Here is a 57,264-nt window from a genome sequence, read left to right on the forward strand (position 1 = left end):
CGCCTTGCTGCCGCCCTCGCGGCGGCCCCGGCGGTCACCCGCGGGCGTCTCCTCGTTCGCGGGCTGCCCGGGAATGTCGATCTGGCCGGAGTCCTGCTGGCCCTCCGCGCCGCTCTCTCCCGTGCGCGCACGGGAGGTGGTACGGCGCTTGGGCCTGGCGGCGGACTGGTCCTCGCCCTCCCCGGCGTCCTCGTCCCTGCCGCGGGCGGCCGGCGCGTCGGCGCCGGAACCTCCGCCCGCCTGCCGCTCCTTGATGGTTTCGATCAGCTGGCTCTTGCGCATGCGCCCGGTGCCCTTGATGCCGAGACCGGAGGCGACTTGCTGAAGCTCCGCGAGCACCATGCCCTCGAGTCCGGTGCCGGAGCGGCGACGCTTCGGCGCGGCACCAGTAGCAGGCGCGGCAGAAGCGTCCGTGGCAGGCGCGTCGCCCTTCTCCGCAGGGGCCCTCCCGGAGGAGGTGCCACCCGAGCCTTCGGACTCAGGGGGAGCGGCGTTCACGCCCATCAGATCGGTGGTGTCGCTCACAAAGGGTCCTTCCCTGGAGCGGACGTCGGCCTGTCAGGCTCGGCGACCGGTCGTGCTGTCCGGCGAGGTTCCTGTGCGCGCGGACCTGGCCGAAACGGTGGTTCCCGCCTGAATGTGTGGCGGGGAGATCAATTCATGGTTCGACGTACAAGGTGAATGTGCGTCCTGCACGTCGACTCCGGAGCGTGCTCGGGACTGCACCGCAAAGCGAAGCAGCGTGGGAGGCTCCTGGAGGAAGAGGCGATCCTGGGCCTGTGCCCTGGGGGATCGCTCAAGCACTGCATTCTACGGACCAGCACAGAGTTTCACGTGTGGATCACGAGACTGCGAGCACTGACTTGAGGTTAACACTACCGGGCCCAACAAACATTCCCCCTCTCCTGGATCGTCGGCCGCTCCAAGGCCTTCCTCCTGCTCCGCCGGGCGTACACCGTCACTGAGATGCGCCGCGGTCGCCGCCGTCCGCCTTCAGCGGCAGGACGCTTGCTCCCGCGGAGTCGAGGCTCAGCCTGTTCGCCGTCCACTGCTCGCCCGCGAGCTGTGCCACCTTGTCGGCGGCTCCGTGGCCCTCGGGCAGTGCGAGCACCGTGGGGCCCGCACCCGAGACAACAGCTGGGACGCCGTCCGCCCGCAGCCGGTTCATCAGTTCCACGCTCTCCGTCATCGCCGGTGCGCGGTACTCCTGGTGCAGCCGGTCCTCCGTCGCCGGCAGCAGCAGATCGGGACGCCTGGTCAGCGCCTCCACGAGCAGGGCGGCACGCCCGGTGTTGAACGCCGCGTCCACGTGCGGGACATGACGGGGCAACAGCCCTCGCGCCGTCTCCGTCAGCACCGGATTCGCCGGTACGAAGACCACCGGCACGACGGACTCCGCGGGCTCCATCCGGATCGCGCGCGCGGCGCCGGCGTCCATCCAGGCAAGCGTGAAGCCGCCCAGCAGACAGGCCGCGACGTTGTCCGGGTGGCCCTCGATCTCGGTGGCCAGCTCCAGCATCGCCGCGTCGTGAAGCTTGGCCTCACCGCCCGTGGTGACCGCGCGTGCGGCGACGATGCCGGCGCAGATGGCCGCGGAGGACGAGCCGAGGCCCCGCCCGTGCGGGATGCGGTTGGCGCAGACGACCTCCAGGCCTCGCGGCTGGCCGCCGAGCAGGTCGAACGCGGTGCGCAGGGAGCGTACGAGCAGATGGTCCTCGTCGCGCGGCAGCGTCTCCGCGCCCTCCCCCGCGATGTCGACGTGCAGCCCGGAGTCGGCGACACGGACGACGACGTCGTCGTAGAGGCCCAGCGCGAGGCCCAGGGCGTCGTAGCCGGGGCCGAGGTTGGCGCTGGTGGCGGGAACGCGCACGCGGACAGCTGCGGCGCGGAACGCGGGACCGGCCATCTCCCGATGACTCTCCTTGGATTGTTGACGCGATTTCCCATGGACCGCGGCGGTGACGCCGGAATGGTCACGGACCCTGTGCCTCCAGGGCCCGGCGGACCGTGCGGGGCCTCCCTGACGGGACGCGGGAAGGCCCCCGGAGTACGTAGGGGGGAGGGATGAACGCAAGCTTATCGAAGGAAGGTTCAGTGGCGACACAGGGCGCACAGGAGGCGCACGATGCGTGTCGCAAGCTGTTGCGCGCTCCCTCGCCGCTGGTCTCCGCACCGGAAACCGCTTCCGCTCCCGCTCTCCGTCCCGTCCTGCTTCCGTTCCGCCCCCGCCCCGCTTCGGCGAGCTCACGCACCGGCGACGCCGGTGTCACCGGATGACTTCCCGTCACCGGCACGGGTGAACCGTCAGGCCAGGCCCAGGCGTTCCGCCGCCGCGTCCGCGTCGATCGGCACCGTCACCGGCCGGGGTGCGCCCGCAACCGCCCAGTCGGGGTCCTTGAGGCCGTTGCCGGTGACCGTGCACACCACGCGCTGCCCCGGTTCCAGCTTGCCCTGCTCGGCGGCCTGGAGCAGCCCGGCGACGGACGCGGAGGAGGCCGGCTCGACGAAGACGCCCTCGCGCGAGGACAACAGCTTGTAGGCGCGCAGGATCTGACGGTCGGTCACGGAATCGATGAAGCCGCCCGACTCGTCCCGTGCCCGCTCCGCGAACTCCCAGGACGCCGGGTTGCCGATCCGGATCGCGGTGGCGATCGTGCTCGGGTCCTTCACCGGCTCGCCGCGCACGATGGGAGCGGCGCCGGATGCCTGGAAGCCCCACATGCGCGGTGCGCGCGTCGCGGGACCGTCCGCGAGGTATTCGCTGTAACCCCGCCAGTACGCAGTGATGTTGCCCGCGTTGCCCACGGGCAGGACGTGGACGTCGGGGGCGTCGCCGAGCATGTCGACGATCTCGAACGCGGCGGTCTTCTGACCCTCGATGCGGTCGGGATTGACCGAATTGACGAGCGCCACGGGGTACTTCTCCGACAAGCCGCGGGCGAGAGTGAGACAGTCGTCGAAATTCCCGTCCACCTGAAGGATCTTGGCGCCGTGCACCAGCGCCTGGCCCATCTTGCCCAGAGCGATCTTCCCCTGCGGGACGAGGACGGCGCAGACCATCCCCGCACGCACGGCATACGCGGCCGCCGAGGCCGAAGTGTTCCCCGTGGAGGCGCAGATGACGGCCTGCGCGCCCTCCTCCTTGGCCCGCGTGATCGCCATCGTCATGCCGCGGTCCTTGAAGGAACCGGTCGGGTTGGCGCCCTCGACCTTCAAGTGGACGTCGCAGCCCGTGAGTTCGGAGAGGAGTTGCGCCGGCACGAGCGGCGTGCCGCCCTCGCGGAGGGTGACGGGAGCTGTCTCCGGACCGACGGGCAGCCGGTCGCGGTACTCCTCGATGATGCCGCGCCACTGTCGGGAGGTGGCGGGTGCTGCGGTTTCCATGGTGGTCACTGTCCTCGATTCCCCTGTGCACGGGTCCCGTTCATTCGCCCTCGACCCGCATGATGCTGGCGACGCCGCGCACGGTGTCGAGGCCGCGCAGGGCCTCGACGGTCGAGCTCAGCGCCGCGTCGGGCGCGCTGTGGGTGACGACGACGAGCCAGGCGTCGCCGTCCTTGCCCTGCTGGCGCACGGTGTCGATCGAGACGCCGTGCTCCGCGAACGTGGTGGCGACCTGGGCGAGGACGCCGGGCTTGTCGGCCACGTCGAGGCTGATGTGATAGCGCGTGACGACCTCGCCCATCGGTGAGACCGGCAGCTGCGCGTAGGCCGATTCGCCGGGCCCCTTCGCCCCGTTGAGCTTGTTGCGACAGGCGGCCACCAGGTCGCCCAGCACGGCGGAGGCCGTGGGCGCGCCGCCCGCGCCGGGCCCGTAGAACATCAGCTGACCCGCCGCCTCCGACTCGACGAAGACGGCGTTGTACGCCTCACGCACGTTGGCCAGCGGATGGCTCAGCGGGATCATCGCCGGATGCACGCGCGCCGTGACGGACCGGCCGTCGGCGGCCCGTTCGCAGATGGCCAGCAGCTTGACCGTGCAGCCCATGCGTTTCGCGGAGGCGATGTCGGCGGCGGAGATCTCGGTGAGGCCCTCGCGGTGTACGTCGTCCAGGCGGACCCGGGTGTGGAAGGCGATGCCGGCGAGGATGGCGGCCTTGGCGGCCGCGTCGAAGCCCTCGACGTCGGCGGTCGGGTCGGCCTCGGCGTAGCCCAGCGCGGTCGCCTCGTCCAGGGCCTCCCCGTATCCGGCGCCGGAGGAGTCCATCCGGTCGAGGATGAAGTTCGTCGTGCCGTTGACGATGCCGAGCACGCGGTTGACCTTGTCGCCGGCCAGTGACTCCCGAAGGGGCCTGACCAGCGGGATCGCGGCCGCCACCGCCGCCTCGTAGTAGAGGTCGTTGCCGTGTTTCTCCGCCGCCTCGTGGAGCGTGGGGCCGTCCTCGGCGAGCAGCGCCTTGTTGGCGGTCACGACGCTCGCACCGTGCTCGAACGCGGACGTGATGAGCTTGCGCGCGGGCTCGATCCCGCCGATGACCTCGATGACGACGTCGATGTCCTCGCGGCGGGCCAGCGCCGCCGCGTCGGTGGTCACCAGCGCGGGGTCGACACCCTCACGTACGCGGTCGGGGCGGCGGACCGCGACACCGGCGAGCTCCACCGGGGCGCCGATACGGGCGGCGAGGTCGTCCGCGTGCGCCGTCATGATGCGTGCCACCTCTGAGCCGACGACTCCACAGCCCAGCAGCGCCACCTTCAGCGGACGCGTACGCATCATCCGACCTCGCCTCTCGTCATTTCCGGTGCTGCCAGTCTCACGCACAGGTACGGAGATTCCACGCTCGTTCCAACATGTGGGACGAATGTCTCGCTAGCCGACATCGAGACGCAGGAGATCCTCCTCCGTCTCCCGCCGGACGATCACCCGTGCCGCCCCGTCCCGCACGGCGACGACCGGGGGACGCAACGCGTGGTTGTAGTTGCTCGCCATGGACCTGCAGTACGCGCCCGTCGCAGGGACGGCCAGCAGATCGCCCGGCGCGAGATCGGCCGGCAAGAACGCGTCCCGTACGACGATGTCGCCGCTCTCGCAGTGCTTGCCGACGACCCTGGAGAGCATCGGCGAGGCCTCCGAGGAGCGCGAGACGAGCGAGACGGTGTACTCCGCGTCGTACAGCGCCGTGCGGACGTTGTCCGACATGCCGCCGTCCACGCTCACGTACGTACGAAGACCCGGGAGTTCCTTGACCGTTCCCGTCTCGTAGACGGTGCAGGCAGAGGGCCCGATGACAGCCCGTCCCGGCTCGACGGACAGGCGCGGCACCGAAAGCCCCGCGCCGCGGCACTCGCGCTCGACGATCTTGCGGAGCGAGACGGCGATCTCGTGCGGCTCGCTGGGGTCGTCCTCGGGCGTGTACGCGATGCCGAGGCCACCGCCGAGATCGATCTCGGGCAGCTCCACGCCGTGCTCGTCGCGGATGTCGGTGAGCAGGCCGACGACGCGGTGCGCGGCCACCTCGAATCCCGACGTGTCGAAGATCTGCGAGCCGATGTGGGAGTGGATGCCGACGAGCTCCAGGCTGTCCAGCTTCAGCACGCGTCGCACGGCCTCGGCGGCCGGACCTCCCGGGGCCTCCGGGTGGCCGCGGTCCCCGGACGAGCGAGACGCCGTGTCCCCGGCGAGGGCGAGCCCGAACTTCTGGTCCTCGTGCGCCGTCGCGATGAACTCGTGGGTGTGCGCCTCGACACCGACCGTGACGCGGATCTGGACGGGCTGACGCCGTCCCAGCCTGTCGGCGATGTGCGCGACGCGGGCGATCTCCTGGAAGGAGTCCAGCACGATCCGCCCGACACCGGCCTCGACTGCCTGCTCGATCTCGGCGCTCGACTTGTTGTTGCCGTGCAGGGCGATGCGCTCGGGCGGCATCCCGGCAGTCAGGGCGATGGAGAGTTCGCCGCCGGAGCACACGTCGAGGTTGAGGCCCTCCTCCGTCAGCCAGCGCACGACGGCGCGGGAGAGGAAGGCCTTGCCCGCGTAGAAGACGTCGGCGTCCTCGCCGAAGGCGTCCCGCCAGGCGCGGCAGCGGGCCCGGAAGTCGGCCTCGTCGAGCACGTAGAGCGGAGTGCCGAACTCCTCGGCCAGGTCCTTCACATCGAGACCGCCGACGGACACGGAACCGGTGGAGGTACGGGTCGCGGTCTGCGGCCAGACACGGGGATCGAGCACGTTGAGGTCGGCCGGGGGCGCGACGTAGTGCCCTCCCTCCGGCAGCACATCAGCGTGCCGGGGGCCTGCGGGGTGCGCGGAGCGGCTCATTCGGGTGCCTCGCTCTCACCGGTGCGGCAGATGTCCGTGCTCGCGGTGACGGCCGCGCCGGCGCTCGCGCGCACGGCCGTGCTCACGTTCTGGTTCGTGTTCACGCTGATCGGAAGTCCTTTGCGGTGTTCGAAGTCTGGGGTGTCCGGAGGGCGTGGTACGTGGTTCGCAGGACTCGCTCCGGGATCACAGATGCGCGGGTGCGCTCACGCCGAGCTGGGTCAGGCCGCCTGCGAGCACCGTCCCGGTGGCTTCGACGAGAGCCAGCCGGGCGCGGTGGACGGCCCCGGGTTTCTCGTCGCCGCGGGGCAGCGGCGGGTACTGGTCGTGGAAGTCGAAGAAAGCCTCGCCCACGGCGACCAGATGGCGGGCGTGCCGCGCGGGGACGGACTGCTCACTGACGCGCCGGTGGTCCGCGAGCAGCGCCAGCAGCGCGTCGCCGCCGGGTCCGTACGCGGGGCCGGCCTCCGTCGCTGCCTCCGGATCGGCACGGAAGCCCAGTTCACAGGCGTTGCGCGAGAGCGCACGGGCCCGCGCGTGTGCGTACTGCACGCGGAAGAGATCGCTCACCTGCGCCGTACGCACGGCCAGCACGGCGGGCGCGTCGCCGGTGACGGCGCTCCAGCGCGCGATATCGGCCGCGGGGCAGTCCTGGACGGAGGTGACGGGACCGGTGCCGTTGCGAGGCCGGCTGCGGGATTCGCTGCCGAGCTCCGGGCCGGCCACGGCGACGAACGGACGCGACAGCTCCGCCACGAGCCCTGCCCGTGCGGCTGCGCCGAGCGTGACGTTGAGGAACCCGCCTCCGGCGATCTCCACCGCGTGGATCCCGTCCTCCCGGAGCAACCGGGCCCGCAGCACGCGTGCCACGTCGTAGGGCGTCATGGCTGCCGGACCCGCGAGCCCGAAGGCGACGTTCACCGCGTAGTCCCCAGGCCCCCGGCGGGGCGGCGACTCCACCGTCACCCGCTGTGGCAGCCCGGTACTTCCCCGTACCGCGCCCAGTTCACCGTCGGCCGCGGCACGACGTACCGCGTGCAGCACGGTGCGGGAGAGCTGGGCGGGTGTCACAGGCCAAGCGTATGGGAGAGGGGGTGGGTCGGCGCGAACGGGATTCCCCTGACGGCAGGCGCGGTGCGGCGCCGGGGGGCGCGGGCGGTGCGGACCGTCACCGCTGGTGACAGCGCAGCACGCATGTACGCCTGCGCGTGGGACCGGGGGCAGGGGCCAGGGAGGTCATGCGCGGCGCGACATGCCTGACCCACCGCGCCGACTCGAGTCACGTCGCGTGCTTGCGTGCTTGGGGCGCGCTATGTCCCTGGGAGCCCTCACGTGTTCGGGTCGGCACATGCTCGGAGCCCTCACGTGCGGGGCGGGCTGCCGTTGTGCGGGACTGCTCAGCGGCGAGCCGGCCACCCGGCCGGCTCCTGCTCGTCCGGGTCGCCCCGCCGGGCTTCGCCGCCCTCCGGGCGTCGCGTCAACTGCCGTACCATCCGCACGAGTTCGGACGGCTCGAAGGGCTTCGCCAACAGGGCGTCCACCGGGGGCTCGCGGCCGTCCTCACCGTCGACCGGCGCGCAGCCGCTGACGATCGCGACCGGGATGTGGCGCGTACGGGGATCGGAACGCAGCCGCTCGGCGGTGCGCAGACCGTCGAGGCGGGGCATCGCCACGTCGAGCGTGACGAGATCCGGCCTCACACCGTGCACAACGTCCAGACACTCGACGCCGTCGGCAGCCGTCACCACCTCGAAGCCTTCCAGCTCGAGATTGACCCTGATCAACTGCCGGATGACCTTGTCATCGTCCACGACAAGGACCCGGCCGGACATACCTGGCACACGACAAAGCCTAGGCACACCGCTGCTCCGGCGTCCGGGTTTTGCCCTTTCCCACCCCTGCGGGGCCCGGCCCCGGCGCCCCACCCACGGCGGCTCCCGCCGGTCCCCGCGACCCCGAAACCGATTCCGGGGCACCATCACCAAGCTGGTACTGTTCTTCCTGTCGCCGCTCACAGCGCGACGAGCCCCCGTAGCTCAGGGGGACGAGCCCCCGTAGCTCAGGGGATAGAGCAACGGCCTCCGGAGCCGTGTGCGCAGGTTCGAATCCTGCCGGGGGTACCAACAGCATCTACACGAATGGGCGTGACCTGCTGAGCAGGCCGCTCTCGTGTAGATGGCATGGTCTTGTTGATCCTTTCCGCTGTCTGGGCGATGTCGGGCAGGTAGTCGGCGGGCAGCTTGATGGTGATGTTGGCTTCGCCGCTGCCTGCGTGGTGGCGGACGGTGAGTTGGGTGATCTCGAAGAGTCGCCGCAGCAGTGTCTCCGGTGCCGTGGCCAGGTGAAGGGTGAGCTGGGGCAGGGCGTCGAGGAGGTCGGCGGCCTCCCGGGTGGGCCGAGCGGGTTCGGCGGCCTCGGCAGCGTTCAGTTCAGCTACCAGGGCCAAGTTGGCTTTCCGCTGCCCTTCCAGATCGTCATAGGTGCGCTGGAGGCCCTGGGCGTAGGGGGTGCCCGGTTCGCAGTCCTGGGCCTGGCGGAGGATGTTGTCCTGTCTGCGGGCGAGATCAGCGAGAGCGCGGCGGTGGCGCTCTCGTTCGGCGTCTCGCTTCCGAGACTCCCGGTCATCCGTGCTGGCAAGATCGGCGGCAAGCTGCTCTCGCCGCCCAGGGCCGAAGACCCGATCGGTGAAGAAGGCCGAGACGGCTTCGAGGGTGGCGTCTTCGCGTAGGTACACGCTCTTGGGGTGCCCGGCGTACCGGTCGGTGCGGCCTCGGTTGTTACCGCGTGGCCAGCACGTGTAGTAAGTGAGGCCGTTGCGGTGGTTGCCAAACATCTTCCGCCCGCAGGAGCACAGAACCATCCCGCGCAGGACGTAGGTACGGCGGGTGGCAGGGTGCGCGTTGCGCGAACTGCCGTCGCGGGAGCCGCGTTTGGCCTGACGCCGGCTAGCCAGCTCATCGAACATCCACTTCGGGATCAGCGGCTCATGCGTGGGCTGCGGCGACCACACCCACAACTGCGGGGCGTTATAGGCACCGCCCTTGGACCGCATCGCGCGGCGGTTGAAGACCTGGTAGCCGGTGTACTTCGGGTTGCGAAGGATCTCGCACACCGACGACTTGCTCCACGCCCCACGCGCACGCGCCCGGCCACCAGGCGGCATCGGGGGTGGATACCGGTCTGGGGCGGTGTTGAGCCTGTCCACGATCGTGGCGTACCCGAGGTTCTCGTGGTAGCGCCACAGGGCGATCTGTGTGACCGTCTCGGCCCGTGCTCCGTCCGGTTCCAGCCGTGTCTTGGTGGCTCCCTTGTCGGCCTTGGCGGAGTTGGGATGTCGGTAACGCTTGGCCGCATATCCGTACGGGGGCTTCCCGATGTTCCAGCCCTCGCGCACATGGGTGCACAGCCCGCCCCAGGAGGTCTCCAGCGAGTTGAAGACCTCGTATTCGGCCACCGACTGGTTGATGCGGCGCTGGAGGATCTGCTGGGCGCGTCCGCCGCCGAGTGTGATCGGCTCGTTCCAGGCGAACAGCGGCACCCCTGCCCGCTCCAACTCCCGTTCCACGGAGAGGTTTTCAAACATCCGCCGGGCCACCCGCGAGGTGCTTTCGCAGATCACCACATCGAAGCGGCGGTTGGGGTGACTGGCTTCCGCGAGCAGGTCGGTGATGCCGCCGTCGCGGGCGATGGGGATGTCGAACCGTTCGTAGTTCGTGCCCCGGCCTCGATCACCGAGTTCCATGCGGCCGGATTCCACGTCGTAGAAGTGGCTCACGATCGCCCAAGGTTCAGGCAGCGCGGACTTGCTGCGCTCCAACTGCCGCATCAGCGACTGGCGGGGGTCTTGCTGGTCCTCGGTCGAGGTGCGCCCCACCCACGCCACCCGCACCTCCCCGTTCAGCAGGGCGGCAGGTGTGCCGAAGGGCGAGACCGCCAGATCAGACCACTCCGAGGAGACGGGCCCTGAACCGATCGGTGTTGTGGCCGACGCCGAAGGCCTAGGAGGAGCAACGCGGGCTGGTGCAGGGGGATTTCGCGTCGGTCCGGGTATGGGGCCAGCGTCGTTGTGGTTGGGAGTTGTCAAGCTGCCTCCCCATGCTCGTAGTGATCAGGAGGATTTACTGCCGTGTGCTGCGCGGTGGCTGCCCAGTCGAGTAGGTCGCGGCTGACAGCGGCCAGGGCATCGCGCAAGCGCTCGCCTTCGGCTCCGCCGATGTAGGTCACGTGCCCGGAATAGTGGGTGACACGGCCACCCTTACCCTCCGTATTGTACTCCCAATTCCCTTGGTCCGAACTGGTCTTGGATGCCTTTTCGTGTTCGCCTTCCGAGGCACTTGCTGGCAGCGAGGCTGACTCTTCGTGGTGCTCTAGCTGCGGCCTGTTGAGGGTGCGATCAGCAGGGTGCATGGGGTTCTCCCGTCCCACGAGCGCACGCGGTGATGCCCCCGGGATGCGCATCGATTCGGTGGACTCATGTCACTAAAGGAAGACCGCCTTTCGAGCTCATTTTGGACACGCACCCTGGAACTTTTTGAGCTTTAGGAACCTCGTAGTAGTTCGTTGAGGTAGTTACACTCGGCGTCGACCGCTGCAGCCCGGACCGAGCCCGCGCGGGTCACCATCGCCGGCACATCCAACACGCCAACACCTCAGGTATGCGCAAGTCCCCAGGACGGACGAGCGACGGTCCCGATGCCTCAGTGATCAGCTCAGATCGCGGGCGGGTCAGCCCGCCTGTCCCGCGCCAGCTCGGGCTCGGCGTGTCGCGCGGAGCTCGGTCTGCACCCTTGGAGGACTTGGGGTAGTGCTTCCTAGGAAGTCGGGGGACGGGAACGGTTCCTCCATAACGCACTGCGCAGGGGGTTCTGGGCGGCCTCGGGCGGCAACTCGGTAGGCATCTCATAAGGTGCCGAGGAGTTGCCGATGTGAGGTGCCGACGAGTTGCCGCCTGTTCGATGTTCCACTGCTGCCGCACAGCAATCCCGCGGCTGTGCTGGCGGCCGGCTGCGAGATGGGGATCCGGTGCCGCCGTCAAACGGCCCTCTCAACCGCGAATGGGGCCAGCGATACGCAAGCCGTCACAGCACTCGACACCGGAGGCGTCACGTCGACAGATACCCGTCCTGCCATTGACGCCACAACCTGAGCCCCGCCCTGGCCGCACATTACTACTGAAATAATCCTGTTCGAGATATAAGAGTCGCGGAATGCATGGGTAGGGGCAGGAGCCGCTCTCACCTGCGACAAACCCACCTGGAGGGGCTTCCACTCTAGTAGGAAGGCCCATTAGAACCCCCATTGGGAGGGGGGATCGGGCCCCCCACAGTGCGAGGGTCAGCCCCTGACCACTCGCCGAGCTCGACAGCGTCGTGGCGCCCCTCTATTGGACCCACCGCACCGCAGGCTGAGGGGGCAAGTGACGGTGTTGATTTCGAAGGATGCGTCCTGCAAGCTACCGGCGAGAATTACAGACGCCCTGAGTGAGCACAAGCTGACAAAGTGCCCGTGGACTGGGTGCAGCACGCGATCGAAGCTCGTCATCACCCTCGCACAGACACACCTGTACCAGCCCAGCTGGTACAACCCCGCCGGCGCCCTGAACGACCTCCTGCAGGTCTACCTCGTCAGCCGCAGCATCCACGCCCCGCCGACGACCCAACGACGGCACTGATCAGCCCAACCGTAGAGGCGCCGTTCGTTCGCAGCCAAGGCCTGTTGCACCAGCTGGAACAAGCCCTCGCCCGCGGCTGGAGGACCGTCCCACGCTTGCCGCGCTCTTTCAGCCTGACGCCACCGGTCTGCGCAACCATCTCGACCATCACCAGCTCGATCGGCTCGAGCAGTTCGCGCACCAACTCGCCAGGGAGTCCCCCCATCGGCAACGCCCGCGTAAACACCCACCTGGAGACCCTGCTCGACATCCTGAAGACCAGCCCGGCCTGGAAGCCAAGCGACAGCCACTACTTCACCCCCTGTTAGAGCACTTCCTGCGATTCCTCTACGAACGATTCGACGCCCAACCCAACCTGTACGGGGAGCGCACCGCCTACCCCGGGCCGCCGCCTCAGAACCCCGACGGCACCGTCACGGCCTGGAACGAGAAGGACCTTCAGGACGACTTCCATGAGCACATCTGCCCTCTCATTGCGGCCAGGCAGTGAAACGGGAGAAGTGGGATGTCGCGGGCGGACGGGCAGATGTCGTCTACACGCCCGAGCCCGGCAGTCGCTTCGTCGCTGAGATCAAATGGCGCACTTGGCGGTGGAAGACCCACTAACCTCGGGCTTTCACGAGGCGTGGTGTCCGATGGGTGATCACGTAAGTAGAAAGTGCCTCTGAGCTGGCGCCGTGGCGGCGTCCTCGCGCGATCCACGATCCGGGGAAGATCCTGATGGACGTGGGCCTTGCGGTCGCGCTGGGCGGTGACTGTCTCGCCGATGTCGGGATGCTGCGGGCCGAGCCGGACGTGTTCGGTCCGGTGGCCTCCGACCCGACCGTCTCCCGCCTGATCGATACCCTCGCCGCGGCCGGGCCGAAGGCTCTGACAGCGATCCGCACCGCGCGGGCGGAAGCCCGCGAGCGGGTCTGGAAGCTGGCCGGCCCTGCGGCACCGGACGCGACCGGGCAGGTGATCGTGGATCTGGACGGGGTGCTGGTCCTGGCGCACTCCGCGAAGCAGGATGCGACACCGACCTGGAAGAGGACCTTCGGTCACCACCCGCTCATCGCCTTCCTCGACCACGGGCCGGGTGGCAGCGGAGAGCCGGTCGCCGCCCTGCTGCGGCCCGGGAACGCAGGCAGCGTGCGACACGAGGTCGCACAGTTTGAGTGATCACATCGATCGGAGGGTTGGCTGATGTCGAGGGTGTAGATCCGGGCCAGTGTCCAAGGCCCGTCCCCGCTTCGACGTGCGTCACTGGCAACGGTGGGGTGCGGAGCTCGAAGAAGACGCCCAAGGGTCCCCGATCCGTCCGGGGGCCACAGGCAAGGGGAAGACCGGACGGGTGAACGCTGGTGAACCCCTGACGATGCCTCGTCACGTTTGGGCTCCGCCAGACGGAAGTCTCCAGCGGAGTGCAGGGACTGGCCGCTGAGAAGCGGCGGGTGCCGGTCGGACAGGTTGCCGCCGACCGGGAGGACACCGCCGTCCCCGGGGTATAGGGGGCACCCACCCCGGTCGCGTCTCAACTGTGTGGAACGTGGAAACCCCGACGGGGTCCGCCCGGGAGACCGGGCGGTGAGCCGACCGCGAGGAAGGCCCAGTCCCCGGGCGGGAACAGGATGGCCCAAGAAGCAAACGCCGGCGGCCGAAAGGCAGCGGGAAGACGGGGCAACATGTTCGGCCCTCCGCCGATCGCCCCGCATAACCGGCCGGATACGGGCACATGCCCGAACCCGAAAGGGTGCCGACGTGGGCCAGGTGAGTCTGTGGAGACCAGATGCTCGAAGCACCGGAACCAAGGGACAAGTTAGACGCCGTGGCCACCGCCGCGGTGAACGGACCCGAGGACGAGATCACCGACTGGCTGGCCGTCGACTGGCAGCAGGTTGAGGACGACGTACGGCGACTTCGGCAGCGCATCTTCACGGCATCGCAGGCAGGGGACCTGAAAAGGGTCCGCAATCTGCAGAAGCTGATGCTCCGCTCCCGTGCCAACACGCTGCTCAGCGTGCGCCGGGTCGCGGAGATCAACGCTGGCCGCACGACCGCCGGGATCGACGGGAAGGTGGTGCTACTGCCCCAGGGCAAGGCCGAACTGGCTGACTGGATGCAGCGATCCTTCGGTTCCTGGAAGTCCCGGCCGGTCAGGCGGGTGTATATCCCCAAGGCAGGAGGGAAGAAACAGCGCCCGCTCGGCATTCCGGTGATCGTTGATCGCGCTCTCCAGGCGCGGGCCCTCAACGCGCTGGAACCCGAGTGGGAGGCACGGTTCGAGCCGAAGTCGTACGGCTTTCGGCCCGGCCGTGGCTGCCACGACGCCATCGAGGCGATCTTCAATGCGGTCGGGGGCAAGAACCCGCACCGCCGGTGGATTCTCGACGCGGACCTGGCAGCGGCGTTCGACCGCATCGACCATGGGCATCTTCTCCACCAGCTCGGCACATTCCCCGCGCGGGATCAGATCAGGCAGTGGCTGAAGGCGGGCGTGGTCGAGCGGGAACAGCTCACCCCGACCGAGGAGGGGACTCCACAAGGCGGGGTGGTCAGCCCGACGCTGTTGAACGTCGCCTTGCACGGGCTTGAGGAAGCCGCCGGGGTCCGGTACTTCCCTGACGGGATGAGACACGCGGGTAAGTCGGAGCCGTGCACCCCCGTGGTGATCCGCTATGCCGACGATCTGGTGGCCTTGTGCGTCAGCGAGGAGCAGGCCCGGCAGGTCAAGCAGCAGCTCGCGGTGTGGCTGGCGCCGAGGGGACTGGCCTTCAACGAGGACAAGACGCGCGTCGTCCGTCTTGAAGAGGGCTTCAATTTCCTCGGGTTCAACGTCCGCCGCTATCGCAACGGCAAGCTGCTGACCAAGCCCAGCAAGGCAGCGGTGCGGCGCATTCGCAGCAGGCTCGCCGCCGAGGTCGGGGCCCTGCACGGGGCCAACGCCGAAGCGGTGATCAACAAGCTCAACCCCGTGATCCGGGGCTGGGCCGCCTACTACCGCACCGGGGTGTCCAAGGAGATCTTCTCCTCTCTGGATCACTACGTGTGGCGGCTCACCTACCGGTGGGGACTGCGGGCGCACCCGAACAAATCGAAACGCTGGGTCGTGGCCCGGTACTTCGGCGCGTTCCACCCGACCAGGCGGGATCGCTGGGTGTTCGGTGACCGGGACACCGGCCGCTTCCTGGTGAAGTTCTCCTGGACGAAGATTGTCCGGCATCGGCTGGTGAAGGGCAGAGCGTCTCCGGACGATCCCGCTCTGACCGGCTACTGGGCCAATCGCCGACGGCGGCGAAAGCCCCCGCTGGGGCGGTTCGTGCTGCGGCTGCTACACGCGCAGCACGGCCGCTGTCCCGGCTGCGGCACTCTGCTGCTGCACGCCGATCAAGAGCCGCAAAGTCCCACCGAGTGGGAACAGTGGCTCACCGCCGTCCGCAAGGCGATCCGCCGCACGGCGCTCGCCACCGAGGACGGCAGCCCACCGGACGACACCGCACGCTGCCTCATGCACGCCCACTGCGCGCGACGGCGCATCGCCGCCCGCGCACCGGGACCAGCAACTCTGCCTGCCCGCGAGCCCGCGGGACTTGCTTGAGCCGTGTGCCTGGAAAGCAGGCACGCACGGTTCTGAGGGGGCCCCGGCGCAGCAATGCGCCGGGGCTACCCGACAACACCGCGACCGACCACATCGAAACGACTCGACTGGCACTGGCCCAGCTGCCGAAGAAGCACCGGCTCGGTCGGCGGACGCTGATCCGCACCGACTCCGGCGGCGGCACCCACGAGTTCGTAGCCTGGCTCGCCCAGCGCGGCCGGTGGCTGTCCTACTCCGTCGGCATGACCATCACCGATGCCATCCACCAAGCCGTACTGAAGGTCCCGGCCACCGCGTGGACGCCGGCCGTCGAACCCGGCGGCGAGATCCGCGACGGCGCCTGGGTCGCCGAACTGTCCGGCGACTGCCTGGGCGGCTGGCCGAAAGGAATACGGCTGATCGTCCGCAAGGAACGACCCCACCCCGGAGCCCAGTTGCGTCTGACCGACGCCGACGGACTGCGGCTCACCTGCTTCGCCACCAACACCACCAGCACTCCGATCGCCGATCTGGAGCTGCGGCACCGCCGACGGGCCCGCGCCGAGGACCGCATCCGCGCCGCCCGCGCCACCGGCCTGCGCAACCTCCCCCTCCACGACACCGCTCAGAACCAGATCTGGCTCGAGATCGCCCAGCTCGCACTCGAGCTGCTGGCCTGGATGCCGATGCTCGCCCTGACCGGCAAAGCCCGGCTCTGGGAACCCCGCCGGCTCCGGCTGCGGCTGTTCTCCGCCGCCGCCCACCTCGTCACCACCGCCCGCAGGCGGCACTTGAGATTCGCCTGCCACTGGCCCTGGACCGACGTCATCACAGACGCGATCGGACGCCTCCAACTGCTGCCCAACCCCGGCTGACCAGCAGCGTTCCAGTCCCTACGAGAGCATCAGCCCAGGCCGGAGCAGTGGAACCCGACGCCCACCCGAGACGACACTCGGGCTCTCGGCCTACCCACCACCAGCCCGGACAGCCGAAACGGTCCACCGAAGAACTCGGCGGACCCTCACGAAAGATCGAGGCTAACGTATCGAGCGGGGCTACCTCATCCTGGACGGCGGCCATCGGGTCGTCGATGTAGCCGAGTTCGGGGAGGGTCTTGCGGGCGTTTGCGAGGGCACTGCGGGTCGGAGTCATGGATGTCGTCGGTGTCCGGCTTGAACGCGGGCACCCGCCTTTTTTTGCACCCCAGACGGTGATGCGCTTGCAGGCGAGGTTGCCGTCGAGTTGCTGGCCTTCCAGGAGGCGATGACGGGCTCGATCAGGGGGCCCGCCCGTCGGACAGTCGCTCTTGTAGGGCTGGCGATTCGCTCACGAGGAACACTTCAGCACGGCAGGACTCCCGGATCAGCCCCGATACGCCTGTGCCACACGTTCCAGCGGCAACAAACGTAACATCACGCCACATACCAATACGGGATCACCGACGCCGAGGTCGTCGACGTCGATGAGCAGTCAGGGGCCGTCGGGGGCGGGGTGTCTGATCAGCTGCCCCAGCCACTCACTCCGAGGGGCCGACGCCGCTATCGCTGCCGCTAGCCACAAAGTCGCTCACGACGAGCGCCAGCTTCGCCGCAGTCCGTTGCTCCATGATGTCGCGAGGGGAAAGGTCGAGCCCGTGACCACGCCCCATGGACACCACCTTGATCGACATAATGCTATCTCCACCGAAGGCGAAAAAGTCGTCGTGGACCCCCACCAACGGTCGGTCGAGGACTTCCGCGAACACCGTGCACAGGATCTGCTCAATGGGGGTACGCGGGGCGTGGTAGGCGTTATCGAGGGATCCAGGTTCGGGGAGGGCCGATCGGTCGAGTTTCCCGTTCGGGGTCATCGGCAATCGATCGAGCATCACATACAGCGGCGGCACCATGAATTCCGGAAGGCGCTGGCCCAGGAACTGACGCAGCTCACTGCCCCACGCGTCGCGCCGTTCGCCACCGGTCGCCGTCTCGTCCGCATGCGGCTCGACCGTGGGGCCGGCACCGACCACATACGCGACCAACTGCTTGCTACTCACCGACCCAGCGACATCGCGCACCACGACCACGGCGTGGAGTACCGCGGGATGCTGCATGAGAGCCGATTCTATCTCGCCCAACTCGATCCGATATCCGCGGACCTTCTCCTGTGTATCCACGCGACCGATGAACTCGAGATCTCCTGCGGCGTTCCAGCGGACCAGGTCTCCCGTGCGATACATCCGCTCGCCCGGCGCTCCGAACGGACACGCAACGAAACGGCTCGCCGTCATGGCAGGACGCCCCAGATAGCCCCGGGCCAGACCTGCTCCCGCCACGTACAACTCGCCGACGACGCCGACGGGAACCGGCTGGATTCGCTCGTCCAGAACGTACACGCAGGTGTTCTGAATCGGGCGACCAATAGACGGCGGGCTGCCGTCCGTGGCCAGATGTGCGCACATGGACGGCATTACCGTGGTCTCTGTCGGACCGTACGCGTTGGCCATCTGCCGATTCGGAGCCCAAGTAGTTACCAGCTCCGGCGAGATCGGCTCGCCGGCGACGATAAGACAGGAGACGCTCGGTAGCGACCCGAGCGGCAGCGCCGCGAGCACGGAAGGCGTGAGCAGGACGTGGGTGACCGCGGCCGCATTGATCGTCTCGACCAACGGCTGTCCGGGCTCGATCCGTTCCTGCGTGTCGACGACGAAGGTGGCCCCGGAGAACAGCGCCATACACAGTTCCCATATCGACGAATCGAAACTCGGCGAATTGAACTGCAGCACTCTGGACTCTGGCGTGACGCTCAATCGATCGATTTGCGCGGCTAGAAGGCTGGCCAGTCCCCGATGAGTGACCGCCACTCCCTTGGGCGTACCCGTCGATCCTGACGTGTAGATGAGGTAGGCGGTATGTGCCATCGCTAGTGGCGCCAGCCGGTCGGTGTCTGTCACGGCGGTCGTCTCACGGTGCGTGAGCGTGGCGATCAGCGCGGGGTCGTCCTGCCGCAAGACGGGCGTCGACCGACCAGCCACGTGTGCAACCGTCGCGGATTCAGCAATGATGACGTGCGCGCCGGAATCCTTCAGCATGAAGTCGATGCGCTCTGCCGGATACGCAGGATCCACGGGCATATAGACGCCTCCCGCCTTCGCGACTGCCAGCGCCGTTATCCAGAGGTCTGGAGAGCGCGTCACCATCACGGCGACGACCACTTCGGTTCGCACACCATGATCGATCAAGAGACGGGCCAGTCGGTTGGACCGGGCGTCGAGATCGCGATAGCTGATCGTCTCGTCACGGAACACGATGGCGGGAGCATCCGGACTCGTCTTGACACGTCGTCCGAAGAGTTCGGGAATCGTGCCGGGGTTCACCTCCGCGCGCGTGTGATTCACGAGATCGAGCAACTGATGTCGCTCGGCCGGGTCGATGATGTCGACGGAGTTCACGGCCACGGTCGGATCTCCGGACGCGATCGTGGCCGCGCGCACGAGACACCGCACCAGTCGGCGCGCGGTGTCCGCGTCGAACACGTCCGTGGCATAGACGATGTCAATGCGCAGGCTCGCCCCATCACGTGGCGAGACGACGATCCGCGCGTCGAACGGCGCGGTTCCCATCCGCTCCGGCGCGGGTCCTGCCGAACGGTCATCGCGACCGTGGCCGGCCCCGCCGTGCCAATCGAACCCCACCTGAGTCAGCGGGTGATGGGCCGTCGGTGGATCGATGACCAGAACCGAAACCACGTCGTCCAGCGCCATACCCTTGTGCTGTTGGGCCGCCCGGGCCCGGTCGTGCACCGCGCTAAGCAACTCCCCGAACGAGATGTCGCCGGGCATGTCGGCGCGCAGGATCCAGCGGTCATCGCCCGATCCGCCCTCCATGCCCGAAAACGCCTCGGCACCGCCCACGTTCAATGCGCCAATCGTCACCGTCGTCTGCCCGGTTAGACGCCGAAGCGTCATCGCCCATGCGGACAGCAGGACGACGGCCGAGGATGCGCCCTGCGCAGCCGCCAGGGCCTCGACTCGGCCCCGAACATCGGCTGCGAGTTCCACGCCGACGACCCCCACGTCGAGAGTCCGATGCGACGGTCGCGGTCGGTCCATCGGCAAGGGCAAGGGCTGAGGCACGTCCGCCAACTCTTGTGCCCAGTACGCGGAGTGTCCGGCGGACCCCGGCTCCGACAGCACGGGCCCACGTGACTCACTGGCGCTCACGATAGAACCAACCCTTCACGCCGCGACCACTCCTCGGGCGCGGCCAACTGAGAGGCCACAGGTGGTCAGGCTTCACGTCGCGGAGGGCGCGTAAAGGACGACCTTTGGGAAAAGAAGTTCAGCCGCTCCTGAACATCATGGAAGTTCCCCTGCGTCACTTCGCCGGTGATCGAGAGGAGTAGCTGGTCTGAGGACTTCGGTCCGTCCAGGTAGCCATCGAGAGCTCCTTCGACCGCAGCAGGATAATCGCGTGTCTTCGAGCGCGTCGGATCCGCGGATGCTGCACTATCCCGCATCTTCCGTACGGTCTTGACCGCGTCGGGTGCCCCCGTCAAGGACTTCGTCTGCGTCCCGCCGAGATTGTTCCGCGGAAGGTGCAGGTGCATGTCTCGCCACGAGAATATGAAGACGCGCAGATCGGCGACGTGACGCTTCAGCCGGGTAACGCCGCTCCCGTCGGGGGCGGCGTCCTCCAGGACCATGACCTCCTGCGCAAACTGTTCATACAGGTCTGTGAACAGGTGGAATCGCATGGCGACGGAGTGGCTGCCACTTGTTAGCCCCAGATTCTCGCGGATCTGGTGGTAATCGAACGTGCTCAGATTATCCACGATCGGCGGCAACGATGCCTCGATCGCTGGATAGAATGACGCGGCGCCGTCGAGCAGTCCGATCGCGCGCGCGTCATCGCCGTCGCGCAGCGCCTTGGTCGCCAACTCGAGCCGATCGTTGATCTCCCTGACCAAGAGCTCGGGAATCTGATGCAATGCGCGGAACTGCGTGAAGTAGGTGTCGCCCGCCAGATGATGTTCATGGACGGCATGACGCAGATGCGAGGAGGCGAGCGCTAACTCCAGCGCATCTGTGGGCTGGGGATGAACCGCGCGAGCCAGATTCGTGGCCCATACGCGCGCGTCGTGATTCACGATGCGCACGCAGTGGAGAATTGCATATGCGCTGTCGGTCAACGATGCCTCGGAGATGGCGGTCCTGACGTCCAGCTCTCCCCGGTCGACAAGTTCGGTCAAAGAGCCGTCGAACGACTCCAGTGCCGTCTTGAACTCGGCGAACGCAGGCGTGTCGTGGAGCGGCCACCGCGGTGCGGTCACCGGCCAGTCGCTGCTGATTCGCAAGGCATCGCTGCTCAACCGCACGAGCAGCCGATGGAAGCTCCGGGTCCACAGCAGCTTGCTCACACACGCATCGACATCACGCGATGCCAGATCGGCGCCGGCACGCGTAAGAAGATCGGCCAAGTTGTACATGGCGATCTCCGACGATTGATAGATCCCGATGAGCAACGCCTCGGGTGTGGCGCCCGGAACCGTCATGCTCGCACGAGCCGCCTCGATGGCGCCGAGGCTCTGCAACTCGTGATAGTTCTCCGCTATGACGCCGCGGTCATTCTTAATCTTGTCCGACTGCATCCGGTCATCCGGCATCTGAAATCCTCCTACACGACGAACTGCAACGCACGCGAAGACCGCGCTTTGCAGCGTTTAGAACTGTCTGACGGCACGTCACGCCCCGCGCACCGGAGTCTCATCCATGAAATCGCGCAGCGACCATGGCCTCATGTCAGTCCACTCACGTTCTATGAACGCTAGGCACGGTTCCCTCCCGTCCGACCCGAAGACACGCTTCCATCCCGCCGGCCTATCGGCGAAGGCCGGCCATAGCGAGTATTGCCCTTCGCTGTTGACTAGAACAAGGAATTTCGCCTCGTCGTCTTCGAACGGATTGTTGCTCATCGTCTACCCCTGCCATCGCTGATCCTCTCCGCCAAGAACGATAGAACGGCCGCTTTCGCACCGAGATCGAGCACCAAGCCTTCTCGGTCTGTCGAGATCTTGACGACTTCCTCCGAGCGATTTCCCACCCAATCCGCCTCCGAATGCGATTCCGAAACCAATTGGAGTACATCCCCGCCCCAATGCGGCCACTTTGCATTATGAGCGGCAATCAAATAGATCAGCCAGTCAGAGAACCAGTCAGCGAAGATCTCAACATCCTTGGCTATGCTGAGGCCCTCAATATCGGGCTGCTGTTGCGCACCGATCGACGTCATCGAGTCGTGGATCTCCCGGGCGATCTCGCCGGGCCGGGCGAGCAGTTCGTCATTGGAGAGTCCACGTGTCACACCGTCGACGACGTCGGCGCCCACCATCTGGGCGATACGTCGCAGGGCTATCCCCCATTGCTCTCGGATCGCCTCGCCCGTCGACGGCTCACCGTCCAGGACCACGAGGGGCACGTCGTAGTGGGGTGACGAAAGCCTTGCCGCCACCTCCTGCGCGATTGAGCCGGCCATGCAGTAGGTCACGACCGCTGCCACCTCAGAACCCACGTCTGTGTGCGGTTCGATTAGCGCGGAGGCGTAGCCTGCGGCGTCGAAGGCGCGGACATAAGGCGGTCGCAGGATCTCGACCATCCGGAACCCGTGGTCCTCCAAGCGAAGCGCCGTCAAAGGTGGCTCGGACCTCAAGCCCACGTAGTCGACGACCAGAATGGTCCGGCGACCTGTGACCGTGCGTTGCTGATCGTCGTACATCGACGTCACCGAGAGCCTTTGGCGTCACTGGCGAGCCGGGTCAACGCCGTGGTGTAAGCGCTCGTCATCGCCTCGAGGTCTTCGTTCGTCCACAGTTGAGCGCTGGCCGATCCTTCCACTCGCATCGCACCGCGGCTCGGCTCGTGAGCGACTTCGATCAGGAAGGGCAAACTCGTTGCGTCCACGATGTGTGATTCATCGATCCAGGCCTCCGGGCGCTTCTCAAACTCGACATAATTGAAGGCGCCGTCGAAAAGTGCATGCCCGGCCATTTCTCTAATCTTCAGGTACGGAAAGTTCCCGAAGGTGGCGATCTGGCGTTCGGCCTCGAAGACCCGCCGGACCAGTTCCGCGCCCGTGGCGTCTACACGACAGTTCAGCGGAAGCAGGTTCAGGAAGAGTCCCACCATCCGCTCCGCCCCGAGTACGGGGGGGCGTCCGTTGATGACCACCCCTGTCGACGGGGCTTCCACGGCACGGAACTCGCCCCACGCCACGAGGTGGGCAGCCAGTGTGAAGCTCTTGATGGGAAGTCCCGTATGCGCCGCGGCGCGCACGAGATCGGTCACAACCTTGGGGTCAACGTCAGCGCGAGTACGCACCGTTTCGCCGCCGATAGGCCGCGAGCGTGCTTGGGGCAGGGACTCGGCATAGGCCGACCAGAACTCTTGAGCATCGCGTGAGTTCAGGGCCTCCCGCTCGAGTCGGACCAGCTCATCCATGCCGGCCACGGCGGGCGGCAGAGCCGGGACCGCTCCTCGCAGTATCGACGCATAGCCGGACATGAGCTCCGAGGCGAACACCGTCTCGCTCCAGCCATCCATGATGGCGTGGTGGAATCCGTAGGTGAGCCAGAACGAGCTGTCATCCGGCACTGAGACGCAGACTCGGAGAAGCGGCGCCGTGGTTAACGCGAATTCCTGGCCGGCGCACGCGACGTCGTCGGTGAGATCGACTTCGTGCTGGCTGGTCCGTACATCGTGCACGTGGACGGGGATCGTCGTCGACGCCTCCGTTACGCGCACCACCTCGTCGTAGTCGGTCAGATTGAATCCGGTCCGCAAGGTTTCGTGCCGGGCCGTGATGATGTCGAGCGCGGAGCGCAGAGCTGTCTCATCGAACGGAAGCCGGACGTGATGGGATACCACGTCCAGGTACACCGCACCCGGTCGCAGTTCGGACTCGAAGAGGAGGCCCTGCTGCAAGAGGCTGGCCGGACCTATCTGCGGTTCCTCCGCCGCCGGCTCGGCCGCAATGGCCGGTGCGGAGGAGGCCGAACCTCCGTCGGGCGCATCTTCGACTGTTGACACGACCTGGCTGAGTTCTCTGATCGTCGGGCTTCTGAGCATGTCGACGAGGGTGGTCACGATCCCGCGCGACTCGGCGTCGACGATGGCTCGAACCGCGAGCATGGAGTTACCGCCCAGAGCGAAAAAGTTGTCGTCGAGCCCGATCGACTTTGTCTCGAGGACGTCGGCCCATACCTGAGACAGGACTCGCTGAATGTCCGTCAGGCTGAGGTCGAGGGTGCCATTGGATTCAGGGTTCATATCCATCCTTCGTCACTGCATCCGCAGGGGGAGCTTCGAATACCCACTCAGCAGGTTCGAGTAAATGGGGAGCGGTTCGCTGGCCAGTTCCAGCTCGCGCACTTCCTCTCGCATCGTCCGCAGCAGGGCCGCCACCTCGATCTTCGCCAGATAGGCACCGATACAGAAGTGCGGACCATGGGACAACGTCACGTGGCGGTTGGGCGCCCGCGTCACGTCGAAGCTCGCGGGATCGCTGAACTCGGCCTCATCGAAATTGGCCGATGACAGCCAGGCGATGATGAGGTCGCCCTCGGCTATCTCACGCGCGCCCAGCGTCGCCGACGCGCTGGCCGTGCGTCCCACGTGCATGACCGGTGTGCTCCACCGGAGCACTTCGTTGACCGCTGCGTCGATGGGCGTCCCTGACCTCAGCAGCGTCCATTGATCGGGACGACGGACGAGCTCCAGAACCCCGCTGATCATGGCGAGTCGCGTCGTCTCATCTCCGCCGAGGATCAGGCTGTAGCAGTTGTAGATGATCTCCTCATGCCGCAGATTCTGGCCGTCGATGGTCCCGTCGATAAGCACATCCATCAACGGAGACCTTGAGGACGACGGCTGACGAGAGCAGTCGGCGACGAAGCGGGTGAAGTAGAGCAGGATTTCGCTCTTGGAACGCATGGTTTCCTCGGCCGTGTGCTCCTCGGTATCCGAGCTGAGGGCCGAACTCGCGTGGCGCAGGATGAACGCCCGGTCCGATGCTGGAATGCCGAACAGATCACAGATGGCCATGAGCGGGATATGGGCCGCCACGTCATGCGCGAACTCGCACGACCCGTCGGCGACCGCGCGACGGATCAGGTCGCGGGTGTTGGCCCGGACGCGGTCGGCCGTCTGACTCAGGGCATCGGGTGTGAGGGCCCTCCATAGCAGCTTGCGAATCGCGGCATGGCGCGGACCGTCCGAGACCGCGAGCATCTGCTGGGCCGCCGTATCACCACCCGCGAGGAGGGTGTTCAGTACGTTTCCCCGGCCGGACGCGAACACATCGGCCGATCTGCACACCTGCACGACGTCGGTGTATCTGGTCACGTTCCAGAATCCCGCAACGCCATCGCGGGCAGGCTGCCACGCCACCGGGTCATGCCGCCGGAGCTGCCGAAGGTGGTCGCGCGCGGCTGTACCCGCGTGGAATCCCGGATCGGCGAGGTCCGCTGTCGGCTCTACGGGCGTGGTGAACGTCATGTCGCTCCCGCCATATCTGCGTGGCTATTCATATTTCAACCAATTCCCGCGCTGCCACGGCGGATTCGGTGCCGTCCATATCAAGTCGATAGACGACGTGGTCGAGGAGTCTGTCGACCTGATTCAGCATCTCTTCGTGGGTCTTCGAGTACCCAGAGATGACATCAAGCGGATTGGTCATGACGTCCAGGTCCAGTGGATCGCCCTTCTGGTAGTAGGGCGTGTATTGCGAGACGCCCTCGAGAGCGGTGACCGTGGCCGCATGTGGGTTCGCCATCAACCGGGCTGGCCGCCTCGGGGCCGGCGTGTTGTATTGCCAAAACACCCCGGGAGGGGGACTGAACATCGACGGCGCCGGATCCACTCCGAGCGCGATGGTCCCCGCGATCTCGATCGGCGATGGGACGCCGGTGCGTCGCGCGAGCTCGTGGATGTGGCCGCCGAGTCGACCGTTGATCTCGATGATGCGAGGTCCGTCAGGTGTCAATTTGATCTCGGTCTGCGTCACGCCCCGACGCACGTCCAACGCGGTAAGGCCAGCGGTCGCGAGGTTCAATGACGCGCGCCGGATGTCCTCGTCCAGCAAGGCGGGCCAGAACTGTCCGACCTCTCGGAACGGCGCCGCGAGGGCGAACTTGCCGGTCACCGCCAGATGGTTGATGCGCCCGTCCACGACGGCACTCTCGATCGAGATGTAGTCCCCGACCCCGGCTGGCATCCGACGACCGACCAGCAGCTCTTCGATGACCAGCCCTGCCGGGAGATACCTATCGAGGAGCGCGTCGACGAGCTGCGCCCCTCGGTCCGGGTGAGTGATCACATGCGTATCCCGACTGGCCCCACCTCGGGCGGGCTTCAGGATGACTGGCGCGTCGAATTCCGCCATCGCCGCGGCGACGTCAGCGCGGGTCTTAATGCGACGGGTCGCGGTCGCGTCCACACCGCGTTCGCGCAGGCACAGCCGCTGCAGATGCTTGTCCTTGAGGCACCCCAAGGTCGGTTCCTGATGGTAGGAGAGACCCAAATGCCTCGCGAGCTCGGCGGTGGGTTCCACCATGTCCTCGCTGAACGTCACGATGCCCGCGGGTGTGAACCTCCGCAAGCGATCAGCGGACCGGCTCCCCGAGGACCCGAGAACCACCGACTCGCCCAGCCTCTCCACCACGTTGAGGGCTCGCTCACCATGTTCCGACGGGGCCACAGCGAACACAGGCTGCGCGATGGCGGACAGCCCGGCGTAAGCCTCGAGCGGGTCTACCGCGCCCTTGTCGTAGACGACGATCAGCTTCTTCATGCGTCCGCGGTCTCCAGAGCGCTCACGAATCCACCGAAGGTGCTGTTCTTGAGCAGCAGCTTCACCGGCACCTTGCGGCCGAGGCGGCTGCTGAGGCGTGCGCAGAGGCGCAGCGCCTTCAGGCTGGTGCCGCCAGTCTGGAAGAAGTTGTCAGTCTCCGCCGGGACGGCTCCGTTCAGGATCTCCGCCCATGCGGTAGCTGCGTGTTCCCGGGTGTGGTTGACGATTTCGTCGGTCAACGTGTCTCCCTCGAGAGGGCAACCGGCAAGCGGTCGATACCCCACATGAAATTGGACCTCATACGCTCCACCGGGCCGGTGATCTCCATATGCCCCGCCCGTTCCGCCAACACCTGCAGCAGCACCTTCAGCTCGACCCGTGCCAGAGGCGCTCCCAGGCAGAAATGCGGCCCTATCCCGAACGTAAGGTGCCGGTTGGGTGTACGTCCGAGGTCGAATCGGTCCGGGTCTGGGAAGACGCTCTCGTCCCGGTTTGCCGAGGCGTTCCACAGCACCACGGCTTCGCCGGCACGAACGTGCTGCCCGCCGACCTCCACGTCCTGCATGGCGACGCGCATGACGTGCAGGGCGGGACTGGTGTAGCGGAGCACCTCGTCGACTGCGGACTCGATGTCGACCTCGCCCGCCTTCAGACGCTGCCACTCCTCTGGGTTCTCGATGAGCGCGATCAGCCCGGCGGACGAGCCATGACGGGTCGTCTCGTTCGCACCGGTGACGAGTCCGTCACAATTGAGCATGACTTCTTCGTTGGTGAGCTTGCGTCCGCCCAGGTCGCCCCGGATCAGTGCGCTGACCACATCGTCCCCGGGGTTGCGTCGGCGCTCTTCCACGAGATCCGTGTAATAGAGGAAGATCTCCGCGTGGGCTTCGGTTTTCCGCAGCTGGTCCATAGGGCACCCGCTGGAGGTTCCTACGGATGCACCGAAGGCCTGGCTGGTCAGCTCGATCATCGTCGAGCGTTCCGCCTGCGGCACGTTCATGATGTCGCAGATGATCGCCGCGGGCAGGACTGCGGCGATCTCCTCGACGAAGTCGACGCTGTCTTTCTCCAGCGCCTGCTCGACCAGCGGCTCGATCACCCGGCGCATGGATTCCTCGAGCGAAGCCACCACCCGGGGTACGAATGCCGAGTTCATCAGCTTGCGCAGGTGAGGGTGGACGGGCGGGTCGCTGACAATCAGCATCTTGCCAGCCGCCGCCTTAACCGCGGCTGGGTCGGAGTCGACCCGCATGCCCAGCTCGGAGGTGAAAGCACTGGAGTTGCGGTAGACCTGGAGGGCTGGCTGGTACGACATGACAGACCAGAATCCGGGGCCGGGTGCGTGCTCGGTCCAGACGACAGGTGTCGTGGCACGTAGTTGTGCCCAAACGGCGATCGGATCGCCGGACTCGTAAAGGCCGGGGTCCGCGACGTCGATGATGTCGGACACAGCTCACGCTCCCTTCCGAACAGCAAAGGCCTCGTAGATTTCGGTTCCGCGCAACAGCGCATCCTGCTCGAGAGCGACCGCGAACCCGTGCTTCTGCAACAGTGAGGTGAACCCTTCGAGCGCACCGTCGATGTCGTGGACTTCGGCGACAACTTGTCGAACCTTCGGCCAGTCCTCGTCCGCCAGGCCGCGTAGCACCTCCAGTTCGCTCTTCTCGACGTCGATCTTCAGGAGATCGACCGTAGTAATGCCGCGCTCGGCGATCACCTCCGACAGGGTCCGCACCGGACATTCGACGGCCTGCGTCGTGTGCCGGCCGCTGACCATGTCGTCGGCGTCCTCTTCGTCGAGCCCGCTGCGCATCAGGAACGTGCGCATCAGGGCCGACTCAGCCTCCGGATCGGCATGGAAGCCCGACATCGAAGTCGAATCCGGATAGTAGGTCAAGGTGGCGGCACCCGAATGATCGGAGAGCGCGCAGGGTGTCGTATGCCCCTGAATGCCGTGCAGGGAAAAGTTCCCCTGCAGCGCCGCATACGGAATGGGCGCCGGCTCGAAGGCATGAAACGTCAGCCCCTGGCATTCCCGATGCAGAAACAACGAGGCCATGCCGATATTTGCACCGACATCGAGTACCGTATCCCCGGGGCTGAGTGATATTGCGTGCTGCATATAGCAGCGTTCGACAAATATGTCTCGGTATAGCAGGGCGGTCTCCCCTGCATTGACATGGCTCACCGTCAGCCCATTGGGGAGTTTCATCGCTTGCATTACCACGCCCCTTCTAGGGAAATACCCTGGACTAGCGAACCCCTTAGGTCGCGGAAGAGCTGAGTGCTTCTCGAAGACTCAGTGGTCTCATGTCCGTCCAGACGGCCTCCACGTGACGCATGCATTCCTCTTCTGTTCCGGTGCACCCAGCGTCCTGCCATCCCATGGGAATCGGCAGGTCAGCGGGGTGCAGCCCGTACTGTTGCTCCGAGTTGACGAGAACGGACCAGGTGAGAGTGGTGGCGTCGGCCATGAGTCGCTCCAATGGCTGAGGGGAGAAACATGCGGATACCAGACTGGTCTCCAGGTGCTGCCGGCGGGCCACTCTCGCAAGATCGAGCTCGACGAGAATGCGCTGCAATCACTTTCACGGTGTACAAGAGTGGCGCATGCCTGACCCAATGCATCGACCAAACAGTACGAGCGCGGCACCAGATAATCAACCCTTGTTCTTGTACGGTGATGATGATATACCGATGAATCCATCCGGTGCTCACACCGTCATGGCGGTTACCGAAACAAACCGGCCAGGCCATTCAACTACGCGCCTTGCGCGGTCCACGGTCAAGCGGAGGGGGAAATTCCATACGTCTCTCATGCGCGGGAGGTGCACAGTTGAGCGGACGGGGAAATTCCATATACCCCTCACGCACGGGAGGCGCTCAGTTGAGCGCTCATGAAGAGGTTCCCTTTACTCAGTGACGGAAGTGGGTTTCAGGCAATGACTGCACGACAGGATGTCGTGGATATCGCAGCGTGGGACGACGAAGGAACAACAGCCGGAGCTCCCTTCAATCCCGCAGCAGCAGTTGCCGTGCACGCTTGCAGGACTCCTGGAACCGCGGCTGTGCGCGCGTATGACGGCACCTACACGTTCGGGGAGTTGAACGAGCGGGCGGACGCGATCGCCGCCGAACTGCTGCGCCTGGGCGTGGGCCCGGAGACGGCCGTGGGGGCGCATCTCGACCGGTCCCGCGATCTGGTAGCCACGCTTATCGGCACTTGGCGGACAGGCGCCGTATTCGTAGCGCTCGACCCGGATCATCCGGACGCCCGGTTGTCTACCCTGGTCCAGGACTCCGGCGTCGCAGCGGTCGTGTCCCGCGATAAGGCTGCATTCGCGGCCGGCCAGGTCACACACATCGACCCGGCAGTCGCCAGCGCATCGCCGTCAGCCGTTCTGCCCGGCCCACTGTCCCCGCATTCCATGGCGTACATCGTCTACACCTCGGGCACAACGGGCGCTCCCAAGGGTGTCGGTATCACCTACGGAAACATCACCAACCTACTCGCCGCCGTCGACACCCTGGCGCCGGGCAAAGGCCTCGAGGGCGGCAATGTACTGGCCCCCTCCTTCGACGGCTGGCTCTGGTCCACGCTCATCCCTCTGGTGAACGGGCGGGGCGTTGTGCTCTCGGACCCGCGGGACGAGGGCAGCTCGCTGCTTCGTGGCGAGGTGGCCTTCATGACGGCCACCCCCTCTCTTCTCGCCGTCAACGAACCACCAGCACCGGAGGCGGGCCTCCAGACCCTGGTCTCTGCGGGTGAGGCATGCGCGCCCGACCTCGCGTCCCGCTGGGCGAGCGGACGGCGGTTCATCAACGCCTACGGACCGACAGAGACGACCATCTGCGCGACATGGGCGGATACGGACGCTGGAGACGACCCGTCGACCATCGGCCGCCCTCTGCCCAACTACCGCATTCAGGTCCTGGACGAACGGCTGCGTCCGGTCGCGCCTGGGGACGTCGGTGAACTGTGTATCTCCGGTGCTGGTGTCGGCCGCGGCTATCTGAATCGGCCTGGCCTCACAGCCGCGCGGTTCCCGCCCGACCCGTCGGGAGATGGCGAGCGGATGTATCGCACCGGCGACCTCGTGCGCAGCCGTCCCGACGGAGCACTCGAATACATCGGGCGGGTCGATGGCCAGCTCAAGATCCGGGGTTTTCGCGTGGAGCCCGGCGAGGTTGAGAGTGCCGCGCGGGCATTGCCCGACGTGCGGGCCGCCGTGGCTTTCGCCGCGTCTGTAGCCAGTGACTCCATACTTGCCTTGGCTGTGGTCCCCGAGGCCGATGGGGTACTTGAGCCCGACGGGGTACGGGATGCACTTCAGGCAGAACTGCCCGGACATCTGGTTCCGTCCAAGATCCTGCGTCTGGACCATATACCACAGACCATCGCAGGCAAGGCGGATCTGACCCAGCTGGCGCGGCTGGTCCAGGAGGCCGACCAGACGATGCCGGCGGCTGGTCTCAATACGCCGACACAGGAACTCGTTGCCGAGGTCTGGGCCGCCGTGCTTGAGGCGCCGATCAACAGCGCTGACGCGGACTTCTTTGAACTCGGTGGCCATTCACTGATCGCCACGCGCGTCGTCGCCTTGCTCCGCGACCGCCTCGGCGTGCGCCTGACGATGCGCCAACTGTTCGCCTCCCGCACCGTCAAAGCGCTGGCAGCCAAGCTCGACGAACTGGTCGCCACCCAATCGGCCGACGCCTGAGCCCCGGCCCGACACCCCGACCTCAGCCTAGGAGCCTGTCATCTCAACTCGCCACACGAGCCCCTCCGGCTCTTCGCCGACCGTGTCGGCTGCAGGCACCAGGGGCGCGGCGCGGCTGCCGGGTTCCTACTTGCTGTGGCTGGCCGGCATTCTGGCGTCGCTCACCGGGGACGCGGTCTTCTACTTCGCGATCGGCTGGGCAGCGAGCGCGAGTGGCGGTGCGGTCGCGGGACTTGCCCTGAGCGCCATCACCCTGCCAAGGGTGCTGCTGCTCCTCATCGGCGGTGCCGTCAGCGACCGGTTCAGCGCGCGTCGCGTCCTGATCGTAGGTGATGCGGCGATGCTGGCCTTCTCCCTCATCCTGGCTGCAGTCGCATATCACCTCGGGGCCTCGCCCGCCGTGCTCATCGTGGCCGGCATTGTGGTCGGCGTTGCCGACGCGTTCTACCTTCCTGCCTCCGGCTCTATGCCCCGCCGCCTGGTGGGCAAGGAGCAGCTGCCTCGTGCGCTCTCCTTGCGCCAGGTAGGCGGTCAGGTCGTCAATATGGGAGGTGGGCCGCTGGGTGGCGTACTGGTAGGCCTGGCCGGGCTGGCGGGGGTTGCCCTGGTGAACGCCGTCACCTTCGCGCTCGTTCTGGCGGTACTGATCGTAATCCGGCCTGGGCACGAGCCACCCCCGGCGCCGAGGAGCGGCCATCTGGTAAAAGACGCCTGGGACGGTGTGAGCGTCGCCTTCGCCCATCCGGTCCTGCGTCCTGGGCTGCTGATGACTGGTGCTGCAGCGGGCTTTCTGTTGCCCGTCCTTCCCCTGCTGCTCCCGCTCCTGGCGCGAGAGCAGCACTGGGACGCGAGTGCCGCCGGCTTGGCGGTCGGAGCGCAAGGGGTCGGTATGGTCGCCGTCACGCTCTTGGTCCTGCGCCGCGGAGCCCTGGGCCGACCCGGGCTCCTAGCCGCATGCGGTCTCATCGTGGCCGGTGCCGGTGTCCTGGGCATTGCGCTCACACCCGGTGCCGGAGCTGTGCTCGTGGCCAGCTTCGGTGTCGGTATCGGCAACGGCCTCTTCGCCGCACACATCATGCCCTTGGTCCTCGCGGTGACACCTGACAGTCACCTGTCGCGCATCCAGGCGGTGCTCGTTCTCGTCCAGAGCCTCGCCCTTCTGCTCATGAACAACGTGCTGGGCAACCTCGCCGGATTCAGCAGTGCGGTAACCGCCCTCGCCGTCTGCGCTGCTGTGATCGTCGCTGTCGGGCTGCTGGGACTGGCCTCGGGCCCGCTTCGCAACAACCGCACGGGGCTGGATTCGGCCCCGTCCTGAGCCATGCTGCACCGCACCTTGGAGAGACACATGCCTGACACCGCAGATCCAGTTGCTTTGTCTGCAACGCAGGAACGACTTTGGATCGTGGACCAGCTGGCGCCGGAGGGCAGCTACAACGTCGCCTTGTGCTTCCGGCTCACCGGGGCGCTCGACGATGCCGCTCTGCACCGGGCAGCACAGTCGGTGACGAGGCGCCACGGCGCCCTGCGCACTCGCTTCGACGACACCATAGGCATGCCCTCGGGGAGACTGACACCGCCAGACGACATCCGGGTCGACGTGGAACGAGCCGAAGCAGACGGCCGAGGCCGTGCCCTGGACAGGCTTCTGTACGAGGCGGCATCACGATCGTTCGATCTAAGCACGGGGCCCTTGCTGCGCCTGCAGGTCGTGAATCTGCCGGGGGCAGTCCATATTGTGCTGGTCATCGTCCATCACGGCGCTTTCGACGGACTGTCCGGCCCTATCCTGACCCGGGAGCTCTGGCACCTCTATGATGCCTACGCCTCCGGGAAAGACCCGGCTCTACCTGAGTTGTCCGCCGATTACGGCGACTTCGCCCGCCTGCAACGTGACTGGCTTGATGGTGCCGACGCGGCTGAGCAGCTGGACTACTGGACACAGCAGCTACTCGATCCGCCCGCACCGCTGAACATCGCCGCACCGGACCCACGTCCAACCTGTCCTGGTGAACCCTCCCGGGGGGTGATCGAGTTCGGTTTTCCGCCCGAGGCCGCGCACGCAACCGCGCAGGCCGGCGCCGACTTGGGGGCTACCCCGTTCATGGTGCTGCTGGCCTCGTTCGCCGCGTCGCTGGCACGCCACACCGGTGCTCGGGACCTGATCATCGGCACGCCGGTCACCGAACGCCCTGCAGAGGAGTTCGAGCCCGTCATCGGTCCCTTCGACAACACGTTGCTGGTCCGTATCGACGCGGCACCTGCCGTTACCGCCGGACAGTTCGTAGAGCAGGTCAGCGATGTAGCGGTGCAGGCCTTGCTCCACAAGGACATCCCATTCCAGCACGTGGTCCGCTCCGTGGCTCCGGCCCGAAGTGGGTCTGCCGCCCCGGCTCTGTGCAACGTGGCGTTCTCGGTGGAGGAAACGCCGCAGGACCCGGGTTCGGTGCACGGGGCTGTGGTGAGCGCGGACCCCTGGCTCTTCGTCCCACCGGCCCGGTTCGACCTCACTTTGATGGTCGAGCTGTCCGAAGGCTGCTTCAAGGGACGTTTCTACTTTGACCCCGAGCGGGTGAGTGAGGCTGCGCTGCGGGTGCTGGCCGAAGAGCTGGTGGCGATGCCAGTCCTGTTCGCGTATGAGCCGGATTCTCTGATGTTTCCCGCTGGCAGGGAGTAACGCAGCGCATCTCGCGAGAAGAAGGGATTTTCATGAGTACGGCGAACGCCGATGGCCTTGTTCAGGACCTCAGCAAGTGGCTGTGGGAACCACGGCCGTCCGCAGCTGCACCGCGCGCAACACTGGCCATCCTGCCGCACGCCGGCGGGCTGGCCCAGGGATACGCCAAGTGGGCCCAGTGGTTCCCCGACGATGTGCGGGTCATCGCCGTACAGTATCCCGGTCGCGGCCCCCGCTTCGCGGAGCGCGCCGCCCTCTCGATGACCGATCTTGCCGACCCGGTAGCCGAAGCCCTCGCAGCGGAGGAGGAGCTCCACGTCTTCGGCCACAGTCTCGGCGCCATGCTCGGCTTCGAGGTGTGCTGGCGCCTGGCGCGCATGGGACGGCCGGTCAGGGCCTTCTTCCCCTCGGCCGCCCCTGCCTCACACATCCGGCGTGACGTACTCGCCCCGGACAGCGAACCGACCGACGCGGAGCTCATCGAGGCCCTGGTGGACCGCGGCGGAATGGACCCGGCAGCCTTCGAACACCCCGAACTAATGGAACTGGTCCTCGAAACGTTGCGCTCCGACCGCCAGATCACGTTGTCGTACCGTTACGGGGAACAGCACCGCACATTGGACTGTCCCGTCGTGGCCTTCGGCGGCACCGCCGATGCCGCCGTCGTCCCAGAGGATGTCGCGCGTTGGCCGGAACTGACGACGGGCCCCGGCGAGGTGCACCTTCTCGAAGGCGGCCACTTCTACGTCAACGATCACATGACGCCGGTAACCGCCCGGATCCGGCAGCAGATCGCGCTGTGAGTGGTCGTGCGCACTCAGCCCCACAGCTGATACCCGTCCGCCCGAGCTGACCGTTAGGGTCGCTCCACAACAACTCCAGGAACATGACGAACCAGCCTTTCACCCTCGTTTGTCTCCCCTTCGCCGGCAGCGGAGCGTCGTTCTACCGCGCCTGGCCACCAGCTCCTTTCGGCGGCCCGGGCCGCGTCCTGGCCGTTCAGTTTCCCGGGCGGGAGGAGCTGTTCGAAAAAGAGCCCTTCGACGACGTCCGGTCGGCCGGGGCAGCCCTCGTCCCTGACGTACTCGACGAAGCCGATCCCGACGCGCCCCTCGTCCTGTTCGGGCACAGCCTGGGCGCAGTAGTCGCGTACGAGATGGCCCGGGCCATCGAACGATCACACCCCGGCCGCCTGAGCCACCTCTACGTGAGCGGGTCCCCCGGGCCGCGGGGTGTCCGCGCCGAGCGGGCCACCGGTCTCGACGACGAGGAATTCCTCGCCCGTGTCCACGAGTTCGCCGGGTACCGCCACGAGGCGTTCGATGTGCCGGAACTGCGCGAAATCCTCCTGCCCGTTCTGCGCGCCGACGTCGCCATGCACGAGAACTATCAGCCGGCCGACGGCGCACCGCTGTCCGCGCCGATCACCGCGCTGCGCGGCGCCGACGACCTCCTGGTGTCCACTCGGCAGGCGCGTGAATGGGAGGACTGGACCCAAGGCACCTTCGCCTACCAGGAACTCCCTGGCAGCCACATGTACCTGGCCGAAAGCCCTGATCCGCTGCTGCGAGTCCTGTCCGGCACACGGCTCTGAGGGGGACGACACCATGAGACTCAAAGGCAAGACGGCTCTGATCACCGGCGCAGCACGCGGCCTGGGACGCGACTGCGCCCTCAGATTCGCCGCGGAGGGAGTCGATCTGGTGCTCCTCGACCTCGGACAGGACATCGACGGTGTCCCGTACGCTCTCGGTTCGCAGGCTCAACTGGAGTTCACGGCCCAGGAATGTGAACGGGCCGGTGCCTGCGCTGTCGTCGTTACGGCCGATGTACGCAGCGAGGACGACTGTCAGGCCGGTGTCTCTGCCGCTCTGGAACGCTTCGGGCGCTTGGATGTCCTTATCAATAACGCGGGCATCGCAGCGCCTTCGGGAAAGCTCATTGAGGACATCACCGAGCCAGAGTGGTCGCTCATGATCGACGTCGATCTTTCTGGCGCCTGGCGCATGATGAAGGCGGCACTTCCCCATATGGCCGGGCAGCGCTCGGGCAGCATTGTCAACGTCTCCTCCACCGCCGGACTGGTCGGGTACCGACTCTTTGCCGGATACGTCGCGGCCAAGCACGGACTCATCGGCCTGACCAAGGCCGCGGCACTGGACTACGCGCCCGCACAGGTTCGCGTGAATGCTCTCTGCCCAGGATCGGTGCATGACGACCCGGCGCGAGAAGGCCGCATGCTCTCCGAAATCGCACGGTCGCTGGATGTGTCCGTGGCAGAACATGAAACGATCTTCGTTCGCGACCAGCCCATGAACACCCTGATCGACCCCGCCGATATCTCCAATGCCGCCCTGTGGCTCGCGAGTGACGAATCCCGCCAGGTCACCGGCACCGTTCTCACGGTTGACGGCGGCTTCACGGCCCGCTGACGGCACCCACTCCCACTCACCTTTGCATCAGCGGAAGGCCGTTCATGACCACACGCGCGACCACAGATATCGCGCCGCTCCTGCCAGGTGCGGCATGCCACAGCCTCGCCATCAGGCTCGACCACGGCTTCGACTACGAGCGAGCACGCGAACGGCTCACCGAAGCCGATATACAGACGGTGTACGGCGGGGCAAAGCTCTGGACAACCCGCGTGCACGCACGGGCGGCAGCACCCGAGGCACAGCGCAGACGAACTGCTGAGGCAACGCGTCCGATCCGCGCAGGAGTCGCTCCGCTGCGTGCAGTGCTGCTGCGCTACGACGACACGCAAGATCTCATTCTGGTGGCAGACCGTTCCCGCATACCGGTTCCGAGCCTACGCCGGGCCGCCACTCTACTGACATCCGAAATCCCCACCTCTGGTGCAGCCCTGGCCCGCGGCATGCTCCAGGAGCCTGCCCTGGACACCGGCCGAGGTGACGCCCTTCGACCCGCATGGGGGCTCCCCGACCACCACGACGCATCCCTGACCGGCTGGACCTCGCTGAACCTCGCTCTGGAAAGCGGAATCGACAGGACATCCCTCACCGGGGCCATGGCACTGACCGTGGCTCGGTACAGTGGAGACGAGGCTGTCCGGCTCGGCGCCCTGGACCTCGCCGAACACCTGAAGCCAGGCTTCATCACCCTCAAGGCACATGAGGGTCAAGCTGTGTCCGACCTACTCGCCCGCGCCGGAATTCGCCCCGAGGAACGAACGGATCACGAACCTCTGCCGAGTGTGGGCATCATCCACGCCAAGGAGGGTCAGGAACAGTACGAGCCCTCACTGTCGCCGATATTCCCCCTCACTCTCCGCGTCACCGAGCGGGCCGACGGAACACTGGACGCCACCTGCCAATTCGAAGAGGCAGCCGTCTCCCGCACCATCGCCGAACAGTTCTGCTCCTATCTGGTCAGGATCGCTGCGGACCTTCGCGCAGGGGCTGGGCGGCGGCTACTCACTGATATCGCCCCCCTGACTGGTGAGACCGCACGCGACATCCTTGCGCTGGGGGGACTGGGCACCATGGCTCCCCCGTCGGGCTCATCGGGCGAGGCGATTCACCAGCGTTTTGCGAAGATCGCCCGGATGTCGCCCCATGCCACGTGCTTGACAGCCGGCTCCACCCAGCTGACCTACCAGGAGCTCAACAGCCGTGCCGAGATCTGCGCGGCCGGACTCCGTAACCTGGGAGTCGCTCCCGGGGACCTGGTAGGTGCGTGCCTCGAACGCGACGCAGACCTCGTCGTGGTTCTGCTGGCCGTCCTCAAGGCCGGTGCCGCCTACGTCCCGATGGATACCCGACACCCGGTCGACCGGCTGCGATACACGGCTGCGGACGCGGGCCTGCGCGTAATTGTCACGGCACTGGACACGTTTCCTGCACCTGACGGAGCGGTGATTGTTAGCCCCGCCGAGGTGGCCGAACGAGGCAGCGCCTCGCCGTCGCCCGAGCTGGAGCCCTCGACCGACAGCGCATCGAGCACCGCGTACGTGATCTATACCTCGGGTTCGACAGGACGTCCCAAGGGCGTCGTCGTGCCGCACCGCAACGTCATTGCTCTGGTGGAGGCTACGACAGCTGATTTCCGCCTCGGCTCGGACGATACCTGGACCCTCTTCCACTCGAGCGCCTTTGACTTTTCGGTCTGGGAAATGTGGGGATGCCTGCTCACCGGTGGACGTTTGGTTGTTGTGCCGTATTGGGTGACACGGGACACTGACGAATTCTGCGAGCTTGTTCTCACCGAGCGAGTCACGGTGCTGAACCAGACGCCCTCAGCGTTTTCCCAGCTCCTCAACGCCGGTCAGTTGCAGGAGCGGGAGCCGGCGCTCCGGCTGATCATCTTTGGCGGTGAACCGCTCGACACCAGGATGCTGGAGACCTGGTACGCCCGCCGCTCGCCCGCGAGCTGTCGGCTCGTGAACATGTTTGGGATCACTGAAACGACGGTGCATGTCACCTCCCACACCATGACACCGAAGGACGTCGCCTCTGGGTCCCGTTCGGTCGGCAAACCTCTGCCTGGCTGGCACTTGTCCGTCCGCGACACGCACGGCCGGATCCTCCCTCCGGGAGCGACCGGCGAACTTTGCGTAGGGGGCGCGGGAGTGGCCGACCGATATCTGGGCAAGCCTGACCTCACTGCCGAGCGTTTCGTCCACGACCCTCTCACGGACGAACTCATCTACCGAAGCGGAGATCAGGGGCGGATGTGGCCCGACGGTTCCTTCGATCACCTGGGCCGCTTGGACAACCAAGTCAAGGTGCGCGGCTACCGCATCGAACTGGACGAAATCCGGGCCGCGTTGATCGACTCCGGCGGCATTTCCGCAGCGGCTGTGGTCGTGCGTCAGGACAACCCGGCGGACCCGGCAAGCAGGCGACTCGACGGCTATGTGGCCGCAGCGGACGACACATTGGACCTGGACGCAGTGCAAGCCCGCCTCCGAGCCCTGCTGCCCGACTATATGGTCCCTTCGACTTTGACGATCCTCACCGAGATCCCACTGACCATCAACGGCAAGCTCGACAAGACCAGGCTGCCTGATCCTCGCGCTGATGCCACTCGATTCCCGGCGGTCTCCTCAGAAGTGGCACCGCAGAGGAGTCGGGTTTCTCATGCTGACCCGGCGGCAACAATCGTTCGTATCTGGAGCGCCCTCCTGAAGACCGAGGTCGGACTGGATGACAACTTCTTCAGGCTAGGCGGCAATTCGCTCATGGTGGTCCAAGCCATTGCCGCGCTCCGCACCGAAGGACTGCCCAAGGTCTCACCCAGGGAGTTCTACAAGAACTCGACGGCCCGCCAGTTCATTTCACTTGTGCAGCAGCTCACTGAAGCTTCCCCTTGATCGCGGACGCCTGGAGACTGGGATCTGAGGTTCCAGAGTAAGCAGCACCATATGGGAAGCAAGAACAACCGGAAGGAGCCACGTGCATGCCCACGTTCCCGTCCTTCGACGACCTCGAACTCGCATACCATGTATCTGGGGAGGGGCCACCGATAGTCTGTCTGGCGGGAGGCCCCGGACGAGCGTCTACCTATCTCTCCGGAATCACCGCCAGCCTCCCCAGCAGCACCGTCATCCGCCTGGACAACCGTGGCACTGGGCAATCCGCCACCCCGGACGACCCCGCGACGTATCGTGCCGCCGCCTCGGTCCACGATGTCGAGGCATTGATGAGGCACCTCAACTACAAGCGCCCCGTGTTGCTCGCGCATTCATCCGCCGCCAACACCGCGATGCTCTACACTCTGCGACATCCTCACCGGCTCTCTCATCTCGTCCTTGTTGCTCCCAGTAGCCGTCTAGTAGGCATCGACGTCAAGGACTTTCACGAAGCGCTGTTGCTACGGACACACGAAGAGTGGTACCCGCAGGCCCGCGAAGCGATCGACGGCTGGGTTTGCTCCAGGACAATGGCGGAAACTGTGCCCTACCGAGTGCCTGCAGCTCCCTTCTACTACGGCCGTTGGGACGAAGCAGCGCGGTCGCATGCGGATAGCGAACCGGAGCAGATCAGCCTCGCCGCGGCCGAGGGCTTCTACGAGGGATTCGACTTCGATACTGAATCCATGCGCATGGCTCTGCAGCAGCTGCCCGTTCCAGTACTGGTGATCACCGGTGAGCTGGACCCCTTCCCCACGCCGAGCACCGGCGAACGGCTCGCAGCTGTATTCCCCCACGGAAAATCGTTCGTTCAACCTTCGGGAGGTCACTTCCCATGGCTTGACGATTCTTCTGTTCTCGCTGAAGCGATCCATGACCACCTCAAGAGCGGCGGCTCTGCGTAGCGAACGTGTGGCCATGGGTGAGGACCTTGCTGATGTCAGGTTATGGGCGGACGAACTGTGTTGGACGACTCTCTGCATGAGCACGTAGGCGGGGGTTCGCGACAGTCACGGTGGACATGAGCGCTGATCTTGGTGGGCAGTCTGATCTTGCTTGGCCGACCACGGTCCAGACCGACACCGCATGGTTCACCGTTGCTGTCACGGACAAACCGCGCGAGGTCGGGCGATTCTCCCGCATGTTCGACGCCATGGTGGCATCGGCCCTGCCTCCTGGGGACACCCCGAAGTTCCTGCACCAACTATCGAGAGAGATCACGGAAAATGCTCACCCTGCCACGTTGATGGCATCCGACCTGAAGGGCGCTCGCTGGTTCAACGTCGTCCTACAGCAACGGCGAGGGCGAATGCGTCGAGGCTGCCAACCTAACCCACGCCCTACAGCGGCGTCGCGATCCGCGACTCCAAGGACTCCCACGGCCCAGCCTTGCTGTTCACCCCGGGAGACACTCGCCTCGTTCGTGTCCAGCGCGCGACCGGGTCAAATTCGACATCTGACTCACGTACTGCTGGGAGCGTGAACCGGTCTCTTTGCCGCCTCGAACGCGGGAACACGAAGCAAGCGCCCTGCTCGCGACGGCTGTCGTCAATAGTGGGGCGCTGTGCCGACTGACCATACGGCCACATCCGGCTGATCGGCTCAATGACCGTTGTCAATGACCGTTGCGGGATGCTCCGTTGCTACCCTGCGGCGGCCCCGTCAATGTGGCCGGAGCGTCGCCAACGCGCGAGCACTGCCCGGCCGTAGTTGTTGGTGCCCGCTGCCCGATCCAGCTCTGCCCCGGTCGGCGTACGTCCCTTGGCTCGCTCCCGCTGGAAGTGGGCCCACATGGCCTGCTCGGCGGTCGCCGTGCCCGATGCAAGGGAGCCGTTCGGGACACGGGCGAGACTGATCCACGTCTCGCTCTCGGCCATGCTCTCGCCATCGAGAGTTGCCGCGGCCCGACCGGATGCCACCCCGTTCCGCTCTCGCGTGTCCCCACGGTGCGTGAGAAGTTCGACAGCGAGGAGCAGAGCCACCGGGGGCCAGCCGGCCACCAGAATGGGCTGCCACGAAAACGCAGGCGCAGCAGCGATGTTGGCGGCGAGGGACACGCTGCTCCCGAGGCCGAACGCCAGCCGGACCATGTAACGCATACGGTTGCTGGATGGACCGCCGGGTTTCAGCAGGCCGACCGTGGCAAGCACCAGCAAGCCATCCACGGACAGCGGCCACAGTGCCGCCCCCGTGGGGTCGGCTCCTCCATGGAGCGCAAAGTCCCGTTGATGCTCGTAAGACGCGTAGGCGGCTACAGCAGCAACGACGAGCGCACAGATTCGCCGCACCCACACTTCAAGCGTCGTCGCGGTCTGTGCCTGGTGAGGACGTGCACCTTGCGCGTCTGTGCCGTTCATCGGGCACCACCGCCCCGGCGACGGCGGCGCTGCTTCGGAACCTCTACAGTCGCGGAAACGACCAGTTCACGACGCATGCGCTTTCCTGTAGATGCTGTTCGAGCCGCGCCGAGGGTACTTCCGATCAAGGGTCCTGACCAGCGGATATGTTGGTCAGGACCGTGCTTGTGCATACCAAAACGCACGCGGTCTTTTGATCGTTGCTCCTTTCGTCCGGCGCAGTGCGCCATTCGGCGTGAAGGGCGTCCCCTCCGATGACTTTGCCCAGGTCAGCTGCCTTCGTTGCTGGAGTGATGCCCTGACCACGAGGCGTTGAGCAGTTTGGCCGCTCGCACGCCGCTTGTTCCGGAGAAGGGCTGTGACCTGCACCGATGCATTGATGGTGCGGTGAAACGCACACGGCGTCGTGGGACCCAACTCGTCAGGTTTGGCCCTGCCAGCCTGTCAATTCATTTGCCACGTACGGCTCTTGACCTGCCAGAGGGTCGGAGGCCTGAGCCGGGTTGCCTCTGGACTCCGCCACTGCCGAGCGAGCCCTCTGCACACGTCAGGCCGGGCGGCTGTGGGCCACCTTGATCCCGTCCGGGCTTCTTGTAGTCGCTGACCTGAAGTTTCAGCCAAGAGAGACGCTGTGTCCGGTCCCGGACTTTCCTCCGGGCCGGACACGGCCCTGGCTGCATGCTCACAGTGCGGCACCTTCGGTCCCACTGACGTCCGCCCCTGATGAACGTCCGCTACGGCCCCAACTTTCGGACGCACCGCGGGTCATGACTTTCGCCCGTCAGCCCAGGTCGGACATGTCGAGTACGAAGCGGTAGCGGATGTCGTTGCGCCGGAGGCGTTCCAGGGCCTCGTTCACGTGCGCCGAGGGGAGCATCTCGATGTCGGCGACGATGGCGTGTTCCGCGCAGAAATCGAGCATGGCGGCGGTCGCGGGGAGGCCGCCGCTGCCTGCGGAGGTTAGGGCCTTCCGTCCCACGAGCAGATCGGTGGTCTCCACAGTGACGGATCCGAGGTGGCCGAGGTGGCTGAGGGTGCCGTCCATGGCGACCATGCGCAGGTAAGGGCCGAGGTCGTGCGGGGCGGAGACGGTGTCGATGAGGACGTCGAAGCGGTCGCGGGCGGCAGCCGTCTGGGCCGAGTCCGTGGAGACGATGAGGCCGTGAGCGCCCAGACATCGGGCGTCGTCGATCTTGTCCGGTGAGCGGCTGATGACCGTGGTCTCGGCGCCGAGTGCCACGGCGATCTTGACCGCGAGATGGCCCAGACCGCCCAGTCCCGCCACTGCGACGCGGGTCCCCGGACCGACGCCGAGGGCCCGCAACGGCTCCCAGACGGTGACTCCGGCACAGAGCAAAGGAGCGGCGGCCGCCGGATCCAGGCCGGCGGGAAGGGGGTGGGCGAAGCGGTCACGGACGACGTACTCGCGGGAGAAGGCCCCCAGGGTGGTCGATCCGTCGTGCCGGTCGACGCCGTCATACGTCAGAGTCGGGAAGGCATGACAGAAGTTTTCTTGGCCGGCCTGGCACATGGCGCACTCGCCGCACGAGTCGACGATGTTGCCGACCGCGACCTGGTCGCCGACGGCGAAGTGGGTGGCCGCGGATCCAGTCTCGGTCACCACGCCCGTGAACTCGTGGCCCGGCACCAGGGACCGGCCGCCCTCGCCGGCCAGGGCGCTGACGGCGTGCGCATCGGTGTGGCAGACGCCGCAGTAGTCGACGCGGATCGCGAGGTCGTCGGGGCGCAGCTCGCGCCGTTCAAGTGACGTCCGCCGCAGTGCCGTCGACGGGCCTTCCGCCCGCCAGCCGACGGTGCTCCTCATGGCGCCTCCCCTTTACAGACAGACTGGTTGGTCTATTTACGTTACCATCAAACAGACCAACCGTTCTGTCTGCTAGCGTCGGTGCATGGCCGATCAGCCCCTGACCTCGCGTGGAGCCGCGACATACCAGCGCATCCTCGACGTGGCGACCCAGGAGTTCGCCGAGCACGGGATCGCGGGCGCGCGCATCGAGCGGATCGTGACCGCGGCACGCACCAACAAGGCGCAGCTCTATGCCTACTTCGGCAGCAAGGAAGGGCTCTTCGACACCATCTTCTTCAGCTCGCTGGAGCGGATCATGAATGTCGTCCCGGTCGACGCCACCGACCTCGCTGACTGGGCCGTGCGCCTCTATGACGAGTATCTCCGCCGCCCCGACCTCATCCGTCTGGCCACCTGGGCCCGCCTGGAGCGACGCCCAACTGGACACCTCGTCGAGGAATCCGGCCGACTCGACGACCCCAAGCTGCGTGCCATCGCCGAGGCCCAGTCCCGCGGTTTGGTGCGCCACGGAGACCCCTTCGACGTGATGGCCATGGTGATCGCAATGTCGATGGCGTGGTCACCGGTCAGCAATGTTTACGCGGCGACCGCACAGGAGTCTCCCGAAGTGCACGAGCAGCGCCGGACCCTGCTCCACGAGAGCGTCCGCCGCGCGATGACGCCGGGCAACAGCCCCTAGAGGTGTGCTGTTCGGGCACGTTGGTGACGGGCGACACGCGGTGAGTGGTTCTTGAACGAGGTGAGTGCCTTCTGCCAGGTCGCGTGGCACTTGATAAGGCCGACGGCGGCCAGGCCGAGACCGTGGTGGGTGGCCGGCAGCGAGGTCGGCCAGCTCCACCGGGCCCTCTCAGCAGCTGCGGACGCCGGGACCCGAGGGTGAGCGGGGTCACCGTCGTGGGTGCGTTGGCGCTCTAGCGTCACCGTGTGGATGATCAGGATCTCGCCGGAGGTGGAGGATCACGATGCGTGCTGTGTGGAATGGTGCGGTGCTTGCGCAGGCGGAGCGGACAGTGGTGGTGAGGGACCACTGCTTTCCGCCCGAGTCGCTCAACCGCGGGTACGTCTCTGAGAGCCGCAGGCGGTCGCAGTGCCTGCGGAAGGGGATCGCCCGCTGTTGCTGGGTGATCGTCGGCGGGCGGGATTTCGCGAACGCCGCCTGGTGCTGCCCGCACCCAAGTCCGTTCGCCAGGAAGATCAAAAGCCATGTCGCCTTCTCGAACGGCGTCACCGTGGAAGCAGTACCGGAGGCCGGACGATGACCGGCGCACGCCTGGCACGGATCGCCGCGTGGACCGTCGGCGTCGGAGGTGTCCTGGGCGGTACCTACCTGGGACTGGTGACCGGAGCGGTGCCCGTCGACGTGGGCGCGGGCCGCCGCACCCGACCGTTGGGCCCGCAGACCGTGGACATCGCAGCGTCCCGGGAGGTGGTCTTCGACGTGGTGGCGCAGCCGTACCTGGGCCGCACCCCGCGGGCCATGCGCGAGAAGCTCAGCGTGCTGGAGCGGGGCAGCGACCTGGTGCTGGCCGAACACTTCACGCCCGTTGCGGGCGGGAGGCTGAGGGCGGTCACGGTGGAGACGGTGCGATTCTCCCGGCCCGAGCGCATCGACTTCCGGCTGGTGCGGGGCCCGGTCCCGCAGGTGACCGAGTCCTTCGTACTGAGCGGGCACGCTACGGGGACACGACTGGTGTACGAGGGGCAGATGGGCACGGACCTGTGGCGGCTCGGACAGTGGTGGGGCTCTGCGGTTGCCGCCCGCTGGGAGGCGACCGTTGCGGCGTCGCTCGCCTCTGTCAGGGAGGAAGCGGAGCGCAGAGCGCGGAGTTGAGGCCGCGTGACGGTGCGCCGGATCGCATGCATCACACCGCCGCCCCGCCGATCGCGTCGAGCGCTGAGGTCACTGTCTTCCTGAGGCGGCGTGCGTCCGCGCCGGCGCGCGATCGCAGGTTCACCCCGTGTGCGAGCAGCGCCAGCACCTCGGCCGCGGCGGCGGGATCGCTGCCCGGGGCCAGTTGACCGCGCTCCTGGGCCGCGAGGAGGGCCCCGTGCAACGCGTCGCGCAGGCGATCGTGCTGCCGGTCGAGGATCGACCGCACGTCGGGGTCGCCGTTCTCGGCGCCCGCGTGCGCGTTGGAGACCATGCAGCCCCACTGGGCGAACTCGCCCCGGCAGCGCGTCTCGATCAGCCGGGTGAAGAAGTCGGTGACGGCGGGCAGTCCCCGCTGGTCCTCCGTAAGGCGCTCGAGGACCGGCCGCGTGCGGCTCTCGGCATAGCGCTCCAGAGCGGCGCGGTAGAGCTCCGTCTTGCCGCCGAACGTGGCGTACAGGCTGGAGCGGTTGAGTCCGGTCGCGTTCACGATGTCCTGGATGCCGGTCGCGGCCACGCCCTGGCGCCAGAACAGGCGGACCACCGTGTCCAGGGCCGCGTCCGAATCGAAGTGCTTGATGTCCGGCATGGTCATCCCGTCATCTTGAACTGAGAGTTCCAAGATACCGCTCCCCATGGTGACGGAGCCCACTCGCAAGGCTATCTTGGAACAGTCATTTCAAGATCCGTCTGTGAGGGGTCCCGATGAGCCTCAGCGCCGAACTGCGCGCCTTCTACGACGCCCGGCAGGAACAGATTCCCGCCGACATCCGGGAGATCATGAACCGCGCGGGACGGGACCTGGCCGAATCCGGCCAGGCCGACCGCGCGCTGTCCGTGGGTGCCCAGGCGCCCGGCTTCCGCCTGCCGAGCGCAACCGGACGGACCGTCACGCTGGACGGGCTGCTGGCCGAAGGGCCTGCCGTGCTGACCTTCTATCGCGGCGCGTGGTGCCCGTACTGCAACATCGCCCTGCGCTCCCTGCAGCAGCACCACGACGCCATCGCCGCGCGCGGGGCCCGGCTGGTGGCCGTCTCCCCGCAGATCCCCGACGAGTCCCTGTCCCTGACGGAGAAGCACGAGTTGGCCTTCGACGTCCTCAGCGACATCGGCGCCGACACCGCCAAGCAGTACGGACTCGCCTACGACCTGCCGGGCGACCTGGCCGGGGTCTACGACAGGCTCGGCTTCGACCTCCGGCGGGTGAACGGGGGCCACGCACGTACCCTGCCGTTGCCCGCCACCTACGTCATCAACGAGGCCGGCACCATCCAATGGGCCTTCGTCGACACCGACTACACCAGGCGCGCCGAACCGGCCGACATCATCGCCGCGCTCGACTCGCTGGGCTGACCCAGGCCGCATGGAGGGCTCTTCGGTGAGCGCGCTTACAGTTCCGGCCCCTCTCGCGGGCCTAGCGTGCGGGACATGACGCTGCGGATCGTGTTCGGTGCGCTGTATGCCGCGATGGCCGCCGGGCAGCTCGCCTCCTTCGGGCAGATGCCCGCGATCGTGACGGCCTACGGGCTCGTCACCGACGCGGGAGCTGCCGCGCTCGCAGTGGCGCTGATCGCGGGCGAACTGGTCAGTGGGCTCTGGCTGCTGGCCCGTCCGCGATCGCGAGCGACCACGCCGGTGTGGGTGTTCACCGCGGTCGCGATGGTCTGGGCGCTGCTGGCCGTCCAGGCCTACACACGCGGACTCACCGTCACGAACTGCGGCTGCTTCGGGATCTACCTGGCCCAGAGCCTGAACTGGGTCGTCCTCATCCAGGACGGACTCCTGCTGCTCTATGCAGGGTTGCTGCTCCGCGCGGCACGGCGCCCGGGAGAAACCAGGTCGCAGGAGGCGGTGAGTGAAGCCCACCGCAGGTGATCGCTCCGAGGTGGGAACGCCCACCCCGATGACCACTGCTCTGGCGGTGGAGCCGTGCCGGGCGGCCGGACGCGCGTCCCCGACACGCCCCTCCCGAAGGCAGCCGCCCGCCGATGCCCCACTGCTCCCGCGCTGACGACCAGGAAGGCCGCGCATGCCTGAGACGCCCCAACGACCCCGGCCGACCGAGACACGGCGCAAGGCCGACCGCGACGAGGTGTTCCTCGAGTTCACCAAGTCGATCTGCCCGCTGTGCAAGACGCCGGTCGACGCACAGGTCAACATCCGTGACGGCAAGGTCTACCTGCGTAAACGCTGCCGCGAGCACGGAGAGTTCGAGGCCCTGGTCTACGGGGACGCCGAGGAATACCTCTCCTCGGCACGGTTCAACAAGCCCGGCACGATTCCCCTCGCCTTCCAGACCGAGGTGCGGGAGGGCTGCCCGAGCGACTGCGGACTGTGCCCGGAGCACAAGCAGCACGCCTGTCTGGGGATCATCGAGGTCAACACCGGCTGCAATCTCGACTGTCCGATCTGCTTCGCCGACTCCGGACACCACGCATGGGGGTCCCCCCAGGCCGAAGGCGCTGGGGGAGGCTACTCCATCACGCATGAGCAATGCGAGCGGATGCTGGATGTGTTCGTGGAGTCCGAAGGCGAGGCCGAGGTGGTGATGTTCTCCGGCGGCGAGCCGACCATCCACAAGCACATCCTCGACTTCATCGACCTCGCTCAGAGCCGCCCGGTCAAGAACGTCACCCTCAACACCAACGGCATCCGCCTCGCCTCCGACCAGCGGTTCGTCGCCGAACTCGGCCGGCGAAACCAGGTCCCCGGAAAGTCGGTGAACATCTACCTCCAATTCGACGGCTTCGATGAACGCACCCACGTGGAGATCCGCGGCCGGGACCTGCGCACCTTCAAGCAGCGGGCGCTGGACAACTGCGCGGAGGCCGGCCTGACCGTCACCCTGGTCGCCGCCGTCGAGCGGGGTCTGAACGAGCACGAACTCGGCGCGATCATCGAGTTCGGCATCGACCACCCGGCCGTCCGTTCCGTGGCCTTCCAGCCGGTCACCCACTCCGGACGGCACCTGCCCTTCGACCCGCTGGAGCGGCTCACCAACCCCGACGTCATCCAGCTGATCAACGCCCAGCGCCCGCAGTGGTTCCAGAAGGGTGACTTCTTCCCCGTACCCTGCTGCTTTCCGACCTGCCGCTCCGTCACCTACCTGCTGGTGGACGGCGAGCCCGGGGACCGCACCGTCGTCCCGATCCCGCGTCTGCTGAACGTGGAGGACCACCTCGACTACGTCACCAACCGGGTCATGCCCGAGGCGGGCATCCGCGAAGCACTGGAAAAGCTGTGGTCCGCCTCGGCCTTCATGGGCACCGAGACGACCGAGGAGAAGCTGCGAGCCACCGCCGAAGCCCTGGACTGCGCGGACAGCTGCGGCATCGACCTGCCAGGGGCGGTGAAGGACCTGCGCGAGAAGGCCTTCATGATCGTCGTGCAGGACTTCCAGGACGCCTACACCCTCAACGTCAAGCAGCTGATGAAGTGCTGCGTGGAGGAGATCACCCCGGACGGCCGGCTGATCCCCTTCTGCGCGTACAACTCCGTGGGCTACCGCGAGCAGATCCGCGCACAGATGTCCGGTGTCCCCGTCGCCGATGTGGTGCCCAACGCTCTGCCGCTGGCAGCACAGCTCACCGACACCGCCTACGGCTCCAAGACCGCCCGTCACGCATCCGCGTCCGCGTCCGCCGGCGAGGGGGACCCGGAATGACCGACCAGAGCCCCAGCCCTTCCGCCGTACCCGGTGACCGTCTCAAGGACTGTTGCGCGGCCGCATACTCCTCCGACGTGGTCGCCCTGCTGCTCGGCGACTCCTACCACCCCGGCGGCACCGCCCTCACCCGGCGCCTTGCCGAGGGCCTTCAGCTGACGAAGTCGAGCCGCGTACTCGACGTGGCCTCAGGCCGCGGCACCACAGCTCTTCTCCTCGCCGAGACCTACGGCGTGCGGGTGGACGGCGTGGACTACTCCCCGGCCAATACCGCCCTCGCCCAGGGCGCCGCCTCCGCCGTGGGACTCGGCGACCGCGCCACTTTCATCACGGGTGACGCCGAGGGTCTGCCCCATCCGGACGGGGTCTTCGAGGCAGTGGTGTGCGAGTGCGCTCTGTGCACCTTTCCCGACAAGGCCCGGGCCGCCGCCGAGTTCGCCCGCGTTCTGGTCCCTGGCGGCCGGGTCGGAATCACTGACGTCACCGCCGTCCAGGACCGGCTCCCGCCGGAACTGACCGGTCTCGCCGCGCGGATCGCCTGCATCGCTGACGCCCGCCCGCTGTCCGAATACTCACGGATCCTGGCCGCCGCAGGACTGCGTACGGTGCGCACCGAACGCCACGACCAGGCGATGACCCGCATGATCGACCAGATCGAGGCGAGGCTGAACCTGCTGCGGATGACCGCCTCGACAAAACTCACCGCCGCGGGCGTCGACCTGGAAGCGGCACCGGCCGTCCTGGCCGCCGCCCGCGCCGCCGTCGCCGACGGCACCCTCGGCTACGCCCTGCTGATCACCGAGAAGTCCCGTTGAGCGGCAAGGGCAAAGCAGGGAATCACTCGGGACTCGAGGATCTCCGAATATCGCAGCCAACATTGCGGGGATCGCCCCTACGCACGCCGCACGGGCGGGTTGGTCGCGGGGTAAGGCATAGGAGTGGCCACTCGGCCATCGGTGGCCCTGCCGATGGAGGACACTGGTGATCACCACGGTCGCCGGTCTCGTCTGCCGTGCCTTCGCCTGGCTTACATCGCCCGGTCAAGCACACGACGGCCTCCCTCGGAGACCCGGTGCCGTGCCCTACTGTCCGGCAGCGGAATCCGACGCCCTCGCCAGTCCGGAACGGGGCGCCGCACCCCCGCCCTGGGCCCTGGGGCGAGGCGAGGAGAGCATCCACATGATCGAACGCGACGACGACGCAGAGCACACCTCGTGCATATCCGAAGTCGACATCTTCCGCGACCTGTCCGAGCCGGAGATGGACGCGATCGCCGCCGCAGCACCGATGAAGACCTACGCCGCCGGAGAGATCCTTCACGTCCCGCAGCAACCCTGTGAAGTGCTGTTCATCCTCAAACGCGGCCGGGTCCGCATCTTCCGCGTCTCCGCCGACGGAAGAGCGCTGACCTGCGCCATTATCAGCCCCGGCACGATCTTCGGCGAGATGGCCCTGCTCGGCCAGCGCATGTACGACAACTTCGCCGAGGCCCTCGACGACGTCACCGTCTGCGTGATGAGCCGTGCCGACGTGCACACCCTCCTGCTGTCCGATGCGCGCATCGCGGCCCGGATCACCGAGATCCTCGGCCACCGCCTCGCCGACCTCGAACAGCGCCTGTCCGACAGCGTCTTCAAGTCCGTCCCCCAGCGCATCGCCACCACGCTGACCTCCCTGACCAACCGCACCGAGAGCCCGGCGGGCAGACTCCGCCCCGGCTCCCACCATCCGCACATCGTCCTCACCCACGAGCAACTTGCCGCTCTCGCCGGCACCTCTCGGGAGACCACCACCAAGGTTCTGCGCGAATTCGCCGACCGCGGCCTGCTTCGTCTGGCCCGGAGGCGCATCACCGTCCTGGACCCGGCACGCCTTCGGGGCGAAGCCGGACAGCCATAGGTGCGGACTGAACCGCAGACCGACTCCCGTCCCGCGTCCCGCAAGGAGTTCGGAGGCCTCCTCGCCGCCGTGCGAAGGGCGGTCAGCAGTCAGTACCGAGGGCGCGGTGCCGCTGGTCACGCTCCGGGAGTCCAGCCGGCCCATCCGGTGTCCGGTACACGCGGCAGGCCGGCCCCGGCGCGTGACGGGGCTCGGCGAACGGATCACGACCGTCGATCAGGAACGTCGGCGAGCCGGCGAACCCGAACTGGTCCGCCCCGCCGGATCAGCGACCACACGCGTCATGACTCGGGCATCGTGCGGCCCGACATCGTCCAAGGCCCCGCGCATCAGCTCGACCGCACGCTGAGTGTTCGGCGCGCCGATTCCGGCCAGTGCGAGCTGACTCAATCCACGCTGCCGACGCCAGTGCCGCAGCCGCTCTCGGACGGGCCGCCGCCGCTGTGCCTCACCGGGTACGCCAATGCCTCGGTCATGTTCAGGGCGACGGTGAGAGCTCGGGTCGTAGATCCGAGCCAGTCGGTGAGGCGTGAACATTCCTCGAGCGAGCATGCAGTTCGACGTGGTGACCCACCGTATGGAGCACGAGTTCTCCGCCCCCGTGCGGCTGGAGTCCCTGCCGTACAGGCTGGCGCGCGCCACCGACAAGGCGGGCGCAGAGGCCCTGAACCGCTCCCGGCTGGTCCACGGCGAAGCCCTGACCCGTCTGAGGGACGAGCGCTGGCTGGCGCTCTTCCCCAGCCGCTGGCAAGCCGCCTCCTTCGAGCGGGAATTCCCCGCGACCCTGCTGGAACACCTCGTCGCCGCCCACGAATAGCACCGCACCGGGAGAGAAGCCCGCCTCATGGCACACGAGTTGACCTGCCCCTCCTGCGGAGAGACCGCAACTCTCCCCTTGCGTTAGAGTATGGACTGCTCGCCGGGTCCGCTCGGCCTGCTTCCGAAAGCCGCCTCCGGGGCTGCGTGCCTCCTGTCGTCGTGCCCCTCGGAGGCGGCCCCAAGTGTCTTACGCCGCGGGCTTGTTCCTGTCTGTTCCGGTGTCCCGGGAGAGGGCATGTCGATGGAAGTCACCCGGCTGGAGATCGCCCGTCACCTCGAACCGCTCTTCGCCCGCGGCTGCACGGCCGACCGCGAGGCCGTACTGCGGGCCGTATCGGCGACCCGCCCCGAAGTCGCCCGAGTACCGGGGCAGTTGCCCGAGCGGCAGTTCACCTCCCTGCGGCAGATCTGGGAGTACCTGCCGCTGGTGCCCATCGGCCTGTGAAAGGAGTTCTGTCATGGCGGTGTTCAGGCTGCGCCTGTCCGACGGGGGCGAAAAGGTCGTCGAGGCCGGACGGGCCGTGCGTACGGACTCCGGCCGCATCCTCTTCGAGGACACCGATTCACTGGGACGGTGGGAACTGCTGGAGTCCTTCGAGCCCTCACGCGTGGAGGCCGTCTACCGCCGGGGGCCCGCAGAGGGGGGCGTCTACACGTGGGTTCCGCGGCCGGACACCGGGCGGTGGTGGAGTTACTGAGCCGGGCTCGGCCAGCGGGCCACGGGTCAGGAAACGTCCTTGAGCCTGCTGCGCAGCGTTGCCGCGAAGTCCTCGGCAGCCATCAACTGGACGCGCAGGGTCTCACAGCGCGCATCGGCCACCTTGCGGTAGGCGTCCAACCGCTCCCGCAGCCGCTCCACTTCGCTGCGCTCCGCGTCACCCGCGCCGAGCCGGTCGGTGATCTCCAGGAGGTCCCGCATCTCCTCCAGCGAGAAGTCCAGCGGCTTCATCCGGCGGATCACCATGAGCCGTTCGATGTCGGATTCGGTGTAGAGCCGGAAGCCGCCCTTGCTGCGGGCGGAAGGGATGACGAGACCGACCTCCTCGTAATGACGAATCGTGCGCAGGGACAGACCTGTCCGCTCGGCCACCTCGCCGATCTGCATCCGCCGGTCCGTGGTCGCCATCAGCACACGCTCTCCTTCTCGGGGGCTCCGGGGCCCTGTCCCCTTTTCTACAGGGGGTCGATCGGTTTGCTGTCGCACGGTTCACAGGCTCCTCGGGAGAATCGCCTCTCACGTTAGGGTAGAGTCGCGTTCGCAGGTGAAACCTCGTCTCACCTTCTCGCCCCCTCGAAGGGGAGCCCCTTGGACCTGTCGGGCAATGATGCCCGACCTGCGGCCTGACGAGCCGCCCTCCTGGATGCCTCATCCGGCGTGAGGCCCTCATGCCGTGGCTGGCGGCGTCGGCCGCTTGGGCAGGAGAACGTCCTTCGCCCGCTGCGGAGTCGACGATGCACGCACGATGTGCGCGACCTGTTCGCGCCTGATCAGAAACGGATGCATGTCCGCTGAAACGCCCGCGGCCACCACGCCGCGCCTGTCCCTGTCCCGTCTCACCCGGCCCGACTTCCTTCGGTCCCCGAGGATCTTCCGCACGGAGGTGCTGGCCGGTCTCGTCGTTGCCCTCGCCCTGATTCCCGAGGCCATCTCCTTCTCCATCATCGCCGGGGTCGACCCCAGCGTCGGGCTGTTCGCCTCCTTCACCATGGCCGTGGTCATCTCCGTCGTCGGCGGACGGAAGGCGATGATCTCAGCCGCCACCGGCGCCATCGCCTTGGTGATCGCGCCGCTCAATCACGAGTACGGGCTGGGGTATTTGATCGCCGCCGTCATCCTCGGCGGAATGATCCAGGTCGTACTGGGCGCCGTCGGCGTCGCGAAGCTGATGCGGTTCGTGCCGCGCAGTGTCATGGTCGGCTTCGTCAACGCCCTGGCCATCATGATCTTCATGGCCCAGGTCCCGGAGATGACCGACGTTCCCTGGGCGGTCTACCCGCTCATCGCGGGCGGCCTGGCCCTCATGGTCCTTTTCCCGAAGATCACCAAGACCGTCCCCGCGCCGCTGGTCTCCATCGCCGCCCTCACGGTGATCACCATCGGTGCCGGCATCGCCGTACCGACCGTGGGCGACAAGGGCAAGCTGCCCTCCTCCCTCCCCGTGCCGGGCATCCCGGACATGCCCTTCACGCTGGAGACCCTGACCGTCATCGCCCCCTACGCTTTCGCGTTCGCCCTGGTCGGGCTGATGGAGTCGCTGATGACCGCCAAGCTGGTCGACGACATCACCGACACCCACTCGGGAAAGACCCGCGAGTCGATCGGCCAAGGCGTCGCCAACATCGTCACCGGGTTCTTCGGCGGCATGGGCGGCTGCGCCATGATCGGCCAGACGATGATCAACGTGAAGGCTTCCGGAGCCCGCACGAGGCTCTCCACCTTCCTGGCCGGCGCCTTCCTGATGGTGCTGTGCATCGCCTTCGGCCCGCTGGTCTCCGACATCCCGATGGCCGCGCTGGTCGCGGTGATGGTCCTGGTCTCCATCGCCACCTTCGACTGGCACTCCATCCAGCCCAGGACGCTCAAGCGGATGCCGGTCTCCGAGACCGTCGTGATGACGGTGACGGTGATCGCCGTCGTCGCCACCCACAACCTGGCCGTGGGTGTGGTCGTCGGTTCGCTCACCGCCATGGTCGCCTTCGCCCGTCGCGTAGCACACCTGGTCAACGTCTCCGGCGTCGTCGATCCGGACGGCTCACAGGCTGTCTACGCGGTCACCGGGGAGCTGTTCTTCGCCTCCTCCAACGACCTCGTCTACCAGTTCGACTACAAGGGCGATCCCGACGAGGTGGTCATCGACCTGTCCGACGCCCACATCTGGGACGCGTCGTCGGTCGCCGCGCTGGACGCGGTGGAGACCAAGTACGCAGACCGAGGCAAGGAGGTCACCATCATCGGCCTCAACAAGCCCAGCGCCGCCATGCACGACCGGCTCGCCGGACAACTCACCGACGCCCACTGACACTCGGGCGCCTTACCGCGCATCCGGCGGAAAGGCGCCCGCCCCCGGCGATGGCACCAACTCCCCTGCCCAGCCCACGGATACGCACCACCTGGAGCAAGCCTTGACCGAGCGCGTCACCGGCTCCGAAGGCTGTGCCCCGCCGTCTGCCGCACCGACTCCGTCCGCGGGCCGGGCTCCTGGGAAGCATCGCTCCGGCGGCTTCTACGGCTGGCGGATCGTCGCGTTCAGCGCGGTGGCCATGGCGATGACCGCGCCGGGGCAGACCACCGGCGTCTCGCTCTTCATCGACCCCGTCATCGACGACCTGGGCATCAGTCGAGCCGGGGCCGACGCGGAAGACTGCCGAACGGACAGACCACGACAGCAGTAAGGGGATGCCATGAGCGCACGTTTCGAGGAGCTCGCCTGGCGGCCGACGCCCATGGGCGAAATCAGCCTACGGCGCCGTAGAGACCCCACCACAGGCGCCGACATCTTCGAGGTCAAACTCGGCGACGAGTTCCTGATGTCAAGCCTGTTCACCGCCGGGGAGGTCGCACTCGCCGAACTCGGGCTGGCTCAACTGCCGGGGGACGGACTCGACGTCCTCGTGGGCGGCCTCGGCCTCGGATACACCGCCGAGGCGGTACTGAACGAGGCGCGCGTACGGTCGCTGACCGTCGTCGAGGCACTCGGAGAGGTGATCGAGTGGCATGAACGGCACCTGGTTCCGGTGGGGCGCCGGCTGACTGCCGATCCCCGCTGCCGACTGGTCGCGGGCAACTTCTTCTCCCTGGCGCAGAGCGCGGACGGACTCGACCCGGACGCGCCGGGACGCCGCTTCCACGCGGTCCTGCTGGACATCGACCACTCCCCGAGCCATGTCCTGCACCCGAGCCATGTGACCTTCTACCAGCCGGAGGGGCTACGGCAGCTGGCCGAAAGACTGCACCCCGGCGGCGTGTTCGCACTGTGGTCGGACGACCCGCCGGAGGAGAGCTTCAACTCGGCGCTCGCGAAGGTCTTCGCAGAGTGCGCCGCGCACGTCGTCACCTTCGACAACCCACTGCACGGCGGCACGTCCTCCAACACCGTCTACGTCGCACGCACCTCAGCGCACAGCCCGGAGCCATGAGGCGGGCCTGCGCCTACTGGTGCTCGCGCGGCCCGGCAGACTGGCCGTCACGGCCGCTCCAAGGCACACCGTCATGACGGCTGCCATGGGAGCCGGACTGTGAGTGCCGAAGAGACCGACCGCTGGTGACACTCCGGCGCCGAGCGCGAATTGGCTGCTGCCCAGCAGCGCGGACGTTGCTCCTGGAGCATCGCGGCCTCGGCTCTGCGCCACCGTGGTCACGGCGGGAAAGAAGACACCGAACGCCGTGATCGACACGAAGAGGCAAGCCCACGAAACCACTGGACCACTGCCGGTCGTCGCCTGAACTCCGAGCAGGAGCACCGATCCGGCCAGGGCGACAGCGCACGAGACGACCTGCAACGTCTCAGCCCGCCAGCGGGACACGAGCCGACCATAAGCAAGACTTCCGGCCATGTTGCCCACGGCGTTGACCCCGTAGACCAGGCTGGAGACTTCGGGTGACTGGCGGTAGATCCCCTGGAAGATGAACGAGGTGCCCGCGATGTAGGCGAAGACGGCGGCGCCCCCGAACGACAGCGCCAGCACCGGCGCCAGCACCGAACGGCGGGTGGCGACCCGGCCGACGGACCGCAGGCCGCCGGCCATGCCTCCGGATGTGCGGTCCTGTTGTGGGAGGGACTCCGGAACCCACCGCAACACACCTGCAAGGAGCGCCAGCGCGAAGAGCGCCAGCACGAAGAAGACGACACGCCACGAGGCCACCGCAAGTACCGCACCACCGAGCACGGGCGCCACCACCGGCCCGAGGGCCGTGACAGCACCCAAAGCTCCGATCTTCTTGGCCAGTCGGACGCCGCTGAACAGGTCGGTCATCACCGCTCGGGCCACGACGATTCCCGCGGCGCCAGCGATGCCCTGCCCCACGCGTGCGACGTCCAGCACCACGGCCACCGGAGCGAGTCCGCACAGCACGGAGAAGACCGCGAACAATAACGTCCCGCCCAGCAGTACGGGGCGCCTGCCCACCCCGTCGCTCAACGGTCCCAGTACGAACTGACCGACGATGATGCCGGCCAGAAAGCCCGTCAAGGACACCTGAGCGCCGGCGCTGTCCGTCTGAAGGGAGCGTGCCATCTCCGGAAGCCCCGGCACATACATGTCGGTGGCCAGGGGGCTGGCCGCGCTCAGCCCGGCCAGTACCAGGAGCAGGCGCACACCGCCGCCGGATCGCTCCGCTCGGTCGGAGCGGATGCGTCGCGACTGGTTCTGGCGGGCTGTCATAGCGGCGGCGCCGCTCCCCCGCCGCCGGTGAGCTCCCCGCCGGCCGATCCGTCGCGGCCCGGCTCCCCCTCTGCACGGGCAAGTTGCTGCAACAGCCCGGCTGCGATGCGTACGAGATCGCGTTCCGCAGGCGTGAGGGTGCCACGCAGCGTCGCAGCCAGCCAGGCGTTGCCGTCGGACACGTGCTCACGCAGCGCCTCATGACCGGCCTCCGTGATCTCGATGTCCTGGCTACGCCCGTCCCGCCGGCTACGCGCCCGTACGATCCGCCCCTGTTCCTCCAGGTCGTTCAGAACACGGGTCAACGACTGGGGCTGGAGTCCCTCGATGGCGGCCAACGCTGTCGGTGTCAGCGGGCCATCGTGCCGCA

The 57,264-nt window shown here is 67.0% G+C and carries 50 protein-coding genes, 1 tRNA gene and 3 pseudogenes (2 of these 54 running past the window's edge); 28 read left to right on the forward strand and 26 right to left on the reverse strand.

Annotation, left to right across the window (positions count from 1 at the left end; translation table 11 throughout):
* From rho to EV375_RS11785, 7 genes are all read right to left on the reverse strand, one after another.
* Window positions 1-525: the 5' portion of a transcription termination factor Rho gene (gene rho / locus EV375_RS11755; RefSeq protein WP_486588426.1), read on the reverse strand. Its footprint begins 1,518 nt before the window's first position; the window shows 525 of its 2,043 coding nt (coding positions 1-525); it begins with the start codon at window positions 523-525; its stop codon lies off the left edge, out of view.
* A 433-nt stretch (window positions 526-958) separates the two neighbouring features.
* Window positions 959-1,906, reverse strand: a complete 948-nt coding sequence (thrB, locus tag EV375_RS11760) for a homoserine kinase (protein ID WP_130299396.1) — start codon at window positions 1,904-1,906, stop codon at window positions 959-961.
* Window positions 1,907-2,304: 398 nt separating this feature from the next.
* Entirely contained in the window at window positions 2,305-3,384 is a 1,080-nt protein-coding gene (thrC, locus tag EV375_RS11765) for a threonine synthase (protein WP_130299397.1), read from the reverse strand.
* Between the two features lie 40 nt (window positions 3,385-3,424).
* Window positions 3,425-4,714, reverse strand: coding sequence for a homoserine dehydrogenase (locus tag EV375_RS11770; RefSeq protein WP_130301780.1), 1,290 nt, complete (start codon window positions 4,712-4,714; stop codon window positions 3,425-3,427).
* A gap of 96 nt (window positions 4,715-4,810) precedes the next feature.
* The gene (gene lysA / locus EV375_RS11775; protein ID WP_130299398.1) at window positions 4,811-6,256 is read right to left on the reverse strand and encodes a diaminopimelate decarboxylase; all 1,446 of its coding nucleotides are present in this window, start codon (window positions 6,254-6,256) and stop codon (window positions 4,811-4,813) included.
* A gap of 186 nt (window positions 6,257-6,442) precedes the next feature.
* Window positions 6,443-7,327: a DALR anticodon-binding domain-containing protein gene (locus EV375_RS11780; RefSeq protein WP_130299399.1), complete on the reverse strand. Its 885-nt coding sequence runs from the start codon at window positions 7,325-7,327 to the stop codon at window positions 6,443-6,445.
* Window positions 7,328-7,653: 326 nt separating this feature from the next.
* Window positions 7,654-8,088, reverse strand: a complete 435-nt coding sequence (locus tag EV375_RS11785; RefSeq protein WP_486588725.1) for a response regulator — start codon at window positions 8,086-8,088, stop codon at window positions 7,654-7,656.
* Window positions 8,089-8,304: 216 nt separating this feature from the next.
* Here EV375_RS11785 and EV375_RS11790 point away from each other — a divergent pair.
* Both EV375_RS11790 and EV375_RS29365 read left to right on the forward strand, forming a co-directional pair.
* Window positions 8,305-8,379, forward strand: a tRNA-Arg gene (locus EV375_RS11790).
* 218 nt (window positions 8,380-8,597) lie between these two features.
* Window positions 8,598-8,984, forward strand: a complete 387-nt coding sequence (locus EV375_RS29365; protein WP_207228073.1) for a hypothetical protein — start codon at window positions 8,598-8,600, stop codon at window positions 8,982-8,984.
* A gap of 24 nt (window positions 8,985-9,008) precedes the next feature.
* Here the strand turns inward: EV375_RS29365 and EV375_RS29370 are convergent.
* Window positions 9,009-9,710: pseudogene (locus EV375_RS29370) on the reverse strand (recombinase family protein); the annotation flags it as partial.
* On the opposite strand from EV375_RS29370, the gene EV375_RS29690 reads away from it, so the two are divergent.
* Entirely contained in the window at window positions 9,601-9,900 is a 300-nt protein-coding gene (locus tag EV375_RS29690) for a hypothetical protein (RefSeq protein WP_486588427.1), read from the forward strand. The pseudogene EV375_RS29370 and the gene EV375_RS29690 sit on opposite strands and share 110 nt — an antisense overlap.
* A 436-nt stretch (window positions 9,901-10,336) precedes the next feature.
* On the opposite strand, the gene EV375_RS11800 is transcribed toward EV375_RS29690, so the two are convergent.
* Window positions 10,337-10,663 (reverse strand): hypothetical protein, encoded by a 327-nt coding sequence (locus tag EV375_RS11800; protein ID WP_130299401.1) that lies wholly within the window; start codon window positions 10,661-10,663, stop codon window positions 10,337-10,339.
* Between the two features lie 1,927 nt (window positions 10,664-12,590).
* Here EV375_RS11800 and EV375_RS11805 point away from each other — a divergent pair.
* The 3 genes and pseudogenes from EV375_RS11805 to EV375_RS11815 all read left to right on the forward strand — a co-directional run.
* Window positions 12,591-13,088 (forward strand): annotated as a pseudogene (locus EV375_RS11805) (transposase); the annotation flags it as partial.
* A 646-nt stretch (window positions 13,089-13,734) separates the two neighbouring features.
* Window positions 13,735-15,504 (forward strand): group II intron reverse transcriptase/maturase, encoded by a 1,770-nt coding sequence (ltrA, locus tag EV375_RS11810; protein ID WP_486588428.1) that lies wholly within the window; start codon window positions 13,735-13,737, stop codon window positions 15,502-15,504.
* A 71-nt stretch (window positions 15,505-15,575) separates the two neighbouring features.
* Window positions 15,576-16,358 (forward strand): annotated as a pseudogene (locus EV375_RS11815) (IS1380 family transposase); the annotation flags it as partial.
* A gap of 641 nt (window positions 16,359-16,999) precedes the next feature.
* Here the strand turns inward: EV375_RS11815 and EV375_RS11820 are convergent.
* From EV375_RS11820 to EV375_RS11870, 11 genes are all read right to left on the reverse strand, one after another.
* Window positions 17,000-19,684, reverse strand: a complete 2,685-nt coding sequence (locus EV375_RS11820; protein ID WP_486588429.1) for a non-ribosomal peptide synthetase — start codon at window positions 19,682-19,684, stop codon at window positions 17,000-17,002.
* 65 nt (window positions 19,685-19,749) lie between these two features.
* Entirely contained in the window at window positions 19,750-21,126 is a 1,377-nt protein-coding gene (locus EV375_RS11825) for a hypothetical protein (protein ID WP_130299404.1), read from the reverse strand.
* A gap of 78 nt (window positions 21,127-21,204) precedes the next feature.
* Window positions 21,205-21,435 (reverse strand): MbtH family protein, encoded by a 231-nt coding sequence (locus EV375_RS11830; protein ID WP_130299405.1) that lies wholly within the window; start codon window positions 21,433-21,435, stop codon window positions 21,205-21,207.
* Window positions 21,432-22,235, reverse strand: a complete 804-nt coding sequence (locus EV375_RS11835; protein ID WP_130299406.1) for a hypothetical protein — start codon at window positions 22,233-22,235, stop codon at window positions 21,432-21,434. The genes EV375_RS11830 and EV375_RS11835 overlap by 4 nt, the downstream gene beginning before the upstream one ends.
* Window positions 22,236-22,240: 5 nt before the next feature.
* A complete protein-coding gene (locus tag EV375_RS11840; RefSeq protein WP_165434711.1) occupies window positions 22,241-23,785 on the reverse strand; it encodes a condensation domain-containing protein in 1,545 nt (514 codons plus the stop codon).
* Between the two features lie 12 nt (window positions 23,786-23,797).
* Window positions 23,798-25,012 (reverse strand): cytochrome P450, encoded by a 1,215-nt coding sequence (locus tag EV375_RS11845; protein ID WP_130299408.1) that lies wholly within the window; start codon window positions 25,010-25,012, stop codon window positions 23,798-23,800.
* Between the two features lie 28 nt (window positions 25,013-25,040).
* Window positions 25,041-26,306 carry an ATP-grasp domain-containing protein gene (locus tag EV375_RS11850; RefSeq protein ID WP_130299409.1) on the reverse strand — a complete coding sequence of 422 codons (1,266 nt, stop codon included), beginning with the start codon at window positions 26,304-26,306 and terminating at the stop codon, window positions 25,041-25,043.
* Window positions 26,303-26,545: a phosphopantetheine-binding protein gene (locus EV375_RS11855; RefSeq protein ID WP_165434712.1), complete on the reverse strand. Its 243-nt coding sequence runs from the start codon at window positions 26,543-26,545 to the stop codon at window positions 26,303-26,305. Before EV375_RS11855 ends, EV375_RS11850 begins: the two co-directional genes overlap by 4 nt.
* Entirely contained in the window at window positions 26,542-27,756 is a 1,215-nt protein-coding gene (locus EV375_RS11860; protein WP_130299411.1) for a cytochrome P450, read from the reverse strand. Before EV375_RS11860 ends, EV375_RS11855 begins: the two co-directional genes overlap by 4 nt.
* 3 nt (window positions 27,757-27,759) lie before the next feature.
* Complete coding sequence (locus EV375_RS11865; protein WP_130299412.1) at window positions 27,760-28,527, reverse strand: FkbM family methyltransferase; 768 nt, start codon at window positions 28,525-28,527, stop codon at window positions 27,760-27,762.
* A gap of 43 nt (window positions 28,528-28,570) precedes the next feature.
* Entirely contained in the window at window positions 28,571-28,780 is a 210-nt protein-coding gene (locus tag EV375_RS11870; RefSeq protein ID WP_130299413.1) for an MbtH family NRPS accessory protein, read from the reverse strand.
* Between the two features lie 468 nt (window positions 28,781-29,248).
* Here EV375_RS11870 and EV375_RS11875 point away from each other — a divergent pair, with 468 nt between their 5' ends.
* The 8 genes from EV375_RS11875 to EV375_RS11910 all read left to right on the forward strand — a co-directional run bounded on the left by EV375_RS11875 (window position 29,249) and on the right by EV375_RS11910 (window position 39,980).
* Window positions 29,249-31,027, forward strand: a complete 1,779-nt coding sequence (locus tag EV375_RS11875) for a non-ribosomal peptide synthetase (protein WP_486588430.1) — start codon at window positions 29,249-29,251, stop codon at window positions 31,025-31,027.
* 130 nt (window positions 31,028-31,157) lie between these two features.
* Window positions 31,158-32,345, forward strand: coding sequence for an MFS transporter (locus EV375_RS11880; protein WP_486588431.1), 1,188 nt, complete (start codon window positions 31,158-31,160; stop codon window positions 32,343-32,345).
* Window positions 32,346-32,375: 30 nt separating this feature from the next.
* Entirely contained in the window at window positions 32,376-33,704 is a 1,329-nt protein-coding gene (locus EV375_RS11885) for a condensation domain-containing protein (protein WP_165434714.1), read from the forward strand.
* Between the two features lie 32 nt (window positions 33,705-33,736).
* Window positions 33,737-34,507, forward strand: a complete 771-nt coding sequence (locus EV375_RS11890) for an alpha/beta fold hydrolase (RefSeq protein WP_130299417.1) — start codon at window positions 33,737-33,739, stop codon at window positions 34,505-34,507.
* Between the two features lie 83 nt (window positions 34,508-34,590).
* Complete coding sequence (locus EV375_RS11895) at window positions 34,591-35,298, forward strand: alpha/beta fold hydrolase (RefSeq protein WP_130299418.1); 708 nt, start codon at window positions 34,591-34,593, stop codon at window positions 35,296-35,298.
* A gap of 13 nt (window positions 35,299-35,311) precedes the next feature.
* Entirely contained in the window at window positions 35,312-36,136 is an 825-nt protein-coding gene (locus EV375_RS11900; protein WP_130299419.1) for an SDR family oxidoreductase, read from the forward strand.
* 44 nt (window positions 36,137-36,180) lie between these two features.
* Window positions 36,181-39,036 carry a non-ribosomal peptide synthetase gene (locus tag EV375_RS11905; protein WP_130299420.1) on the forward strand — a complete coding sequence of 952 codons (2,856 nt, stop codon included), beginning with the start codon at window positions 36,181-36,183 and terminating at the stop codon, window positions 39,034-39,036.
* Between the two features lie 86 nt (window positions 39,037-39,122).
* Entirely contained in the window at window positions 39,123-39,980 is an 858-nt protein-coding gene (locus EV375_RS11910) for an alpha/beta fold hydrolase (RefSeq protein WP_130299421.1), read from the forward strand.
* Between the two features lie 738 nt (window positions 39,981-40,718).
* Here EV375_RS11910 and EV375_RS11925 read toward each other — a convergent pair.
* Together EV375_RS11925 and EV375_RS11930 are read right to left on the reverse strand one after the other, a co-directional pair.
* The gene (locus EV375_RS11925) at window positions 40,719-41,432 is read right to left on the reverse strand and encodes a DUF2637 domain-containing protein (RefSeq protein WP_130299422.1); all 714 of its coding nucleotides are present in this window, start codon (window positions 41,430-41,432) and stop codon (window positions 40,719-40,721) included.
* Between the two features lie 781 nt (window positions 41,433-42,213).
* On the reverse strand, window positions 42,214-43,257 hold the full coding sequence (locus EV375_RS11930) for an NAD(P)-dependent alcohol dehydrogenase (RefSeq protein WP_130299423.1): 1,044 nt from the start codon (window positions 43,255-43,257) through the stop codon (window positions 42,214-42,216).
* An 85-nt stretch (window positions 43,258-43,342) separates the two neighbouring features.
* On the opposite strand from EV375_RS11930, the gene EV375_RS11935 reads away from it, so the two are divergent.
* The 3 genes from EV375_RS11935 (at window position 43,343) to EV375_RS11945 (ending at window position 45,091) form a co-directional block, all read left to right on the forward strand.
* On the forward strand, window positions 43,343-43,939 hold the full coding sequence (locus EV375_RS11935; protein WP_130299424.1) for a TetR/AcrR family transcriptional regulator: 597 nt from the start codon (window positions 43,343-43,345) through the stop codon (window positions 43,937-43,939).
* 283 nt (window positions 43,940-44,222) lie between these two features.
* Window positions 44,223-44,519, forward strand: a complete 297-nt coding sequence (locus EV375_RS11940; RefSeq protein ID WP_130299425.1) for a DUF427 domain-containing protein — start codon at window positions 44,223-44,225, stop codon at window positions 44,517-44,519.
* Window positions 44,516-45,091, forward strand: a complete 576-nt coding sequence (locus EV375_RS11945) for an SRPBCC family protein (protein WP_486588432.1) — start codon at window positions 44,516-44,518, stop codon at window positions 45,089-45,091. Before EV375_RS11940 ends, EV375_RS11945 begins: the two co-directional genes overlap by 4 nt.
* 31 nt (window positions 45,092-45,122) lie before the next feature.
* On the opposite strand, the gene EV375_RS11950 is transcribed toward EV375_RS11945, so the two are convergent.
* Window positions 45,123-45,719, reverse strand: a complete 597-nt coding sequence (locus EV375_RS11950; RefSeq protein ID WP_130301782.1) for a TetR/AcrR family transcriptional regulator — start codon at window positions 45,717-45,719, stop codon at window positions 45,123-45,125.
* A 116-nt stretch (window positions 45,720-45,835) separates the two neighbouring features.
* Between EV375_RS11950 and EV375_RS11955 the strand changes: the two genes are divergently transcribed.
* The 8 genes from EV375_RS11955 (at window position 45,836) to EV375_RS11995 (ending at window position 52,210) form a co-directional block, all read left to right on the forward strand.
* Window positions 45,836-46,483, forward strand: coding sequence for a peroxiredoxin-like family protein (locus EV375_RS11955; protein ID WP_130299426.1), 648 nt, complete (start codon window positions 45,836-45,838; stop codon window positions 46,481-46,483).
* A gap of 75 nt (window positions 46,484-46,558) precedes the next feature.
* Window positions 46,559-47,005, forward strand: a complete 447-nt coding sequence (locus EV375_RS11960) for a MauE/DoxX family redox-associated membrane protein (protein WP_130299427.1) — start codon at window positions 46,559-46,561, stop codon at window positions 47,003-47,005.
* Between the two features lie 154 nt (window positions 47,006-47,159).
* Complete coding sequence (locus EV375_RS11965; RefSeq protein ID WP_130299428.1) at window positions 47,160-48,794, forward strand: radical SAM protein; 1,635 nt, start codon at window positions 47,160-47,162, stop codon at window positions 48,792-48,794.
* Complete coding sequence (locus EV375_RS11970; protein ID WP_130299429.1) at window positions 48,791-49,609, forward strand: class I SAM-dependent methyltransferase; 819 nt, start codon at window positions 48,791-48,793, stop codon at window positions 49,607-49,609. The genes EV375_RS11965 and EV375_RS11970 overlap by 4 nt, the downstream gene beginning before the upstream one ends.
* 364 nt (window positions 49,610-49,973) lie before the next feature.
* Entirely contained in the window at window positions 49,974-50,693 is a 720-nt protein-coding gene (locus EV375_RS11975; RefSeq protein ID WP_486588433.1) for a Crp/Fnr family transcriptional regulator, read from the forward strand.
* Window positions 50,694-51,222: 529 nt separating this feature from the next.
* Window positions 51,223-51,510, forward strand: a complete 288-nt coding sequence (locus tag EV375_RS11985) for a hypothetical protein (RefSeq protein WP_486588434.1) — start codon at window positions 51,223-51,225, stop codon at window positions 51,508-51,510.
* Window positions 51,511-51,747: 237 nt separating this feature from the next.
* Window positions 51,748-51,957, forward strand: a complete 210-nt coding sequence (locus EV375_RS11990; RefSeq protein ID WP_130299431.1) for a hypothetical protein — start codon at window positions 51,748-51,750, stop codon at window positions 51,955-51,957.
* A 13-nt stretch (window positions 51,958-51,970) separates the two neighbouring features.
* Window positions 51,971-52,210: a hypothetical protein gene (locus EV375_RS11995; protein ID WP_130299432.1), complete on the forward strand. Its 240-nt coding sequence runs from the start codon at window positions 51,971-51,973 to the stop codon at window positions 52,208-52,210.
* Window positions 52,211-52,236: 26 nt separating this feature from the next.
* Here EV375_RS11995 and EV375_RS12000 read toward each other — a convergent pair whose 3' ends face one another.
* Window positions 52,237-52,638 (reverse strand): MerR family transcriptional regulator, encoded by a 402-nt coding sequence (locus EV375_RS12000; protein WP_486588435.1) that lies wholly within the window; start codon window positions 52,636-52,638, stop codon window positions 52,237-52,239.
* 376 nt (window positions 52,639-53,014) lie between these two features.
* On the opposite strand from EV375_RS12000, the gene EV375_RS12005 reads away from it, so the two are divergent.
* From EV375_RS12005 to EV375_RS12015, 3 genes are all read left to right on the forward strand, one after another.
* A complete protein-coding gene (locus EV375_RS12005; RefSeq protein ID WP_130299433.1) occupies window positions 53,015-54,532 on the forward strand; it encodes a SulP family inorganic anion transporter in 1,518 nt (505 codons plus the stop codon).
* A 103-nt stretch (window positions 54,533-54,635) separates the two neighbouring features.
* Window positions 54,636-54,905, forward strand: coding sequence for a hypothetical protein (locus tag EV375_RS12010; protein ID WP_130299434.1), 270 nt, complete (start codon window positions 54,636-54,638; stop codon window positions 54,903-54,905).
* Between the two features lie 9 nt (window positions 54,906-54,914).
* The gene (locus tag EV375_RS12015; RefSeq protein ID WP_130299435.1) at window positions 54,915-55,649 is read left to right on the forward strand and encodes a class I SAM-dependent methyltransferase; all 735 of its coding nucleotides are present in this window, start codon (window positions 54,915-54,917) and stop codon (window positions 55,647-55,649) included.
* On the opposite strand, the gene EV375_RS12020 is transcribed toward EV375_RS12015, so the two are convergent.
* Together EV375_RS12020 and EV375_RS12025 are read right to left on the reverse strand one after the other, a co-directional pair.
* Window positions 55,626-56,894, reverse strand: coding sequence for a multidrug effflux MFS transporter (locus EV375_RS12020; RefSeq protein WP_130299436.1), 1,269 nt, complete (start codon window positions 56,892-56,894; stop codon window positions 55,626-55,628). The genes EV375_RS12015 and EV375_RS12020 overlap by 24 nt on opposite strands.
* Window positions 56,891-57,264: the 3' portion of a MarR family transcriptional regulator gene (locus tag EV375_RS12025; protein ID WP_207228075.1), read on the reverse strand. 139 nt of this gene lie beyond the right edge of the window; only the last 374 of its 513 coding nucleotides appear in the window; the start codon falls outside the window, past its right edge — the gene reads right to left on this strand; the stop codon is at window positions 56,891-56,893. Before EV375_RS12025 ends, EV375_RS12020 begins: the two co-directional genes overlap by 4 nt.

This window comes from Streptomyces sp. CNZ301 (assembly GCF_004217425.1).

What these genes read in the sequence shown, in the direction of transcription:
- thrB (WP_130299396.1), bottom strand. Translation starts at nt 1,906, where the DNA reads ATGGCCGGTCCCGCGTTCCGCGCCGCAGCTGTCCGCGTGCGCGTTCCC.
- thrC (WP_130299397.1), bottom strand. Translation starts at nt 3,384, where the DNA reads ATGGAAACCGCAGCACCCGCCACCTCCCGACAGTGGCGCGGCATCATC.
- EV375_RS11770 (WP_130301780.1), bottom strand. Translation starts at nt 4,714, where the DNA reads ATGCGTACGCGTCCGCTGAAGGTGGCGCTGCTGGGCTGTGGAGTCGTC.
- lysA (WP_130299398.1), bottom strand. Translation starts at nt 6,256, where the DNA reads ATGAGCCGCTCCGCGCACCCCGCAGGCCCCCGGCACGCTGATGTGCTG.
- EV375_RS11785 (WP_486588725.1), bottom strand. Translation starts at nt 8,088, where the DNA reads ATGTCCGGCCGGGTCCTTGTCGTGGACGATGACAAGGTCATCCGGCAG.
- EV375_RS11800 (WP_130299401.1), bottom strand. Translation starts at nt 10,663, where the DNA reads ATGCACCCTGCTGATCGCACCCTCAACAGGCCGCAGCTAGAGCACCAC.
- EV375_RS11825 (WP_130299404.1), bottom strand. Translation starts at nt 21,126, where the DNA reads ATGCCGGATGACCGGATGCAGTCGGACAAGATTAAGAATGACCGCGGC.
- EV375_RS11830 (WP_130299405.1), bottom strand. Translation starts at nt 21,435, where the DNA reads ATGAGCAACAATCCGTTCGAAGACGACGAGGCGAAATTCCTTGTTCTA.
- EV375_RS11835 (WP_130299406.1), bottom strand. Translation starts at nt 22,235, where the DNA reads ATGTACGACGATCAGCAACGCACGGTCACAGGTCGCCGGACCATTCTG.
- EV375_RS11840 (WP_165434711.1), bottom strand. Translation starts at nt 23,785, where the DNA reads ATGAACCCTGAATCCAATGGCACCCTCGACCTCAGCCTGACGGACATT.
- EV375_RS11845 (WP_130299408.1), bottom strand. Translation starts at nt 25,012, where the DNA reads ATGACGTTCACCACGCCCGTAGAGCCGACAGCGGACCTCGCCGATCCG.
- EV375_RS11850 (WP_130299409.1), bottom strand. Translation starts at nt 26,306, where the DNA reads ATGAAGAAGCTGATCGTCGTCTACGACAAGGGCGCGGTAGACCCGCTC.
- EV375_RS11865 (WP_130299412.1), bottom strand. Translation starts at nt 28,527, where the DNA reads ATGCAAGCGATGAAACTCCCCAATGGGCTGACGGTGAGCCATGTCAAT.
- EV375_RS11870 (WP_130299413.1), bottom strand. Translation starts at nt 28,780, where the DNA reads ATGGCCGACGCCACCACTCTCACCTGGTCCGTTCTCGTCAACTCGGAG.
- EV375_RS11875 (WP_486588430.1), top strand. Translation starts at nt 29,249, where the DNA reads ATGACTGCACGACAGGATGTCGTGGATATCGCAGCGTGGGACGACGAA.
- EV375_RS11885 (WP_165434714.1), top strand. Translation starts at nt 32,376, where the DNA reads ATGCCTGACACCGCAGATCCAGTTGCTTTGTCTGCAACGCAGGAACGA.
- EV375_RS11890 (WP_130299417.1), top strand. Translation starts at nt 33,737, where the DNA reads ATGAGTACGGCGAACGCCGATGGCCTTGTTCAGGACCTCAGCAAGTGG.
- EV375_RS11895 (WP_130299418.1), top strand. Translation starts at nt 34,591, where the DNA reads ATGACGAACCAGCCTTTCACCCTCGTTTGTCTCCCCTTCGCCGGCAGC.
- EV375_RS11900 (WP_130299419.1), top strand. Translation starts at nt 35,312, where the DNA reads ATGAGACTCAAAGGCAAGACGGCTCTGATCACCGGCGCAGCACGCGGC.
- EV375_RS11905 (WP_130299420.1), top strand. Translation starts at nt 36,181, where the DNA reads ATGACCACACGCGCGACCACAGATATCGCGCCGCTCCTGCCAGGTGCG.
- EV375_RS11910 (WP_130299421.1), top strand. Translation starts at nt 39,123, where the DNA reads ATGCCCACGTTCCCGTCCTTCGACGACCTCGAACTCGCATACCATGTA.
- EV375_RS11925 (WP_130299422.1), bottom strand. Translation starts at nt 41,432, where the DNA reads ATGAACGGCACAGACGCGCAAGGTGCACGTCCTCACCAGGCACAGACC.
- EV375_RS11930 (WP_130299423.1), bottom strand. Translation starts at nt 43,257, where the DNA reads ATGAGGAGCACCGTCGGCTGGCGGGCGGAAGGCCCGTCGACGGCACTG.
- EV375_RS11935 (WP_130299424.1), top strand. Translation starts at nt 43,343, where the DNA reads ATGGCCGATCAGCCCCTGACCTCGCGTGGAGCCGCGACATACCAGCGC.
- EV375_RS11940 (WP_130299425.1), top strand. Translation starts at nt 44,223, where the DNA reads ATGCGTGCTGTGTGGAATGGTGCGGTGCTTGCGCAGGCGGAGCGGACA.
- EV375_RS11945 (WP_486588432.1), top strand. Translation starts at nt 44,516, where the DNA reads ATGACCGGCGCACGCCTGGCACGGATCGCCGCGTGGACCGTCGGCGTC.
- EV375_RS11950 (WP_130301782.1), bottom strand. Translation starts at nt 45,719, where the DNA reads ATGCCGGACATCAAGCACTTCGATTCGGACGCGGCCCTGGACACGGTG.
- EV375_RS11955 (WP_130299426.1), top strand. Translation starts at nt 45,836, where the DNA reads ATGAGCCTCAGCGCCGAACTGCGCGCCTTCTACGACGCCCGGCAGGAA.
- EV375_RS11960 (WP_130299427.1), top strand. Translation starts at nt 46,559, where the DNA reads ATGACGCTGCGGATCGTGTTCGGTGCGCTGTATGCCGCGATGGCCGCC.
- EV375_RS11965 (WP_130299428.1), top strand. Translation starts at nt 47,160, where the DNA reads ATGCCTGAGACGCCCCAACGACCCCGGCCGACCGAGACACGGCGCAAG.
- EV375_RS11970 (WP_130299429.1), top strand. Translation starts at nt 48,791, where the DNA reads ATGACCGACCAGAGCCCCAGCCCTTCCGCCGTACCCGGTGACCGTCTC.
- EV375_RS11975 (WP_486588433.1), top strand. Translation starts at nt 49,974, where the DNA reads ATGATCGAACGCGACGACGACGCAGAGCACACCTCGTGCATATCCGAA.
- EV375_RS11990 (WP_130299431.1), top strand. Translation starts at nt 51,748, where the DNA reads ATGTCGATGGAAGTCACCCGGCTGGAGATCGCCCGTCACCTCGAACCG.
- EV375_RS11995 (WP_130299432.1), top strand. Translation starts at nt 51,971, where the DNA reads ATGGCGGTGTTCAGGCTGCGCCTGTCCGACGGGGGCGAAAAGGTCGTC.
- EV375_RS12000 (WP_486588435.1), bottom strand. Translation starts at nt 52,638, where the DNA reads ATGGCGACCACGGACCGGCGGATGCAGATCGGCGAGGTGGCCGAGCGG.
- EV375_RS12005 (WP_130299433.1), top strand. Translation starts at nt 53,015, where the DNA reads ATGTCCGCTGAAACGCCCGCGGCCACCACGCCGCGCCTGTCCCTGTCC.
- EV375_RS12015 (WP_130299435.1), top strand. Translation starts at nt 54,915, where the DNA reads ATGAGCGCACGTTTCGAGGAGCTCGCCTGGCGGCCGACGCCCATGGGC.
- EV375_RS12020 (WP_130299436.1), bottom strand. Translation starts at nt 56,894, where the DNA reads ATGACAGCCCGCCAGAACCAGTCGCGACGCATCCGCTCCGACCGAGCG.